The sequence below is a fragment of the Escherichia sp. E10V10 genome (assembly GCF_004211985.1).
Lineage (GTDB): Bacteria > Pseudomonadota > Gammaproteobacteria > Enterobacterales > Enterobacteriaceae > Escherichia.
Window position 1 is genome coordinate 1 of record NZ_RHJO01000014.1, and the last position, 55,881, is coordinate 55,881.

General features: G+C 50.3%; 50 protein-coding genes, 7 tRNA genes and 1 pseudogene. 20 read left to right on the plus strand and 38 right to left on the minus strand.

Annotation, left to right across the window (positions count from 1 at the left end; all coding sequences use genetic code 11):
- Window positions 1–87 precede the first annotated feature (87 nt).
- From D9736_RS15470 to D9736_RS15480, 3 genes are all read right to left on the minus strand, one after another.
- On the minus strand, window positions 88–2,349 hold the full coding sequence (locus tag D9736_RS15470) for a hydratase (RefSeq protein ID WP_130258660.1): 2,262 nt from the start codon (window positions 2,347–2,349) through the stop codon (window positions 88–90).
- 57 nt (window positions 2,350–2,406) lie between these two features.
- Window positions 2,407–3,840 carry an anion permease gene (locus D9736_RS15475; RefSeq protein WP_001036488.1) on the minus strand — a complete coding sequence of 478 codons (1,434 nt, stop codon included), beginning with the start codon at window positions 3,838–3,840 and terminating at the stop codon, window positions 2,407–2,409.
- Between the two features lie 75 nt (window positions 3,841–3,915).
- Entirely contained in the window at window positions 3,916–4,968 is a 1,053-nt protein-coding gene (locus D9736_RS15480; protein ID WP_130258661.1) for a 4-oxalomesaconate tautomerase, read from the minus strand.
- A 183-nt stretch (window positions 4,969–5,151) separates the two neighbouring features.
- Here D9736_RS15480 and D9736_RS15485 point away from each other — a divergent pair, with 183 nt between their 5' ends.
- Complete coding sequence (locus tag D9736_RS15485) at window positions 5,152–6,105, plus strand: LysR family transcriptional regulator (protein WP_130222218.1); 954 nt, start codon at window positions 5,152–5,154, stop codon at window positions 6,103–6,105.
- A 41-nt stretch (window positions 6,106–6,146) separates the two neighbouring features.
- Here D9736_RS15485 and pgl read toward each other — a convergent pair whose 3' ends face one another.
- Window positions 6,147–7,142 carry a 6-phosphogluconolactonase gene (gene pgl, locus D9736_RS15490; RefSeq protein ID WP_130209934.1) on the minus strand — a complete coding sequence of 332 codons (996 nt, stop codon included), beginning with the start codon at window positions 7,140–7,142 and terminating at the stop codon, window positions 6,147–6,149.
- Between the two features lie 154 nt (window positions 7,143–7,296).
- Between pgl and ybhA the strand changes: the two genes are divergently transcribed.
- Window positions 7,297–8,115 (plus strand): bifunctional pyridoxal phosphate/fructose-1,6-bisphosphate phosphatase, encoded by an 819-nt coding sequence (gene ybhA, locus D9736_RS15495; protein ID WP_000213425.1) that lies wholly within the window; start codon window positions 7,297–7,299, stop codon window positions 8,113–8,115.
- On the opposite strand, the gene modC is transcribed toward ybhA, so the two are convergent.
- The 4 genes from modC to acrZ all read right to left on the minus strand — a co-directional run bounded on the left by modC (window position 8,116) and on the right by acrZ (window position 10,954).
- The gene (gene modC / locus D9736_RS15500) at window positions 8,116–9,174 is read right to left on the minus strand and encodes a molybdenum ABC transporter ATP-binding protein ModC (protein WP_130258662.1); all 1,059 of its coding nucleotides are present in this window, start codon (window positions 9,172–9,174) and stop codon (window positions 8,116–8,118) included.
- A gap of 2 nt (window positions 9,175–9,176) precedes the next feature.
- The gene (modB, locus tag D9736_RS15505; protein ID WP_130258663.1) at window positions 9,177–9,866 is read right to left on the minus strand and encodes a molybdate ABC transporter permease subunit; all 690 of its coding nucleotides are present in this window, start codon (window positions 9,864–9,866) and stop codon (window positions 9,177–9,179) included.
- Entirely contained in the window at window positions 9,866–10,639 is a 774-nt protein-coding gene (gene modA, locus D9736_RS15510) for a molybdate ABC transporter substrate-binding protein (RefSeq protein ID WP_130258664.1), read from the minus strand. Before modA ends, modB begins: the two co-directional genes overlap by 1 nt.
- 165 nt (window positions 10,640–10,804) lie before the next feature.
- Complete coding sequence (acrZ, locus tag D9736_RS15515) at window positions 10,805–10,954, minus strand: multidrug efflux pump accessory protein AcrZ (protein ID WP_000891515.1); 150 nt, start codon at window positions 10,952–10,954, stop codon at window positions 10,805–10,807.
- A gap of 128 nt (window positions 10,955–11,082) precedes the next feature.
- Between acrZ and modE the strand changes: the two genes are divergently transcribed.
- The 7 genes from modE to gpmA all read left to right on the plus strand — a co-directional run bounded on the left by modE (window position 11,083) and on the right by gpmA (window position 18,887).
- Window positions 11,083–11,871 (plus strand): molybdenum-dependent transcriptional regulator, encoded by a 789-nt coding sequence (gene modE, locus D9736_RS15520; protein WP_130258665.1) that lies wholly within the window; start codon window positions 11,083–11,085, stop codon window positions 11,869–11,871.
- A 67-nt stretch (window positions 11,872–11,938) separates the two neighbouring features.
- A complete protein-coding gene (gene modF, locus D9736_RS15525; RefSeq protein ID WP_130258666.1) occupies window positions 11,939–13,411 on the plus strand; it encodes a molybdate ABC transporter ATP-binding protein ModF in 1,473 nt (490 codons plus the stop codon).
- Between the two features lie 262 nt (window positions 13,412–13,673).
- Window positions 13,674–14,690, plus strand: coding sequence for a UDP-glucose 4-epimerase GalE (gene galE, locus D9736_RS15530; RefSeq protein ID WP_001265443.1), 1,017 nt, complete (start codon window positions 13,674–13,676; stop codon window positions 14,688–14,690).
- A gap of 9 nt (window positions 14,691–14,699) precedes the next feature.
- Window positions 14,700–15,746: a galactose-1-phosphate uridylyltransferase gene (gene galT, locus D9736_RS15535; protein WP_130258667.1), complete on the plus strand. Its 1,047-nt coding sequence runs from the start codon at window positions 14,700–14,702 to the stop codon at window positions 15,744–15,746.
- Window positions 15,747–15,749: 3 nt separating this feature from the next.
- On the plus strand, window positions 15,750–16,898 hold the full coding sequence (galK, locus tag D9736_RS15540; protein ID WP_000053415.1) for a galactokinase: 1,149 nt from the start codon (window positions 15,750–15,752) through the stop codon (window positions 16,896–16,898).
- Window positions 16,892–17,932 carry a galactose-1-epimerase gene (galM, locus tag D9736_RS15545; protein WP_059321515.1) on the plus strand — a complete coding sequence of 347 codons (1,041 nt, stop codon included), beginning with the start codon at window positions 16,892–16,894 and terminating at the stop codon, window positions 17,930–17,932. Before galK ends, galM begins: the two co-directional genes overlap by 7 nt.
- Before the next feature lie 202 nt (window positions 17,933–18,134).
- A complete protein-coding gene (gene gpmA, locus D9736_RS15550; protein ID WP_001295305.1) occupies window positions 18,135–18,887 on the plus strand; it encodes a 2,3-diphosphoglycerate-dependent phosphoglycerate mutase in 753 nt (250 codons plus the stop codon).
- Between the two features lie 165 nt (window positions 18,888–19,052).
- Here the strand turns inward: gpmA and aroG are convergent, their stop codons facing one another.
- Window positions 19,053–20,105: a 3-deoxy-7-phosphoheptulonate synthase AroG gene (gene aroG, locus D9736_RS15555; protein WP_130258668.1), complete on the minus strand. Its 1,053-nt coding sequence runs from the start codon at window positions 20,103–20,105 to the stop codon at window positions 19,053–19,055.
- 315 nt (window positions 20,106–20,420) lie between these two features.
- Here aroG and D9736_RS15560 point away from each other — a divergent pair, with 315 nt between their 5' ends.
- Together D9736_RS15560 and zitB are read left to right on the plus strand one after the other, a co-directional pair.
- Window positions 20,421–20,801, plus strand: a complete 381-nt coding sequence (locus tag D9736_RS15560; protein WP_064530615.1) for a YbgS-like family protein — start codon at window positions 20,421–20,423, stop codon at window positions 20,799–20,801.
- Between the two features lie 114 nt (window positions 20,802–20,915).
- Window positions 20,916–21,857, plus strand: coding sequence for a CDF family zinc transporter ZitB (gene zitB / locus D9736_RS15565; protein WP_130258669.1), 942 nt, complete (start codon window positions 20,916–20,918; stop codon window positions 21,855–21,857).
- Here zitB and pnuC read toward each other — a convergent pair.
- From pnuC to cydA, 20 genes are all read right to left on the minus strand, one after another.
- Window positions 21,854–22,573 (minus strand): nicotinamide riboside transporter PnuC, encoded by a 720-nt coding sequence (pnuC, locus tag D9736_RS15570; RefSeq protein WP_130214942.1) that lies wholly within the window; start codon window positions 22,571–22,573, stop codon window positions 21,854–21,856. The genes zitB and pnuC overlap by 4 nt on opposite strands.
- A gap of 36 nt (window positions 22,574–22,609) precedes the next feature.
- On the minus strand, window positions 22,610–23,653 hold the full coding sequence (gene nadA / locus D9736_RS15575) for a quinolinate synthase NadA (RefSeq protein WP_130258670.1): 1,044 nt from the start codon (window positions 23,651–23,653) through the stop codon (window positions 22,610–22,612).
- A gap of 277 nt (window positions 23,654–23,930) precedes the next feature.
- Window positions 23,931–24,006, minus strand: a tRNA-Lys gene (locus tag D9736_RS15580).
- A gap of 33 nt (window positions 24,007–24,039) precedes the next feature.
- Window positions 24,040–24,115 (minus strand) — tRNA-Lys (locus D9736_RS15585).
- A 48-nt stretch (window positions 24,116–24,163) separates the two neighbouring features.
- Window positions 24,164–24,239: transfer RNA gene (locus D9736_RS15590), tRNA-Lys, on the minus strand.
- A gap of 3 nt (window positions 24,240–24,242) precedes the next feature.
- Window positions 24,243–24,318 (minus strand) — tRNA-Val (locus D9736_RS15595).
- A gap of 51 nt (window positions 24,319–24,369) precedes the next feature.
- Window positions 24,370–24,445 (minus strand) — tRNA-Lys (locus D9736_RS15600).
- Window positions 24,446–24,447: 2 nt separating this feature from the next.
- Window positions 24,448–24,523: transfer RNA gene (locus tag D9736_RS15605), tRNA-Val, on the minus strand.
- A 35-nt stretch (window positions 24,524–24,558) separates the two neighbouring features.
- A tRNA-Lys gene (locus D9736_RS15610) sits at window positions 24,559–24,634 on the minus strand.
- Window positions 24,635–24,798: 164 nt separating this feature from the next.
- Window positions 24,799–25,587 carry a cell division protein CpoB gene (cpoB, locus tag D9736_RS15615; RefSeq protein ID WP_130258671.1) on the minus strand — a complete coding sequence of 263 codons (789 nt, stop codon included), beginning with the start codon at window positions 25,585–25,587 and terminating at the stop codon, window positions 24,799–24,801.
- Between the two features lie 9 nt (window positions 25,588–25,596).
- A complete protein-coding gene (gene pal / locus D9736_RS15620) occupies window positions 25,597–26,118 on the minus strand; it encodes a peptidoglycan-associated lipoprotein Pal (protein ID WP_001295306.1) in 522 nt (173 codons plus the stop codon).
- Between the two features lie 34 nt (window positions 26,119–26,152).
- The gene (tolB, locus tag D9736_RS15625) at window positions 26,153–27,445 is read right to left on the minus strand and encodes a Tol-Pal system beta propeller repeat protein TolB (protein ID WP_010352214.1); all 1,293 of its coding nucleotides are present in this window, start codon (window positions 27,443–27,445) and stop codon (window positions 26,153–26,155) included.
- 132 nt (window positions 27,446–27,577) lie between these two features.
- Window positions 27,578–28,870: a cell envelope integrity protein TolA gene (gene tolA / locus D9736_RS15630; RefSeq protein ID WP_130214948.1), complete on the minus strand. Its 1,293-nt coding sequence runs from the start codon at window positions 28,868–28,870 to the stop codon at window positions 27,578–27,580.
- 63 nt (window positions 28,871–28,933) lie between these two features.
- A complete protein-coding gene (gene tolR / locus D9736_RS15635) occupies window positions 28,934–29,362 on the minus strand; it encodes a colicin uptake protein TolR (RefSeq protein ID WP_130214950.1) in 429 nt (142 codons plus the stop codon).
- A gap of 3 nt (window positions 29,363–29,365) precedes the next feature.
- Window positions 29,366–30,058 (minus strand): Tol-Pal system protein TolQ, encoded by a 693-nt coding sequence (tolQ, locus tag D9736_RS15640; RefSeq protein ID WP_000131310.1) that lies wholly within the window; start codon window positions 30,056–30,058, stop codon window positions 29,366–29,368.
- Window positions 30,055–30,459 (minus strand): tol-pal system-associated acyl-CoA thioesterase, encoded by a 405-nt coding sequence (ybgC, locus tag D9736_RS15645; RefSeq protein WP_001098372.1) that lies wholly within the window; start codon window positions 30,457–30,459, stop codon window positions 30,055–30,057. The genes tolQ and ybgC overlap by 4 nt, the downstream gene beginning before the upstream one ends.
- A 149-nt stretch (window positions 30,460–30,608) precedes the next feature.
- Window positions 30,609–30,902, minus strand: a complete 294-nt coding sequence (gene ybgE, locus D9736_RS15650) for a cyd operon protein YbgE (protein ID WP_063096546.1) — start codon at window positions 30,900–30,902, stop codon at window positions 30,609–30,611.
- Window positions 30,902–31,015 carry a cytochrome bd-I oxidase subunit CydX gene (cydX, locus tag D9736_RS15655; RefSeq protein ID WP_000270283.1) on the minus strand — a complete coding sequence of 38 codons (114 nt, stop codon included), beginning with the start codon at window positions 31,013–31,015 and terminating at the stop codon, window positions 30,902–30,904. Before cydX ends, ybgE begins: the two co-directional genes overlap by 1 nt.
- 14 nt (window positions 31,016–31,029) lie before the next feature.
- Window positions 31,030–32,169 carry a cytochrome d ubiquinol oxidase subunit II gene (cydB, locus tag D9736_RS15660; protein WP_130222229.1) on the minus strand — a complete coding sequence of 380 codons (1,140 nt, stop codon included), beginning with the start codon at window positions 32,167–32,169 and terminating at the stop codon, window positions 31,030–31,032.
- 15 nt (window positions 32,170–32,184) lie between these two features.
- Window positions 32,185–33,753: a cytochrome ubiquinol oxidase subunit I gene (gene cydA, locus D9736_RS15665; RefSeq protein WP_010331061.1), complete on the minus strand. Its 1,569-nt coding sequence runs from the start codon at window positions 33,751–33,753 to the stop codon at window positions 32,185–32,187.
- A gap of 1,380 nt (window positions 33,754–35,133) precedes the next feature.
- On the opposite strand from cydA, the gene glmS reads away from it, so the two are divergent.
- The 8 genes from glmS to cobO all read left to right on the plus strand — a co-directional run bounded on the left by glmS (window position 35,134) and on the right by cobO (window position 43,898).
- Window positions 35,134–35,583, plus strand: a complete 450-nt coding sequence (gene glmS / locus D9736_RS15670; RefSeq protein WP_130222230.1) for a methylaspartate mutase subunit S — start codon at window positions 35,134–35,136, stop codon at window positions 35,581–35,583.
- Window positions 35,583–36,971: a methylaspartate mutase accessory protein GlmL gene (gene glmL, locus D9736_RS15675; protein ID WP_130258672.1), complete on the plus strand. Its 1,389-nt coding sequence runs from the start codon at window positions 35,583–35,585 to the stop codon at window positions 36,969–36,971. The genes glmS and glmL overlap by 1 nt, the downstream gene beginning before the upstream one ends.
- A gap of 18 nt (window positions 36,972–36,989) precedes the next feature.
- On the plus strand, window positions 36,990–38,435 hold the full coding sequence (locus D9736_RS15680; protein ID WP_130209900.1) for a methylaspartate mutase subunit E: 1,446 nt from the start codon (window positions 36,990–36,992) through the stop codon (window positions 38,433–38,435).
- The gene (locus tag D9736_RS15685) at window positions 38,435–39,676 is read left to right on the plus strand and encodes a methylaspartate ammonia-lyase (protein WP_130258673.1); all 1,242 of its coding nucleotides are present in this window, start codon (window positions 38,435–38,437) and stop codon (window positions 39,674–39,676) included. The genes D9736_RS15680 and D9736_RS15685 overlap by 1 nt, the downstream gene beginning before the upstream one ends.
- A 3-nt stretch (window positions 39,677–39,679) precedes the next feature.
- Complete coding sequence (locus D9736_RS15690; protein ID WP_130222233.1) at window positions 39,680–41,050, plus strand: acyclic terpene utilization AtuA family protein; 1,371 nt, start codon at window positions 39,680–39,682, stop codon at window positions 41,048–41,050.
- A complete protein-coding gene (locus D9736_RS15695; protein ID WP_130214960.1) occupies window positions 41,047–41,364 on the plus strand; it encodes a DUF4387 domain-containing protein in 318 nt (105 codons plus the stop codon). Before D9736_RS15690 ends, D9736_RS15695 begins: the two co-directional genes overlap by 4 nt.
- 269 nt (window positions 41,365–41,633) lie before the next feature.
- The gene (locus D9736_RS15700; protein ID WP_130258674.1) at window positions 41,634–43,286 is read left to right on the plus strand and encodes a class I fumarate hydratase; all 1,653 of its coding nucleotides are present in this window, start codon (window positions 41,634–41,636) and stop codon (window positions 43,284–43,286) included.
- Between the two features lie 9 nt (window positions 43,287–43,295).
- On the plus strand, window positions 43,296–43,898 hold the full coding sequence (gene cobO, locus D9736_RS15705) for a cob(I)yrinic acid a,c-diamide adenosyltransferase (RefSeq protein ID WP_130222235.1): 603 nt from the start codon (window positions 43,296–43,298) through the stop codon (window positions 43,896–43,898).
- Between the two features lie 33 nt (window positions 43,899–43,931).
- Here the strand turns inward: cobO and D9736_RS15710 are convergent, their stop codons facing one another.
- The 7 genes from D9736_RS15710 to hutU all read right to left on the minus strand — a co-directional run bounded on the left by D9736_RS15710 (window position 43,932) and on the right by hutU (window position 52,849).
- Entirely contained in the window at window positions 43,932–44,837 is a 906-nt protein-coding gene (locus D9736_RS15710; RefSeq protein WP_130209888.1) for a LysR family transcriptional regulator, read from the minus strand.
- 270 nt (window positions 44,838–45,107) lie between these two features.
- Complete coding sequence (locus D9736_RS15715; RefSeq protein ID WP_130258675.1) at window positions 45,108–46,778, minus strand: aromatic amino acid ammonia-lyase; 1,671 nt, start codon at window positions 46,776–46,778, stop codon at window positions 45,108–45,110.
- Window positions 46,779–46,828: 50 nt separating this feature from the next.
- On the minus strand, window positions 46,829–47,779 hold the full coding sequence (hutG, locus tag D9736_RS15720; protein ID WP_130258676.1) for a formimidoylglutamase: 951 nt from the start codon (window positions 47,777–47,779) through the stop codon (window positions 46,829–46,831).
- Entirely contained in the window at window positions 47,779–48,990 is a 1,212-nt protein-coding gene (gene hutI / locus D9736_RS15725) for an imidazolonepropionase (RefSeq protein ID WP_130258677.1), read from the minus strand. The genes hutG and hutI overlap by 1 nt, the downstream gene beginning before the upstream one ends.
- A gap of 164 nt (window positions 48,991–49,154) precedes the next feature.
- Window positions 49,155–49,577, minus strand: coding sequence for a HutD family protein (locus tag D9736_RS15730; protein ID WP_240779347.1), 423 nt, complete (start codon window positions 49,575–49,577; stop codon window positions 49,155–49,157).
- Window position 49,578: 1 nt separating this feature from the next.
- The gene (locus D9736_RS15735; RefSeq protein ID WP_130209878.1) at window positions 49,579–50,988 is read right to left on the minus strand and encodes a cytosine permease; all 1,410 of its coding nucleotides are present in this window, start codon (window positions 50,986–50,988) and stop codon (window positions 49,579–49,581) included.
- A gap of 163 nt (window positions 50,989–51,151) precedes the next feature.
- Window positions 51,152–52,849 (minus strand): urocanate hydratase, encoded by a 1,698-nt coding sequence (gene hutU, locus D9736_RS15740; RefSeq protein WP_130214975.1) that lies wholly within the window; start codon window positions 52,847–52,849, stop codon window positions 51,152–51,154.
- Between the two features lie 594 nt (window positions 52,850–53,443).
- Here hutU and D9736_RS15745 point away from each other — a divergent pair.
- Window positions 53,444–53,557: pseudogene (locus D9736_RS15745) on the plus strand (RtcB family protein); the annotation flags it as partial.
- 97 nt (window positions 53,558–53,654) lie between these two features.
- On the opposite strand, the gene sucD reads toward D9736_RS15745, so the two are convergent.
- Window positions 53,655–54,524, minus strand: a complete 870-nt coding sequence (gene sucD / locus D9736_RS15750; RefSeq protein WP_130258678.1) for a succinate--CoA ligase subunit alpha — start codon at window positions 54,522–54,524, stop codon at window positions 53,655–53,657.
- Entirely contained in the window at window positions 54,524–55,690 is a 1,167-nt protein-coding gene (gene sucC / locus D9736_RS15755; protein WP_001048602.1) for an ADP-forming succinate--CoA ligase subunit beta, read from the minus strand. The genes sucD and sucC overlap by 1 nt, the downstream gene beginning before the upstream one ends.
- Window positions 55,691–55,881 lie beyond the last annotated feature (191 nt).

Genomic DNA, 55,881 nt, shown 5'->3' on the forward strand with positions numbered 1-55,881 from the left:
AGTTTTTGTTGACCACTACAGATAAGATGCGCAAGCATCGCATCCGACAATAAGTGCCGGATGCGACCTACATTCACATGGCGCTTTTTATATCTGACGGTTTTTATTGAAGTTAATCAAACTACCCGCTTTGATAATCTCGCGCTCTTCAGCAGTCAGACTTTCCATATAGAGCGTAATCTCCGTTACCGGCGCATCTTTATGGATCACATAACCTTTAAATGTCGTACCTGGATTATCCAGCGCCGCTTTAACGCCAGGGATGTAAATGTAATCACCTACGTCAAAGTTCGGTGCCTCCGCCATTTGCAGCGGTAACATCCCCCAGTTGATGACGTTAGAACGGTAGCGTTTAGTCGCGTACTCCTCGGCAATATTCGCCAGACCGCCAATCACACGCTGGCAGCTCGCCGCCTGCTCACGCGCAGAACCATCACCTAGTTTGACCGCATAGACCATGCTGCCAATTTCAGTTTGCAGCGGATCAATATTTTCCTGACCAGCAATCTGCTTAATGCGCGCAAACACCTCTGCCAGTTCGCTGACATTCCCCGCCAGACGCTGATTTTCCAGCTCGGCAGTGGCTTTACTTCTGCCAACATAACCCGGATCACGGCGTGACAGGGTAAACTCCGCCAGACCAATTGGATTTGAACGATACGAAGAGGTTTCACCGGAAGGAATCAATTCGTCAGTGGTGGTCACTTCGTCGAGGATCTTCGAGCACACTTTGAGGACGATATTGTCAGTCAGCGCGCCCAATTCCGGCCAGTCTTTGATGTTCGGTCCGTAGATCAGCGGTTGCTGAGTCGCCCCTTTCACAAAGCCCTGATAAACACGGTTTTTATACGGCGTTACATCGAAGGCGTACTCCGGCACGTTGTCCCAGCAATCGAGTTCGCTGGCAGAGGTTAAATAGCCACCGTTTGCCGCAGTCGCAGCGATAGAACGAGCGTCCATCAACGCCACCGCTGACATCTGCCCATTGGCTGGCTTAGAGCCTTCGCGGTTCGGGAAGTTACGTGTGGTGTGGCGAATACTCAAACCGTTGTTGATTGGCGTATCGCCCGCGCCAAAGCATGGGCCGCAGAACGCGGTTCTGATGATTGCGCCTGCACCAATCAAATCGGCTACCACACCTTTTTTGGCGAGATCCATAAACACCGGCTGTGATGACGGGTAAACCGCCAGCGAGAAGGTGTCATTACCACAGGATTGACCGCGCAGCGCATTTGCTGCGGCGATAACGTTTTCATAGTTACCGCCAGAACAGCCAGCGATAATCCCCTGCTGCACTTTCAGGCGACCATTTTCCACTTTATCCAGCAGCGAGAGTTTGGCTTTACCGTGCGCCACGCGTTCGGACTCAATTTCAATCTCACGCAGAATGTCAGTCAGATTCTGGTTCAGCGTGTCGATTTCATACACGTTGCTCGGGTGGAACGGCAGCGCAATCATCGGTTTGATGGCACTTAAATCAACGCTGATGCAGCCATCATAGTACGCCATCGGTTGAGGGTTAAGCTGGCAGTAATCCTGGCCGCGACCGTGCAGCGCCAGCCAGTTATGGACTTCTTCATCAGTTTGCCAGACAGAACTTAAACAGGTCGTTTCAGTGGTCATAACGTCAACGCTGTTACGGAAATCGGTAGAGAGCACAGCAACACCGGGACCTACGAATTCCATCACTTTGTTTTTGACGTAGCCGTTTTTAAACACGGCGCCGATAATCGCCAGCGCCACATCCTGCGGCCCCACATACGGCGCAGGTTTTCCGGTCAGATGCACCGCAACCACGCCCGGATAGTCGATATCCCAGGTGTCATTAAGCAGTTGTTTTACCAGCTCGCCGCCGCCCTCACCGACTGCCATTGTCCCTAATGCACCGTAACGGGTGTGGCTGTCTGACCCGAGGATCATTTTGCCGCCGCCTGCCATCATCTCACGCATATATTGATGGATGACCGCAATGTGCGGAGGCACAAAAATACCGCCATAACGCTGAGCCGCCGATAAACCAAAAATATGGTCATCACCGTTAATGGTGCCGCCCACAGCACAGAGTGAGTTATGGCAGTTGGTCAGCACATACGGCAGCGGGAAACGTTCCATACCGGACGCTTTAGCGGTCTGTACAATACCAACAAAGGTAATATCGTGAGAGGCTAATGAATCAAACTTAATTTTAAGTTTATCCATATTTCCGGACGTATTATGAGAAGAGAGAATAGACCAGGCAATAGTGCCTTTTTTTGCTTCTTCTTTTTTTATTTCGCCGGTGAAATGTTCTTCGGCAATTATTTCGTTATTACTGGCGAGAAACACGCCTTTTTCAGATAACTTGATCATCAAATGCTCCAGATATCTGCGCACTGGAAAGTGCGCAGAAAGATAATGAAGGGATATTTACAGCATGTTCCAGCCGATCAGCATATTCCACCACCACACGCCGAGGGTGATATGCACCAGGAAGGTTAATATCGTCAGTACCGCACCGACCAACCACCAGGATTTAATATCGTTGTAACCCACACCAAAGATGACCGGACCAGCCGCGCCACCATAGTGAGTAACCATGCCGCCGTAGGAGTTGGAGAACAACAGTGCCAGCGCGGTTAACATTAACGGTGCACCGGAGACGTTCGCCAGCATGGCAAATACCGGTAACATGGCAACGATATAGGCACTACCGGAAGCGAAGAAATAACGCACGATGATGCTAAGGAAAATAATAACGAAGAAAGCAACGTTACCGTGACCATCAAATGCCAGGTTATTTTTAAAGACTTCAGCTAACCATTCGAAGAATTTAACTTTCGATAATAAGGAGCTTAAGCCGATAATACCGCCGTACCAGATTAATGTATTCCAGCCGCCTTTATTTTTAACCACGTCTTCCCAGGTAACGATTCCTAGCAGCAGCATGGTCGCCATAACAACGATTGCCACAGTGGATTCATCAACCCCGAGCGTTTTACTGAAAATCCAGCCCAGCAGCGCCAGCACAAAGACACCGAGCAGCATTTTTTCACGGATTTTCATCGGTCCCAGTTCAGCAAGGCCCGCTTTGGCGATGGTTTTGTTATCCACCTTTTTAATTTCTGGCGGATACATGGTGTAAATCACCAGCGGAGTGACCAGCAGCATAATGATACCCGGCAAACCGGCGGCCAACGCCCATCCTCCCCAGCTAATTTGCAGGTGCAGAATGTCGTTGATCATTTTCAGCGCCAGAATGTTCCCCGCCATTGCGGTAAAGAACATATAGCTGGTGGTTTTGGTGACCATGTAAATGGACATCATCAAGTAATGTCCGACACGACGCGGGCTTTTCTCAGGTTCTGACCCCAAAGCCACCGCCACGCTGTTGATGATCGGTAATACAATGCCGCCCGCACGCGCGGTGTTAGACGGTGTTGCCGGAGCCAGTACCAGATCGAGGAATACCGTAACGTAACCCAGACCCAGGGTAGTGCTACCAATTTTACCAATCAGCAAATAGGCAATACGTTTACCTAAGCCGGTGGTCACAAATGCGGCGCTTAAGGTAAACGCCGAGAACACCAGCCAGGTGGTACCTGAAGAGTAACCGCTTAATACGGCGGTGGTTTTAAACGCACCGTCGGATAAGTTACCAACCACCACCATCGAGGCAGCAACGGCAATTAACAGTACGACAGGTTCCGGGAAAGGCTTGATAACCAGCCCCACAATCGCCGCCAGGTAAATACCAAAAAGTACCCATGCCAGTTCGCTTAATCCTGCCGGGGCTGGCATAAAGCCAATAATACATGGGATCGCTAATATCAGAATTAGCTTCCATAACGATTTCTTATTCATTTAAAATCCTGTTCTTTCTGTATGACTCATACAGAAGTCCTTTATTGATTGTCCTTATCACGACAACGAAATTTTTCAGGGAAGATAAACTTCACCGGAAAATATTTTTCTGGTCGTCCGAATAACAGATGCACGTAACGTTGTGGCATCCTGACCTTCATTACTTAAATGAACGTCAAGCGCACCACTGGGGTGTTCAATATTGATATTGCCGTACCCCACAGAAGGGACGATTTGTCGGGTGACGGTGCCTTCCAATGCACAGCTACTGGAAATGGCAATAGCGCCAGTTATCGCCAGCGCGCGATGGCAAGAATGCGGCATAAAATAACGCACATTAATTGCCCCGCCTTTCTGCGCTGGAGAAATAAGCACAGGTTTAGGGATAACCATATTACTGACATCGCCTAAGCCCATTGCTTGACCCGCTTGCAGACGGATAGATTCAATGCGGGCTAATAATGCTTTGTCGGCATCCAGTTCCGCCGGTAATTCATAGCCTGTTTTGCCAAGATATTCAGCCGGAATAATGACGACTGGCATCGCCATATCAATACAGGTCACTGGAACATCGTCAAAATAATCAATCTGATTATCAGTCGGGAAGACTTTTCCGGTTTTTGTTCCTGCGGCATTCAGGAAAGTGAGAGCGACCGGTGCGGCTGTCCCTGGCACACCATCAATTCTGGCGCTACCCTCGTACTCGACAACACCATTTGGCGTTTGCACATCAGCTTCGATGAACGTACCAGTATTGACGTTGCGGATACGCACACGGGTGATAGGTGATGTCGCTGCAATCAAACCATTTTCAATAGCGAATGCCCCAACCCCAGACAGCATATTGCCGCAGTTTGGTGTCGTATCAACACGCTGCTCATGGACGATAACCTGAGCAAACAGATAATCGACATCAGCACGCAGATCGTCGGAACGGCTAATAATGGCGACTTTACTGGTCAGCGGATTACCGCCGCCGATACCATCTATTTCCAGATCGTTACCGGAACCCATAATTGCCATCAATATTTTATCGCGCTGCGTTTGATCTTCGGGTAAATGTTCCGCTAACAGGAACGCGCCCCTCGAGGTTCCACCTCGCATCATCACGCAGGGTATTTTTTTCATAATAATGCCCTCAATTTAAAAACATAACTTATTGCGATATGGTTACATTAAGGGCAAAGCATCTCTAATGACTTTAGCTCCACGATTAATAACATTTTTTCATTAATTTAAGTGATTAAATTGCAGTTAAACTGTTTAACTGTAAATCACTAAAACGCACCGCTTCCATTTTTCGGAGTAATAATGAAGCATGAATTATCAAGTATGAAGGCATTTGTTACGCTGGCAGAGTCCAGTTCATTTAACAATGCTGCTAAATTACTTAATATTACGCAACCTGCATTAACGCGCAGAATAAAAAAGATGGAAGAAGATTTACACATTCAACTTTTTGAGCGTACAACTCGCAAGGTTACGTTAACAAAAGCAGGAAAAAGGTTGCTCCCGGAAGCTCGGGAATTAATAAAGAAATTCGATGAAACGCTTTTTAGTATTCGTGATATGAATGCTTATCATCGTGGTATGGTGACGTTAGCGTGTATTCCGACCGCGGTATTTTATTTTTTACCACTGGCAATCGGTAAATTTAATGAGCTGTATCCCAATATTAAAGTGCGGATTCTGGAACAAGGCACGAATAATTGCATGGAATCGGTGCTGTGCAATGAATCTGACTTTGGCATAAACATGAACAATGTCACAAATTCATCCATTGACTTTACCCCACTGGTCAATGAGCCGTTCGTGCTGGCCTGTCGGCGTGACCATCCATTGGCCAAAAAGCAGCTGGTGGAGTGGCAGGAGTTAGTAGGTTACAAAATGATTGGCGTGCGTTCCTCCAGCGGCAACCGACTGCTGATTGAGCAAAAATTGTCCGATAAGCCCTGGAAACTGGACTGGTTTTATGAAGTGCGTCATCTTTCGACGTCATTAGGATTGGTGGAAGCGGGACTGGGGATTTCGGCGCTTCCAGGCCTGGCAATGCCTCATGCGCCCTATTCTTCGATTATTGGTATCCCATTGGTGGAACCCGTTATACGTCGGACATTGGGAATAATTCGCCGTAAAGATGCCGTACTTTCTCCAGCAGCAGAACGCTTTTTTGCCTTGCTGATTAATTTATGGACTGACGATAAAGACAATTTGTGGACCAATATCGTCGAACGCCAGAGACACGCGTTACAGGAGATAGGTTAATACTCCCGGCGCAGGAGATTCAGCGCCGGGTAAATCAGCGGTTAGTGTGCGTTCACCACAACCCACATTGGCCCCTGCCCTACCGCATAGCGGCCTTTTTCATGCAGCAGCCCCTGCTCGCCGACAATTTCGTATACCGAGATATGGTGCGATTTTTGCCCGGCGGCAATCAGATATTTGCCACTGTGATCAACATTAAAGCCGCGCGGCTGAGTTTCCGTTGGCTGGAAGCCTTCTTTACTCAACACGCTGCCATCTTCCGAAACGCTGAAAACGGTAATCAGACTGGCGGTACGGTCGCAGGCGTATAAATGACGACCATCCGGGGTGATATGAATATCTGCCGCCCAACGGGTGTCGGAGAAGTTTTCCGGCATCATATCCAGCGTCTGGACACATTCGATATTGCCGTGCGGATCTTTCAGTTCCCAGACATCCACTGAGCTGTTTAACTCATTGACGCAATATGCATATTGTTCGTTTGGATGGAACACCATATGACGCGGACCGGCCCCTTCAACGGTAGTCACTTCTGCCGGGTCCTGCGCCACCAGATGACCGTCATCGCTGACGGTAAACAGGCAAATACGATCCTGCTTTAATGCCGGAACCCACAGCGTACGGTTGTCCGGTGAGATATTGGCGGAATGGCAACCGTCCAGCCCCTCGACCACATCGACGACGCCCACTGGCAGGCCATCTTCCAGTCGCGTTACGCTCACGTTACCCGCATTATAAGAGCCGACAAAGACAAACTGCCCATGGTGGTCGGTGGAAATATGCGTCGGGCTACCCGGCAGCGCAGACTCTGCGGCAAATGTCAGTGCGCCATCATCTGGTGCAATGCGATACGCCAGAACGCGAAATTCGGGACGAACGCCAACGTAGAGGTAACGTTTATCCGGGCTGACCACCATCGGCTGCACCTGCCCCGGCACATCGACAACCTGTGTCAGCGTCAGCACGCCTTCATGATTCAGGTTCCAGACGTGAATTTGCTGGCTCTCAGGGCTGGCGATATAAACTGTTTGCTTCATGAATGCTCCTTTGCATTTAGCAACTGACTTTAACAGCTAAAATTAGTCGCTTTTGGCGGTGAATGCTGAATTAAAACGCAGAATTTTGTCCGATAGTGGTATCGGTGTACCATTCGCGCAGACGAAAATTCTTAACCTTAATCTGGAATACGCCATGACCACACGCGTGATTGCTCTCGACTTAGACGGCACCTTATTGACCCCGAAAAAGACTCTGCTTCCCTCATCGATTGAAGCGCTTGCCCGCGCTCGCGAAGCAGGTTACCAATTGATTATCGTCACGGGTCGCCATCACGTCGCTATTCATCCTTTTTATCAGGCGCTGGCGCTGGATACACCTGCTATTTGCTGTAATGGCACCTATTTGTATGATTATCATGCAAAAACTGTGCTTGAAGCCGATCCAATGCCCGTTAACAAAGCCCTGCAACTCATTGAGATGCTGAATGAACACCACATTCACGGTCTGATGTATGTGGATGACGCAATGGTCTATGAGCATCCGACCGGACATGTCATTCGCACGTCTAACTGGGCGCAGACTTTGCCGCCGGAACAGCGCCCGACTTTCACACAAGTCGCTTCTCTGGCTGAAACGGCGCAACAAGTTAACGCCGTGTGGAAGTTCGCTCTGACGCACGATGACCTGCCGCAGTTACAGCATTTTGGTAAGCATGTTGAACATGAGTTGGGTCTGGAGTGTGAATGGTCCTGGCACGATCAGGTTGATATTGCGCGCGGCGGCAACAGTAAAGGCAAACGCCTGACGAAATGGGTTGAGGCGCAAGGCTGGTCGATGGAAAACGTAGTCGCATTCGGCGATAACTTCAATGATATCAGTATGCTCGAGGCTGCCGGAACGGGTGTAGCGATGGGCAATGCCGATGACGCGGTAAAAGCACGCGCCAATATCGTGATTGGTGACAATACCACCGACAGCATCGCCCAGTTTATTTATAGCCACCTGATTTAATCAGGCGGTTATCGACACACTTTTAATTTGCGCGTATAGCCACAGGCCAGGTTTGATCGCCAGTTCATCCCTGGCCCACGGGCTTATTCGCGCCCACAGCGTTTTACCGCCGACTTCCAGTTCCACTTCCACCTGGCCGTTATCATCATAGCTATTGACGACTTTTGCGCGCAGCACATTGCGGATGCTGGTTTGTTGCGGCGGTTGTAAAACCAGAGAAACATCGGAAGCCTGGATGCGGATGCGTAGCGCGGCTTGCAGCGGTTCATCCAGCTTATTAACCCATAAATGCTGATCGCCCAGCGCCAGCGCGGTCATTGCGTAACGCGGATGATGTTCCAGTACCGTTACTTTCAGAATGCTGCTTTGTTGCTCTTTCGGCAGCCACGGATTCATCACGCTACTGCCCCACACTTCTTCCAGCGCCCCGAAAGCTTTCACCTGGCCGTTTTCCAGTACCATCACTTTGTCCGCCAGATGGAGGATTTCATCCAGCGAATGACTGACATACAGCATCGGAATGTTGATTTCCCGCGTCAGCCGTTGCAGATAAGGCAATAGCTCGCGTTTGCGCGGAAGATCCAGCGACGCCAGTGGTTCATCCAGCAATAATAATTCCGGAGCCGTCAGCAATGCCCGACCAATTGCCACACGCTGTTTTTCGCCTCCGGACAGGCTGCCCGGTAAACGGTCAAGCAACGGTTCAATGCCTAAAAGCGCCACCAGCTTATCGAACTGATCGACCATACTTTTCGCCATACCGTAGCGCAGATTGCCACGCACTTTGTAATGCGGGAACAGCCGTGCATCCTGAAACACATAGCCAACGCGACGCTTTTCCGGCGTCAGGCAGATACCTTTTTCGGCATCATTTAGTACCCGACCATTGAGGACAATCCGCCCTTTTTGCGGGCGCGTCAGTCCACTAATGGCGTTAATCAGCGAAGTTTTTCCGGCACCGGAGACGCCAAAGATAGCAGTGATGCCATTGGCGGGCAGCGTTTCATTAATGGTCAGGCAATGGTTGCCCAAGGTCTGGGAAAAATTCAGTTCCAGCATGATTAGCGCCCCGCCCGTTCACGGCTGATTCTGGCCAGCCATTCTGAAATCAACAGGGAGATCATCGCCAGCGCAATAGAAATAATGCAGAGTCTCGCCGCGCCGCTTTCACCGCCTGGGGTCTGGATCAGGGTATACATGGCAGAAGGAATGGTTCGCGTTTCACCTGGAATGTTAGAAACAAAGGTGATGGTTGCGCCAAATTCACCGAGCGAACGGGCGAAAGCCAGTACTGTACCGACGATAATTCCCGGCAACGTCAGCGGTAACGTGATAGTAAAGAAAACGCGCCAGCGCCCGGCCCCCAGCGTTCTTGCGGCCTGTTCCAGTTTGACATCAACCCCTTCCAGCGCCAGACGAATCGCCCGCACCATCAACGGAAAAGACATGACGGCGGCAGCGAGAACCGCGCCGCGCCAGCTAAACGCGAAGGTAATGCCAAACCAGTCATACAGGCGTTCGCCGATAAATCCGCACCGTCCCATAGAAACTAACAGCAAGTAACCGACAACCACGGGCGGTAACACCAGCGGTAGATGCAGTACGCTGTCGAGCAGAGCTTTGCCCGGAAACGTGCAACGCACCAGTAACCAGGCAAAAAAGATCCCAAACGGCAAGCTAAACAGCACAGCCAGGGAAGAAACTTTCAGGCTTAATAAAACCGCCTGCCATTCTGGATCGGTCAGTATCATTACTTAGTTGTAAATCCGTAACGTTTAAAGATTTCCGCAGCCTGCGGTCCCTTCAGATAATCGTAAAATGCTTTCACTGTCGCGTTGTTATGCCCTTCCACGACGGCAACTGGATATTCCACTTTTTTATGCGAATCTTCCGGGAAGGTGGCGACCACTTTTACCCCTTTGCTGGCAACTGCGTCAGAACCGTAGACAATACCCAGCGGCGCTTCATTACGTTCGACCAGCGCCAGCGCCCCACGAACATCTTCTGCCGGAGCCAGTTTCGGGGAGAGCGTATCCCATGCGCCCAGTTTTTGCAGAGCTTCTTTCGCATAAATGCCAGCCGGAACATGTTCCGGATCGCCAACCGCCAGGCGGCCGCCATTCAGCAGAGAGGTCCAGTTAGTTTTGCTGTCGATGGTGAAATCTTTCTGCTCGCTGGCTTTCGGTGCTACAACGACCAGGCTATTGCCGAGCAATGTTTGACGCGTGGCGGTATCAATTCCTTTTTTATCAATTGCATAATCCATCCATTTCTGATCGGCAGAAATAAACAGATCCGCTGGCGCACCTGCTTCAATCTGACGAGCCAGAGTAGAAGAGGAAGCGAAAGAAGAAACGACGTCTACGCCTTTCTCTTTTTTATACTGCGTAGCGATATCCTGCATCGCGTTGGTCAGTGATGCTGCGGCAAAAACCGTGATTTTCCCTTCATCCGCCAACGCATTGCCAGCAACAGTGAAAGAGAGCGCCGCCCCGGCAAACAGGTTTAACCATTTACGAGCCATTTGTAACCCCTTTATTTAACGTTATGTAGGCGTCAATATAGCGACAAGTTCGGAATTTTCCCAGCAGTTATTGTTAACCTTTGAGAGGTAGATAGAAAAAATATCGGCAGGAAAAGCAGGAAGTTGAGAAAAAGAAAATGCCCGACTCAGCGGGCATTCATGGAATCAATGATTTTGTCCAGGCTGGTCTTTTTTACCAACACCAGAAAAGATGTTGAATACTTCACCAAGACCGTAAATCAGACCCAGAATGATGGCCATCACGACAGGTACCATGATTACGGCGAATACCAGACTTTTTAATAACTCTAACATGGTCAACTCCAGATGTAGTCCTGTGACTATTCTAACCGTTAAGCACAGAAAAGCACTCCCCTTTTGTGCGGTCAGCTTTGCGTGGCGCTCATTTTCCGTCACAATAAGATTTTTGCCAGGACATTGTTATGCAGGCCGAAATCCTTCTCACCCTTAAGCTGCAACAAAAGCTCTTTGCCGACCCACGCCGCATTTCGCTACTAAAACACATCGCGCTTTCCGGTTCCATTAGCCAGGGAGCGAAAGATGCTGGTATCAGCTATAAAAGCGCCTGGGATGCCATTAACGAAATGAATCAGTTAAGCGAACATACGTTGGTTGAGCGCGCAACAGGCGGGAAAGGCGGCGGCGGCGCGATGCTGACCCGCTATGGTCAACGACTGATTCAGCTTTACGATCTTCTCGCCCAGATCCAGCAAAAAGCCTTTGATGTGTTAAGTGACGATGACGCCCTGCCGCTGAACAGCCTGCTGGCCGCGATCTCACGTTTTTCACTGCAAACCAGCGCCCGTAACCAATGGTTCGGCACCATCACCGCCCGCGATCATGATGACGTTCAACAGCATGTTGATGTCTTACTGGCCGATGGTAAAACACGGCTGAAAGTCGCGATTACCGCGCAAAGTGGCGCGCGTCTGGGGCTGGATGAAGGCAAAGAAGTGTTGATTCTGCTGAAAGCGCCGTGGGTGAACATTACCCAGGATGACACCGTAGCCCAGAGCGCCGACAACCAATTGCCGGGCATTATTCGCCATATAGAGCGCGGCGCAGAACAGTGCGAAGTATTAATGGCGCTACCCGACGGGCAAACCCTGTGCGCCACGGTGCCGGTAAATGAAGCGGCTTCTCTTGAGCAAGGACAGAATGTCACGGCCTACTTTAATGCCGACAGCGTGATTATCGCCACACTGTGCTAAGCGTGTTGACAATTTGTTATGAAACACGTATCCCTGTCAGTAATCGCTGCAAAAAATGGGATATAAAATGTCATCGTTGCAAATTTTGCAAGGCACGTTTCGTCTTAGCGACACAAAAACGCTGCAATTGCCTCAGCTAACGTTAAACGCGGGCGATAGTTGGGCGTTTGTCGGTTCGAATGGAAGCGGGAAGTCAGCGCTGGCCCGCGCGCTGGCCGGTGAACTTCCGCTTTTGAAAGGTGAACGGCACAGCCAGTTTTCCCACATCACTCGTCTCTCCTTCGAGCAATTGCAAAAGCTCGTCAGCGACGAATGGCAGCGGAATAACACCGATATGCTCGGCCCTGGCGAAGATGACACCGGGCGCACCACGGCTGAGATCATTCAGGATGAAGTTAAGGATGCACCGCGTTGCGCGCAACTGGCGCAGCAGTTCGGCATTACCGCCCTGCTCGACCGACGTTTTAAATATCTTTCCACTGGCGAGACGCGAAAAACCCTGCTGTGTCAGGCGCTGATGTCGAAGCCTGACTTATTGATTCTTGATGAACCGTTCGATGGTCTTGACGTTGCCTCACGTCAGCAGCTGGCAGAATTACTCGCCTCGTTACATCAGTCCGGTATTACTCTGGTACTGGTGCTCAATCGCTTCGATGAGATCCCGGAATTTGTCCAGTTTGCTGGCGTGCTGGCGGATTGCACGTTAGCGGAAACTGGCGCTAAAGAGGAACTGCTCCAGCAAGCACTCGTCGCGCAACTGGCGCATAGCGAACAGCTTGAAGGTGTGCAACTGCCGGAGCCGGATGAACCTTCAGCACGTCACGCCTTACCCGCCAACGAACCGCGCATTGTGCTGAACAACGGCGTGGTTTCTTATAACGATCGCCCCATTCTTAATAACCTTAGCTGGCAGGTGAATCTTGGCGAACACTGGCAAATTATCGGGCCAAATGGCGCGGGAAAATCGACATTATTAAGCCTGATTACTGGCGATCATCCGCAAGGTTACAGCAACGATTTGACGCTTTTCGGCCGACGTCGCGGCAGCGGCGAAACCATCTGGGATATTAAAAAGCATATCGGTTACGTCAGCAGTAGTTTGCATCTGGATTACCGGGTCAGCACTACCGTGCGTAATGTGATCCTTTCTGGCTATTTTGATTCGATTGGCATTTATCAGGCCGTTTCGGATCGCCAGCAAAAGCTGGTGCAGCAGTGGCTGGATATTCTCGGCATTGATAAACGCACGGCTGACGCCCCTTTCCATAGTCTTTCCTGGGGACAGCAGCGTCTGGCGCTGATCGTCCGCGCGCTGGTGAAACATCCAACGTTGCTTATTCTCGATGAACCATTGCAGGGGCTTGATCCGCTCAATCGCCAGCTTATCCGCCGTTTTGTTGATGTGCTGATTAGCGAAGGTGAAACGCAATTGTTGTTTGTTTCGCACCACGCTGAAGATGCGCCTGCCTGTATTACCCATCGTCTGGAGTTCGTGCCGGACGGTGACCTTTATCGTTATACACTCACCAAAATTAACTAAGTCTGTAATGCTGGCTGTGCCGGATGCGGCGTAAACGCGTTATCCGGCCCACGGTTCGACGCATCCAGGCATGAAACCGCATCTTTTTTTTCAGATAAAAAGCGCAATCATTCATAAACCCTCTGTTTTATAATCACTTAATCGCGCATAAAAAACGGCTAAATTCTTGTGTAAACGATTCCACTAATTTATTCCATGTCACACTTTTCGCATCTTTGTTATGCTATGGTTATTTCATACCATAAGCCTAATGGAGCGAATTATGAGAGTTCTGGTTACCGGTGGTAGCGGTTACATTGGAAGTCATACCTGTGTGCAATTACTGCAAAACGGTCATGATGTCATCATTCTTGATAACCTCTGTAACAGTAAGCGCAGCGTACTGCCTGTTATCGAGCGTTTAGGCGGCAAACATCCAACGTTTGTTGAAGGCGATATCCGTAACGAAGCGTTGATGACCGAGATCCTGCACGATCACGCTATCGACACCGTGATCCACTTCGCCGGGTTAAAAGCCGTTGGCGAATCGGTACAAAAACCGCTGGAATATTACGACAACAACGTCAACGGTACTCTGCGTCTGATTAGCGCCATGCGCGCCGCTAACGTCAAAAACTTTATCTTCAGCTCCTCCGCCACCGTCTATGGCGATCAGCCCAAAATTCCTTACGTTGAAAGCTTCCCGACCGGCACGCCGCAAAGCCCTTACGGCAAAAGCAAACTGATGGTGGAACAGATCCTCACCGACCTGCAAAAAGCCCAGCCGGACTGGAGCATTGCCCTGCTGCGCTACTTCAACCCGGTTGGCGCGCATCCGTCGGGCGATATGGGCGAAGATCCGCAAGGCATTCCGAATAACCTGATGCCGTACATTGCCCAGGTTGCTGTAGGCCGTCGCGACTCGCTGGCAATTTTTGGTAACGATTATCCGACCGAAGATGGTACTGGCGTACGCGATTACATCCACGTAATGGATCTGGCGGACGGTCACGTCGTGGCGATGGAAAAACTGGCGAACAAGCCAGGCGTACACATCTACAACCTCGGCGCAGGCGTAGGCAGCAGCGTGCTGGACGTGGTTAATGCCTTCAGCAAAGCCTGCGGCAAACCGGTTAACTATCATTTTGCACCGCGTCGCGAGGGCGACCTTCCGGCCTACTGGGCGGACGCCAGTAAAGCCGATCGCGAACTGAACTGGCGCGTAACGCGCACACTCGATGAAATGGCGCAGGACACCTGGCACTGGCAGTCACGCCATCCACAGGGATATCCCGATTAAGGAACGACCATGACGCAATTTAATCCTGTTGATCATCCACATCGCCGCTACAACCCGCTCACCGGGCAATGGATTCTGGTTTCACCGCACCGCGCTAAGCGCCCCTGGCAGGGGGCGCAGGAAACGCCAGCCAAACAGGTGTTACCTGCGCACGATCCAGATTGCTTCCTCTGCGCAGGTAATGTGCGGGTGACTGGCGATAAAAACCCCGATTACACCGGGACTTACGTTTTTACCAATGACTTTGCGGCCCTGATGTCTGACACGCCAGATGCGCCAGAAAGCAACGATCCTTTGATGCGTTGCCAGAGCGCGCGCGGTACCAGCCGGGTGATCTGCTTTTCACCGGATCACAGTAAAACGTTGCCAGAACTGAGCGTTGCGGCATTGACGGAAATCGTCAAAACCTGGCAGGAGCAAACCGCAGAACTGGGGGAAACGTACCCATGGGTGCAGGTCTTTGAAAACAAAGGCGCGGCGATGGGCTGCTCTAACCCGCATCCGCACGGACAGATTTGGGCAAATAGCTTCCTGCCTAACGAAGCTGAGCGCGAAGACCGCCTGCAAAAAAAATATTTTGCCGAGCAGAAATCGCCAATGCTGGTGGATTATGTTCAGCGCGAGCTGGCAGACGGTAGCCGTACCGTTGTCGAAACCGAACACTGGTTAGCCGTCGTGCCTTACTGGGCTGCCTGGCCGTTCGAAACGCTACTGCTGCCCAAAGCCCACGTTTTACGGATCACCGATTTGACCGACGCCCAGCGCAGCGATTTGGCGCTGGCGTTGAAAAAGCTGACCAGTCGTTATGACAACCTCTTCCAGTGCTCCTTCCCCTACTCTATGGGCTGGCACGGTGCGCCATTTAATGGCGAAGAGAATCAACACTGGCAGCTGCACGCGCACTTTTATCCGCCTCTGCTGCGCTCCGCCACCGTACGTAAATTTATGGTTGGTTATGAAATGCTGGCAGAGACCCAGCGAGACCTGACCGCAGAACAGGCAGCAGAGCGTTTGCGCGCAGTCAGCGATATCCATTTTCGCGAATCCGGAGTGTAAGAAATGAGTCTGAAAGAAAAAACACAATCTCTGTTTGCCAACGCATTTGGCTACCCTGCCACTCACACCATTCAGGCGCCTGGCCGCGTGAATTTGATTGGTGAACACACCGACTACAACGACGGTTTCGTTCTACCCTGCGCGATTGATTATCAAACCGTCATTAGCTGCGCGCCACGCGATGACCGTAAAGTTCGCGTAATGGCAGCCGATTATGAAAATCAGCTCGACGAGTTTTCCCTCGATGCGCCCATTGTCGCGCATGAAAACTATCAATGGGCGAACTACGTTCGTGGCGTGGTGAAACATCTGCAACTGCGTAACAACAGCTTCGGCGGCGTGGACATGGTGATCAGCGGCAATGTGCCGCAGGGTGCCGGGTTAAGTTCTTCCGCCTCACTGGAAGTGGCGGTCGGAACCGTATTGCAGCAGCTTTATCATCTGCCGCTGGACGGCGCACAAATCGCGCTTAATGGTCAGGAAGCAGAAAACCAGTTTGTTGGCTGTAACTGCGGGATCATGGATCAGCTAATTTCCGCACTCGGCAAGAAAGATCATGCCTTGCTGATTGACTGCCGCTCACTGGGGACCAAAGCAGTTTCCATGCCGAAAGGCGTAGCTGTGGTCATCATCAACAGTAACTTCAAACGTACCCTGGTTGGCAGTGAGTACAATACTCGCCGTGAGCAGTGTGAAACCGGTGCGCGTTTCTTCCAGCAGCCAGCTCTGCGCGATGTCACCATTGAAGAGTTCAACGCTGTTGCACATGAACTGGACCCGATCGTCGCGAAACGCGTGCGTCATATCCTGACCGAAAACGCGCGTACCGTTGAAGCTGCCAGCGCGCTGGAGCAAGGCGACCTGAAACGTATGGGCGAGTTGATGGCAGAGTCTCATGCCTCTATGCGCGATGATTTCGAAATCACCGTGCCGCAAATTGACACTCTGGTCGAAATCGTAAAAGCTGTGATTGGCGACAAAGGTGGCGTACGCATGACCGGCGGCGGATTTGGCGGCTGTATCGTCGCGCTTATTCCGGAAGAGCTGGTGCCTGCCGTACAGCAAGCTGTCGCTGAACAATATGAAGCAAAAACAGGTATTAAAGAGACTTTTTACGTGTGTAAACCATCACAAGGAGCAGGACAGTGCTGAACGAAACTCCCGCACTGGCACCCGATGGTCAGCCGTACCGACTGTTAACTTTGCGTAACAACGCAGGGATGGTAGTCACGCTGATGGACTGGGGTGCGACTTTACTTTCCGCCCGTATTCCGCTTTCCGATGGCAGCGTCCGCGAGGCTCTGCTTGGCTGCGCCAGCCCGGAATGCTACCAGGATCAGGCCGCATTTCTTGGGGCCTCTATTGGTCGTTATGCCAACCGTATCGCCAATAGTCGTTATACCTTTGACGGTGAAACCGTGACGCTGTTACCAAGTCAGGGCGTCAACCAACTGCACGGCGGCCCGGAAGGGTTCGACAAACGCCGCTGGCAGATTGTGAACCAGAATGATCGTCAGGTGCTGTTTGCCCTGAGTTCAGATGATGGCGATCAGGGCTTCCCGGGTAATCTCGGCGCGACGGTGCAATATCGTCTGACCGACGATAACCGTATCTCTATTACTTATCGCGCCACAGTTGATAAACCTTGCCCGGTGAATATGACTAATCACGTCTATTTCAACCTCGACGGCGAGCAGTCTGACGTGCGCAATCACAAGTTGCAGATTCTGGCGGACGAATATCTGCCGGTTGATGAAGGCGGCATTCCCCACGACGGCCTGAAATCTGTCGCCGGAACGTCTTTTGATTTCCGCAGCGCCAAAATCATCGCCAGTGAGTTTCTTGCCGACGACGATCAGCGCAAAGTGAAAGGTTACGATCACGCGTTCTTGTTACAGGCCAAAGGCGATGGCAAGAAAGTGGCGGCGCATGTCTGGTCAGCAGATGAAAAATTGCAGCTGAAGGTCTACACCACCGCTCCGGCTCTGCAATTCTACTCCGGCAACTTCCTCGGCGGCACACCGTCGCGGGGAACCGAACCTTACGCCGACTGGCAAGGGCTGGCTCTGGAAAGCGAGTTTCTGCCGGACAGCCCGAACCACCCTGAATGGCCACAACCGGACTGCTTCCTGCGTCCTGGCGAAGAGTATTCCAGCCTGACGGAATATCAGTTTATTGCTGAGTAATGTTAAGCCCTCGTCATGAGGGCTTTCTCCTCATATTGTTCAAATCACCAGCAAATACCGACATATTTGCAACTCAATATTCACAACAACCTTACACTGCGACACTATTTTCGCTATGGTTATGCGTAAGCATTGCTGTTGCTTCGTCACGGCAATATAATGAGAATTATTATCATTAAAAAATGATTTGAGGAGTAAGTATATGGCTGTAACTAAGCTGGTTCTGGTTCGTCATGGCGAAAGTCAGTGGAACAAAGAAAACCGTTTCACCGGTTGGTACGACGTGGATCTGTCTGAGAAAGGCGTAAGCGAAGCAAAAGCAGCAGGTAAGCTGCTGAAAGAGGAAGGTTACAGCTTTGACTTTGCTTACACCTCTGTGCTGAAACGCGCTATCCATACCCTGTGGAATGTGCTGGACGAACTGGATCAGGCATGGCTGCCCGTTGAGAAATCCTGGAAACTGAACGAACGTCACTACGGTGCGTTGCAGGGTCTGAACAAAGCAGAAACCGCTGAAAAGTATGGCGACGAGCAGGTGAAACAATGGCGTCGTGGTTTTGCGGTGACTCCGCCGGAACTGACTAAAGATGATGAGCGTTATCCGGGTCACGATCCGCGTTACGCGAAACTGAGCGAGAAAGAGCTGCCGCTGACTGAAAGCCTGGCGCTGACCATTGACCGCGTGATCCCTTACTGGAATGAAACCATTCTGCCGCGTATGAAGAGCGGTGAGCGCGTAATCATCGCCGCACACGGTAACTCCCTGCGTGCACTGGTGAAATATCTCGATAACATGAGCGAAGAAGAGATTCTTGAGCTGAATATCCCGACTGGCGTGCCGCTGGTTTATGAGTTCGACGAGAACTTCAAACCGCTGAAACGTTATTATCTGGGTAATGCTGACGAGATCGCGGCGAAAGCAGCGGCCGTTGCTAACCAGGGTAAAGCGAAGTAAACGTCATTCGTTTAATAATGAGAAAGCCGACTGCAAGTGAGTCGGCTTTTTTGTTTGTCGTTGCTAACAATGGAGCACATTGCCTGATGCGACGCTGCGCGTCTTATCAGGCCTACGGTGACTCATCGGATACGCCACTCTGGCGGCGTATCCGATAATTAAACCTTACCCGCGACGCGCTTTTACTGCGTTCGCCAGTTGGCGTAACAGAGCATCGGTATCATCCCAGCCAATACAGGCATCGGTGATGCTCTTGCCATAAGCCAGCGGCTCGCCGCTCTCCAGACTCTGATTGCCTTCAACCAAATGACTTTCCACCATCACACCAATAATGGCTTTTTCGCCACCAGCAATCTGCTGGCAAACGTCAGCACAAACATCCATCTGCTTTTGGAATTGTTTGGACGAGTTGGCATGGCTGAAATCAATCATCACTTGTGCTGGCAGGCCTGCTTTGTTCAGCCCTTCTTTCACTTCAGCAACGTGCTTCGCGCTGTAGTTAGGCTCTTTACCGCCGCGCAGAATGATATGGCAATCGCCGTTACCGCTGGTATTCACAATCGCCGAATGCCCCCATTTCGTTACGGACAGGAAGCAGTGCGGCGCACCGGCAGCATTAATGGCATCGATAGCCACTTTAATCGTACCGTCGGTGCCATTTTTGAAACCTACCGGACAAGAAAGCCCTGATGCCAGTTCGCGGTGCACCTGCGATTCGGTGGTACGTGCGCCAATTGCGCCCCAGCTCATCAGGTCAGCGAGATATTGTGGGGTGATCATGTCGAGAAACTCACCCGCCGCTGGCAGACCGCTGTCGTTAATATCAAGCAGCAATTTACGGGCAATACGCAGACCGTCGTTGATCTGGAAGCTGTTATCCATATGCGGATCGTTAATCAGCCCTTTCCAGCCCACCGTTGTACGCGGCTTTTCAAAATAGACGCGCATTACGATTTCCAGCTCATCTTTCAGCTCTTCACGCAGCGCCAGCAAGCGAGTGGCATACTCTTTTGCCGCGACAGGATCATGAATTGAGCATGGGCCAATCACAACCAACAGGCGATCATCATTACCTTTCAGGATCTTATGGATCGCTTTTCGGGCATGGGCAACCGTATTCGCGGCATTTTCAGTAGCGGGGAATTTTTCCAGCAATGCGACAGGAGGAAGTAACTCTTTGATTTCTTTGATGCGTAAATCGTCGTTCTGATAATTCATGTCTGTTCCAGTGTTGCCATACTTATCTTAGTGAATGCAATACTTCCAATCTATATCTTCCGTCAGAATGTGTAAACGGGGTTTTACACTATGAACGGATTAATCCTGGAATTAGCAAGAAAAACGCCAGATTGTCGCGAAAAACGAGATCTCTCCTACAATTTCTAACTGTAACTCCTTTGTTTGTTAATTATTTCAAGATTCTCTGCTGGATTTCTTTGCCTGGCTGAAATCTTAAACCATTGCCTGATATTCACCTGCAAATGCACTGTTGGAAGAGGTTATCCGACATAACGACCATAACAGGAGCATCCTATGAAAATGACAAAACTGGCCACACTATTTCTGACTGCCACTCTAAGCCTTGCCAGCGGTGCCGCACTGGCTGCCGATAGTGGAGCGCAAACCAATAACGGCCAGGCAAACGCCGCAGCTGATGCGGGCCAGGTTGCCCCGGACGCCCGTGAAAATGTCGCGCCAAATAACGTCGACAATAACGGGGTAAATACCAACTCGGGCGGGACTATGCTGCACCCGAATGGTTCATCCATGAACAATGACGGCATGACCAAAGACGAAGAGCACAAAAATACCATGTGCAAAGACGGTCGCTGCCCGGACATCAATAAAAAGGTACAAACCGGTGATGGCATCAATAATGATGTCGATACCAAAACCGACGGTACTACGCAGTAAGCCAGGATATATGGCTGATAATGGGAGAGCGGAGGCTCTCCTTTTTAATTTTTCCCTTCTAAAAGAAGTATGATGTCATAAAGTTAAGTGAGATAAATTAAGGGATGACTCGTCATGGCGCACTCACACTCACACACTTCCTCACACCTGCCAGAAGATAATAATGCTCGTCGCTTGTTGTATGCTTTCGGCGTAACTGCCGGGTTTATGCTGGTAGAAGTCATTGGCGGTTTTCTTTCCGGTTCTCTGGCATTGCTGGCTGATGCCGGACATATGTTGACCGATACTGCCGCCCTGCTTTTCGCCCTACTCGCCGTGCAATTTTCACGTCGTCCTCCCACCATTCGCCACACTTTCGGTTGGCTAAGATTGACCACGCTCGCGGCGTTTGTGAATGCCATCGCCCTGGTGGTGATTACGATTTTGATTGTCTGGGAGGCGATAGAACGTTTCCGCACGCCGCGTCCGGTTGAAGGCGGTATGATGATGGCGATTGCCGTGGCGGGATTGCTGGCAAATATACTTTCTTTCTGGCTACTTCATCACGGTAGTGAAGAGAAAAACCTCAACGTGCGAGCAGCGGCACTGCATGTGCTTGGGGACCTGCTGGGTTCCGTTGGCGCTATCGTCGCCGCGTTGATAATTATCTGGACCGGCTGGACACCTGCGGACCCCATTCTCTCGATACTCGTGTCGCTTCTGGTTCTACGCAGCGCGTGGCGATTATTGAAAGACAGCGTGAATGAATTACTTGAAGGTGCGCCCGTTTCGCTGGATATTGCTGAAATGAAACGCCGCATGTGCCGGGAAATCCCGGAAGTCCGCAATGTGCACCATGTACATGTGTGGATGGTGGGCGAAAAGCCAGTGATGACGCTGCATGTGCAGGTGATCCCGCCACACGATCACGATGCCTTGTTAGATCAGATCCAACACTATCTGATGGATCACTATCAGATTGAGCACGCCACCATCCAGATGGAATATCAACCTTGTCATGGGCCAGACTGCCACCTGAATGAAGGGGTGTCTGGCCATTCACATCATCACCATTAATGGGACAGCGCGCGTGAACCTCTTTCGCGTGCGCTGTTGATCCACATCCGGCTGCCGTTGAGGGCAATAAAGGTCAGGATCAGATACTCCAGCGACATGGCATAGACGCCCTGCAAGGCGAAAATCACCACGCTAATCACGTTAATGATGACCCACAATAACCAGTTTTCGACGTATTTACGCGTCATCAGGATCATTGCCACGATGGAGAGTACCATCATGCAGGAGTCCCAGAATGGGAAGGCGTCCGGTTGCAATTCTGGCATCACTACCTGCAAACCCAATGCTTGCATAATCGTGACTGCCACGCGGGTCAAAAATGCAAACACCGGATTGATAAATACCGTCATCAGACCAATCGAAACAACGCAAACCGCCAACCAGCTTAGCGCCTTCGGCAATGGCAACCAGCGAATTTTCAACTCAGTTTCATGTTGACTGGTTTGTCGCGACCAGGCATACCAGCCATAAATGTTAGCGGCAAAGAAAAACACCTGTAACAGCAGGCTGGCATACAGCTGAATCTGAAAGAAAATAATGCCAAACAGGGTAACGTTGATCAGGCCAAAAAAGTAGTTACTGATCTTCTCCAGACTGGCAAGGCCAATACACAGTAACCCGGCGATCGTCCCCACCGCTTCGATCCATGAGAGATCGTAACCGCCAGCACCGATCGGTATATGAACCAGAATGTTCTGTGTGCTAAAAAAATCCATCTTTCCCCCATGTGTAGCGTGACGCCTTATTGTCAGTTATCCACGTAGTGTAGCCGCAAAATCCAGCATGCGGTTGAGCGGCACCAGCGCCCTCTCTCGCAGATTTTCGTCAACATGAACCTCGTGATTGCTTCCTCCCTGTTCCAGCGCCTCTGCGATGGCCTGAAGGCCATTCATTGCCATCCACGGACAATGAGCGCAACTTCGACAGGTAGCGCCCTCGCCTGCGGTTGGCGCTTCCAGCAATTTTTTATCTGGCACTGCCTGCTGCATTTTGTAGAAAATGCCCCGGTCAGTCGCCACAATCAGTTGCTGATGCGGCAATGTTTTTGCAGCGTTAATCAACTGACTTGTGGAACCGACCGCATCGGCCATATCGACAATAGCTTGTGGTGACTCCGGATGAACCAGTATGGCAGCATCAGGGTGCTGTTTTTGTAAGCGGGTTAACGCCTGAGTCTTAAACTCGTCATGAACTATACAGGCACCTTGCCAGCATAAGATGTCTGCACCTGTCTGTTTTTGCACGTAACACCCCAGATGTTTGTCTGGTGCCCAGATAATTTTTTCACCCAAGCTATCCAGATGATCAATGAGTTCGACGGCAATGCTTGAAGTTACCACCCAATCTGCACGCGCTTTTACCGCAGCCGAAGTGTTGGCGTAGACAACGACAGTACGATCGGGATGGGCATCGCAAAATGCGTTGAATTCTTCAATCGGACATCCGAGATCCAGTGAACATTCAGCCTGAAGTGTTGGCATCAGAATTGTTTTTTCCGGGCTGAGAATTTTGGCAGTTTCCCCCATAAATCTCACCCCAGCAACTAACAGCGTAGAAGCGGGATGCTTAGCACCGAAGCGGGCCATTTCCAGAGAATCAGAGATACAGCCGCCGGTTTCTTCAGCCAACTGTTGAATTTCGGGATCGGTATAGTAGTGGGCGACCATCACCGCATTACGTTCTTTCAGCAGACGTTTTATTTTCTCGCGATAATACGCTTTTTCATCAATGCTTAACGGCGTTGGCTTCGGGGGGAAAGGATATATCGCCGTTTCAGGATCAAACATCACGCTCATTTGGCCATCTCGTTTTACAGGCTTAACGTTAAAACCGACATAAGCGTGATATTCGCTATTATCGGCGTAATTTGTTTTATATGCTAAACAAGATAGTCGAGTGGTGGGGAAAAGTCACTCGAATTACGTATGAGATGCCGAATGCCATACTTTGCGTCTTATTCCTCCGACGTAGAGTTGTTTACGCAGCAAGCGCGGAGTATGTCATCAGGGTCAAGAATTGAAATTGAGGGATGCCTGAATAGCAAAAAAGCGCCTTTAGGGCGCTTTTTTACATTGGTGGGTCGTGCAGGATTCGAACCTGCGACCAATTGATTAAAAGTCAACTGCTCTACCAACTGAGCTAACGACCCCTTGCGGGATTATGCTGCTTTAATCATTCAGGATGGTGGGTCGTGCAGGATTCGAACCTGCGACCAATTGATTAAAAGTCAACTGCTCTACCAACTGAGCTAACGACCCATATGGGTGTTACCTGAATGATTTTTACTCGAATCCAATCTTTAAGATTGGTGGGTCGTGCAGGATTCGAACCTGCGACCAATTGATTAAAAGTCAACTGCTCTACCAACTGAGCTAACGACCCGAGTGGTGGGTGATGACGGGATCGAACCGCCGACCCCCTCCTTGTAAGGGAGGTGCTCTCCCAGCTGAGCTAATCACCCGATACTGCGCTGGATACTACAAACTGCTTCCACCAAACACACCGCAATTAGTGGTGGGTCGTGCAGGATTCGAACCTGCGACCAATTGATTAAAAGTCAACTGCTCTACCAACTGAGCTAACGACCCGGTGGTGGGTGATGACGGGATCGAACCGCCGACCCCCTCCTTGTAAGGGAGGTGCTCTCCCAGCTGAGCTAATCACCCGATACTACGCTGGATACTACAACTAACTATGTTAGTGGTGGGTCGTGCAGGATTCGAACCTGCGACCAATTGATTAAAAGTCAACTGCTCTACCAACTGAGCTAACGACCCACTTTTTCGTTGCTTTCGGTTTGTTTGATATCCCGTGGCAACGGCGGCATATATTACTGATTTCAGACTTGAGCGCAACAAAAATTTCGATGTAGATCACTCAACTGCTTATGAATCGCACGACACGACCAGAAATAATGCGACTTCTGGTCGCGTGTTATGCATTACATGGCGTTCAGACGTTTTTGCGCCTGTTTAGCACCATCAGTACCAGGGTATTTACTGATAACCTGCTGGTACACGGCTTTTGCTTTCGCGGTGTCACCTTTGTCCTGCATGATGACGCCAACTTTAAACATCGCATCTGCAGCCTTCGGCGACTTCGGATAGTTTTTCACTACCGAAGCAAAATAGTACGCCGCATCATCTTTCTTACCCTTGTTGTAGTTTAACTGACCCAGCCAATAATTGGCGTTGGGCAGATAAGTTGAATCAGGATAATTTTTGATGAAATTCTGAAATGCCACCATCGCGTCATCCTGGCGGGATTTATCCTGTACCAGCGCAATAGCTGCATTGTAATCAGTGTTTGCATCGCCGCTTTTCACCGGCGCACCAGCATTCGCAGTACCTGCATCAGCTGTTGGCGTCGTTGCCGCCGCCCCGCTTTGATCGCCGCTGGCTGATTGTGCCGCTGCACCACCGCTGCTAAGGCTATCGATCTGCAACAAGATCTGCTTCTGCCGCTCCACGACCTGATTCAGTTGATACTGATTTTCCTGAATTTGACCACGCAGGGAATCAATATCGGACTGATTATCAGAGAGTTGTTGCTGGAGTTGGGTTAAAAGCTGGCTGTGAGCATTAGAAATACGCTCAAGTTGAGTGACGCGGTCTTCGACCGAGCCTGAGCCGACACTACTGATTGGTGCCTGAGCAAAAGCGGCCCAGGGGGCCGCTATACCAACCAGTAACGACAGACTCAATAGTTGATGTCTGAAGTTACTGCTCATGCAATTCTCTTAGTAAACCAGTACCGCACGACGGTTTTTGGAGTATGCCGCTTCGTCATGACCCAGTACTGCAGGTTTTTCTTTACCGTAAGAAACGATGGAGATCTGGTCTGCAGAAACGCCTTTACCCTGCAGGTACATCTTAACGGCGTTCGCACGACGTTCACCCAGGGAGATGTTGTATTCCGGAGTACCACGTTCGTCCGCGTGACCTTCTACGGTGACTTTGTAAGACGGGTTGCTACGCAGGAAGTTTGCGTGTGCATCCAGCATTTGAGCGAAGTCAGAACGGATATCGTATTTGTCCAGATCGAAGTAAACGATGTTGTTCTGCTGCAGCTGTTGCATTTGCAGACGAGCCTGCTCTTCGGAAGACATGTTGCCATTTCCGCCGTTCGCATCCATGCCAGTGCCGGCACCCAGCATGCCTTCGCTGCCGTCATTGCTGGCGTTCTTGTTGGAAGAACATGCCGCAATTGCCATAACAGGCAGAGCAATCATCAGCCCTTTCAGCACTTTGTTCAGTTGCATTTCAATGATTCCTTTACTATTCAATTAATTATTATCACAGATACGGCGACCAGGCAGGGAATTTGACCTGTCCATCAGTTGCCGGAAGACGCGCTTTGAAACGCCCATCTGTAGAAACCAAATTCAGCACGGATCCCATCCCCTGAGAAGAGCTGTAGATTACCATAGTGCCGTTAGGTGCCAGACTTGGCGTTTCATCCAGGAACGTTGAGGACAGAACTTGTACGCCTCCCGTTACCAGATCTTGTTTGGCAATGTGCTGCTGCCCACCATTGGAGCTAACCATTACCATAAATTTACCGTCGCTGCTGACATCCGCATCCTGGTTCTGCGAACCTTCCCAGGTAATACGTTGCGGCGCACCGCCATTGATATTCACTTTATAAACCTGCGGACGACCGGCCTGGTCAGAGGTGAAGGCCAGGTTTTGACTGTCCGGGAACCAGGTCGGTTCAGTGTTGTTGCTGCGACCATCTGTCACCTGACGGATTTGACCAGAGGCTAAATCCATTACGTACAGATTCAGGCTACCAGTTTTCGACAGCGCAAAAGCCAGTTTGCTGCCGTCTGGCGAGAAGGCAGGCGCACCGTTGTGACGCGGGAAGGAAGCAACCTGACGCACTGCACCGTTAGCCAGCGTCTGGATTACCAGCGCGGAACGACCGCTTTCGAAGGTAACATATGCCAGTTTAGAACCGTCCGGTGACCACGCCGGAGACATCAGCGGCTGCGGAGAACGGTGAACCACAAACTGGTTGTAGCCATCATAGTCAGACACGCGCAACTCATACGGGAACTGGCCACCATTGGTCTGAACAACATAGGCAATACGGGTACGGAACGCACCTTTAATGCCGGTCAGTTTTTCAAACACTTCATCACTGGCGGTATGGCCAGCGTAACGCAGCCATTGTTTGTTTACTTTGTATGAGTTCTGAGCAAGCACAGTACCCGGTGCACCGCCGGTATCAACCAGCTGATAAGCAACATTGTAAGAACCGTCCGGATTCGGAGTGACCTGACCTACAACGACAGCGTCAATGCCCAGCGCAGACCATGCAGCAGGTTGAACTTCCTGCGCGCTACCTGGCTGTTGAGGCAGACGAGCGCGATCTAACGGATTAAATTTACCGCTGTTACGCAAGTCAGCAGCAACGATGCCGCCAATATCTTCAGGTGCCGCACCTGGACCCGCCCACTGGAATGGAACGACACCAATAGGACGACCGGAATCTACACCACTGTCGATCACAATGCGGACTTCAGCATGCAGAACTGACGCCCACAGTATGAGAAAACCAAATGCTACTCGTAATGCCTGCTTCATCATATCTCCCTTATCTGGACAGATAGCCCACGATAATTTAGCAGAATGTTAACAAACTCAAATACACAAAACTACCAGAACCCTACGACAACCGATGTCTGATGTTGACCGCCGTGACGACCAACATCGCGATTACGGTTTGAAGTCCAATGGTGCGTTCTTGAACACTTCATATACTGCCTGGCTTGGTGGTTTCGGGATCTTCGCAAGTTTAGCTGCTGCCAACGCAGCCTGACAAAGAGCGGGATCGCCACCTTCAGGTTTGATATCCAGTAACATGCCATCTGGTGCCAGTTTTATGCGCAGCGTACAGGTTTTACCTGCATAGGACGATGCATCATAGAACTTACTTTCGATAGCAGATTTAATCTGCCCGGCATAGTTATTGATATCTGCGCCTGATGCGCCATTGTTTTTAGTATTACCACTCCCGGCAGGCGAAGCATTGTTCCCTTTCGCCCCTCCCCCCGTTTTCGGTGCATTCTTACCAGAGCTTAGCTCACCGAAAATATCATCTGCCTCCGCGGCAGCTTTTGCTGCAGCCGCTTTTTCAGCTGCTGCTTTTTCTGCTGCTGCTTTTGCCGCTGCGGCTTTTTTGTCTGCGGCGGCTTTTTCTGCAGCTGCTTTCTTATCAGCTGCTGCCTTTTCAGCAGCCGCTTTTTCTGCTGCTTTTTTGTCGGCTGCGGCTTTTTCAGCGGCGGCTTTCTTATCTGCAGCCGCCTTTTCAGCAGCCGCTTTCTGCTCAGCGTCTGCCTTCGCTTTTTCAGCAGCTTCAGTTGCCGCTTTCTTTCTTGCTTCAGCTGCAGCAGCTTCTGCCGCTTCCGCTTTCTTCTTCAGCGCCGCTGCAGCTTTGGCGGCTTCGGCCTCGGCTTTTTTCTGCGCTTCGGCTGCGGCTTTGGCGGCTTCTGCTTCTGCTTTTTTCTTCGCGTCCGCAGCCGCTTTCTTCGCTGCTTCTTCGGCAGCTTTGGCTTCCGCTTCAGCCTTCGCTTTAGCATCTGCCGCCGCTTTCGCTGCTGCCTCTTCCGCTTGCTTCTGCTTTAACTCGGCCTGTTTAGCGGCTTCTTCAGCCTGTTTCTTCTGTTCCTGAGCAGCTAACCGTTCTTTCTCAAGCTGCTTCAGGCGTTCCTGTTCAGCCGCTTGTTTCTCACGCAGTTCTTCAGCAGCCTGCTGTTCCTTCATCTTGCGCTGCTCTTCAGAACGCTTCGCGCTTGATTCCTGGCTTTGCATGCGTTTGTACTGCTCAACTACCGCACCTGAATCAACCATTACAGCGTCGATGGACGAACCACCGCCGCCTCCGGCTGAAGCTTCTATATTCTCATCGAACGAACTCCAGATCAGCACTGCAAATAAGATGACATGCAGCACTGCTGAAATAATTATCGCCCGTTTGAGCTTGTCGTTTTGTTCGGTTGCCTTTGACACTCTCGGTTCCCAAAAACTGTTCGCCTGTTACCCGCTCTCTTAAAGCAAGGGAAACGCAGATGCTTAAATAGGCTGCGTCATTAAACCAACCGATTTCACACCCGCACTGTGTAACAAGTTCAGCGCTTTAATTATTTCATCGTAAGGCACATCTTTTGCGCCACCGATCAGAAAGACCGTTTTCGGGTTGGCATTGAAACGGCTGGATACTTCCGCCACCACCTGCTCTGGTGGTAAACGCTCCAGACGCTCTTTCTCAACCACCACGGTGTACTGACCAATACCAGACACTTCAACAATCACAGGCGGATTATCGTTACTGCTCACCGCCTGTGATTCAGTAGCGTCTGGCAGATCGACCTCCACGCTCTGGGTGATGATGGGCGCTGTCGCCATAAAGATCAGCAACAGCACCAGCAGTACGTCCAGCAACGGTACAATGTTGATTTCGGACTTGAGATCGCGACGACCTCGTCCACGCGCTCTGGCCATGGCTTACCCCTTGTTGCTCTCGCTAACGGTAAACGCCTGGCGGTGCAGAATCGCGGTAAACTCTTCCATAAAGTTGTCGTAATTCAGTTCCAGTTTGTTTACGCGCTGGTTGAGGCGGTTGTAGGCCATAACCGCCGGAATAGCGGCGAACAGACCGATTGCTGTAGCAATCAACGCTTCTGCGATACCGGGCGCAACCATTTGCAATGTTGCCTGCTTCACCGCGCCGAGAGCGATAAAGGCATGCATGATCCCCCAGACTGTACCGAACAGACCGATATACGGGCTGATGGAACCCACAGTGCCGAGAAACGGAATGTGCGTTTCCAGATTTTCCAGCTCACGGTTCATGGAAATACGCATCGCGCGCGACGCGCCTTCCACTACGGCTTCCGGTGCATGGCTGTTAGCACGATGCAGGCGCACAAATTCTTTGAACCCACTGTAAAAGATTTGTTCCGACCCCGAGAGATTATCTCGTTTTCCCTGGCTCTCCTGATAGAGGCGAGAAAGTTCGATTCCAGACCAGAATTTATCCTCAAACGCTTCGGCTTCGCGAGCCGCGGCGTTAAGAATACGGGTCCGCTGGATAATAATGGCCCAGGATGCGATTGAAAAACCAATCAAAATCAACATGATAAGTTTAACCAGAAGGCTCGCCTTCAGGAACAAATCAAGGATATTCATGTCAGTCACTGCTTAAACTCCGCGACAATAGACTTGGGAAGCGCACGAGGCTTCATTTTGAGTGGGTCAACGCAAACAATCAGAACCTCGGCTTCATTCAGCAGAGTATTCTCAGCGTTGACAATACGTTGCGTGAAAACCAAAGAGGTGCCACGCATTGATGTTATTTCAGTCTGTATTTCGAGCATATCGTCGAGCCGCGCAGGTGCGTAATATTCCACCGTCATCTTACGCACCACGAAGGCAACGCGTTCAGCCATCAGCGCCTGTTGACTGAAGTGATGATGACGCAGCATCTCTGTGCGTGCTCTTTCATAAAAAGCGATGTAACTGGCGTGGTACACCACACCACCGGCATCGGTATCTTCATAGTAGACGCGAACCGGCCATCGAAACAGCGTTGTATTCACTTTACATCCCGGTAATGCAACAAAAATTAGAACTTTTAAACGCTGCTACTATACGCGCGCGATTGAGGTTTGGGAATGAGGGCAAGTTAAGGGAGCGTAAAAATTTATAGACTGTTGAAGGTCCATAAATTTTTAAAGAGAATTCTGATTTAAAAGAAGAAGAAAATCAGCCCGACAATGAGAACGATATCGGCAAGCAGTGGGCAAAAAATCCCTTGCCAAAGAACCTTCTGCGGACGAAAACCCACGCCGTGAATTACGCCAGCACAGACGGCCCACATCAGCAATAAACCATGCCAGATTTCCAGTTCACTGGTCTTCGCGGCAAAACGTGATGGGTCCCAAAACATACATCCTGCTAACAGAAGCGCCATCACGAAGGAAAGCGCCCGCAGGGGGCGCTTGTCCATTACCGCATACAAAGTTGCGATAACCTTACTCATCAGCTGTCTTCTTGACCGGCTTTACCTGATTCGACGTGCTCAAGCGCCAGCGCGGTGATTACCCCAAACGAACAGGCAAGAAGCGTTCCCAAAATCCATGCGAAATACCACATTTTTAGCTCCTTACTTAGTACAGAGAGTGGGTGTTACGTTCAATATCTTCTTTGGTGATACGTCCGAACATTTTCCAGTAACACCAGGTGGTGTAGAGCAGAATGATCGGAACCAGAACCACCGCAACCCAGGTCATGACGTTAAGCGTCAGCTGGCTGGAAGTTGCATCCCACATTGTCAGACTTGCGTTCATCATGGTGCTGGACGGCATCACAAACGGGAACATTGCAATACCGGCAGTCAGGATGATGCAGGCCAGCGTCAGGGAGGAGAACACAAACGCCCACGCGGCTTTATCCATACGTGCAGTCAGGATGGTCAGCAGTGGCAGAACCACACCCAGCGCCGGAATAGCCCACAGAATCGGCGTGTTGTTGAAGTTCACCAACCATGCGCCAGCTTCACGAACCACTTCTTTATTCAGCGGGTTAGAGGCCGCGTAATGGTCCATTGTCGATTTCACGACATAACCATCGATACCATACATCACCCATACACCCGCCAGTGCGAAGCAGACCAGTGTCACCAGTGCCGCCACCTGAGCCGTTGCACGGGTACGCAGGTGCAGCTCGCCCACGGTACGCATTTGCAGGTAGGTCGCGCCCTGAGTAATGATCATCCCTACGCTCACCACACCTGCCAGCAGGCCGAACGGGTTAAGCAGCTGGAAGAAGTTACCGGTGTAGTACAGACGCAGATATTCATCAACGTTGAACGGTACGCCCTGCAACAGGTTACCGAACGCTACACCAATCACCAGCGGCGGAACGAAGCTACCAATGAAGATGCCCCAGTCCCACATGTTACGCCAGCGGGTTTCTTCAATCTTGGAGCGGTAATCAAAACCGACCGGACGGAAGAACAAAGACGCCAGCACGAGGATCATCGCCACATAGAAGCCAGAAAACGCAGCGGCATAGACCATCGGCCAGGCAGCAAACAGTGCGCCGCCTGCGGTGATCAGCCATACCTGGTTACCGTCCCAGTGTGGTGCGATGGAGTTAATCATAATTCGACGCTCGGTGTCGTTACGACCGAGGAAACGGGTGAGCATGCCCACCCCCATGTCGAAACCGTCAGTGACTGCAAAACCAATCAGCAGAATGCCAACCAGCAGCCACCAGATAAAACGCAATACTTCATAATCGATCATTTGACGACTCCTGTCTTAGCGTGCCGGCTGAGTAGTCGTGGAGGACTGCTCAAAGTGATAGCGACCGGTTTTCAGGCTGCTTGGGCCGAGGCGTGCAAACTTGAACATTAAGAACAATTCTGCCACCAGGAACAGGGTATACAGGCCGCAAATCAGCACCATCGAGAAGATGAGATCGCCTGCGGTCAGTGACGAGTTCGCCACAGCTGTCGGCAGCACTTCACCGATAGCCCACGGTTGGCGGCCATATTCAGCCACGAACCAGCCCGCTTCTACAGCAATCCACGGCAGCGGAATACCGTACAGCGCGGCGCGCAGCAGCCATTTTTTCTCGCCAATGCGGTTGCGGATGACACTCCAGAAGGAGAGCGCGATGATTGCCAGCAGCAGGAAGCCACACGCCACCATGATACGGAACGCGAAGTACAGCGGCGCTACACGCGGAATGGAGTCTTTGGTTGCCTGTTGAATCTGAGCTTCAGTCGCATCAGCCACGTTCGGCGTATAGCGTTTCAGCAGCAGACCGTAACCGAGGTCTTTCTTCATGCTATTGAACTGGTCACGAACCGCCTGGTCGGTAGAACCAGAACGCAGTTGTTCGAGCAGAGAGTACGCTTTCATCCCGTTACGGATGCGTTCTTCATGCTGAACCATCAGCTCTTTCAGGCCGATCACTGGCGTATCCACGGAACGCGTTGCAATGATGCCCAGCGCGTAAGGGATCTGGATCGCAAATTTGTTCGTCTGCTCATCCTGATCAGGAATACCGAACAGAGTAAAGGCAGCAGGCGCAGGTTGCGTTTCCCACTCGGCTTCAATTGCAGCCAGTTTGGTTTTCTGCACGTCGCCCATTTCGTAACCGGATTCATCACCCAGAACAATAACAGACAGAACGGCAGCCATACCGAAGCTTGCAGCGATAGCAAAGGAGCGTTTAGCGAAGGCGAAGTCACGGCCTTTCAGCATATACCATGCGCTGATACCGAGGATGAACATCGCGCCAGTCACATAACCAGAGGCTACAGTGTGAACGAATTTCACCTGAGCAACCGGGTTAAGCACCAGTTCGGAGAAGCTCACCATCTCCATACGCATGGTTTCGAAATTGAAATCGGACGCGATTGGGTTTTGCATCCAGCCGTTCGCAACCAGAATCCACAGTGCGGACAGGTTTGAACCGAGCGCCACCAGCCAGGTGACACACATATGCTGAACTTTACCCAGACGATCCCAACCGAAGAAGAACAGACCTACAAAGGTGGATTCGAGGAAGAAGGCCATCAGACCTTCGATTGCCAGCGGAGCACCGAAGATATCCCCTACATAGTGGGAATAGTAAGACCAGTTAGTCCCGAACTGGAACTCCATGGTCAGACCGGTTGCCACACCCAGAGCAAAGTTGATACCAAACAACTTGCCCCAGAACTTGGTCATATCTTTATAAATCTGTTTGCCGGAAAGGACGTAGACCGTTTCCATAATGGCCAGCAGGAACGCCATACCGAGCGTCAGCGGCACAAAAAGGAAGTGGTACATCGCGGTCAAGGCAAACTGTAAGCGCGACAGTTCGACTATATCTAACATCATGACTCCTTGCTCATCGCATGAAGACTCCGAGAGTGAACCCCGTTAGAAAGGGTCACACGCATGCCCCAATACAAAATTATTTGCTCGCCCCTATCGTTGCCATTTCATCAAAAGAGGAAAGACAATGATAAAAAAGTTACAAATATGTTAATGAATAAACCAAATTGATCCCGTAATTATATTACGCCGCAAAATCCTTACAATAAACAGGTTTTTATTGAGCAAATTTGCATTTTTCGACAGTGATCAATTTATAGCGAAATTGTCACCATCCCACCAATTTGATCTACGACAATTTATCGCGTTTTGCAGATTTTTTTCAAGAATTAAAAATTGATTTATATCAAAATCAATCAGATATGTTAACCATGTATAATATATAGATCATTAGTAATTTTATTGTTAATTTATTGTAACCAAGTAGCACAGTAAAATTACCACTATGGAAATGCATAGATAAAAAACCAGTATTTTATTTAACAGAACCGCCTTACCCACTTTTTATAAGACTAATTGAGTAGATTAGCCAATTTGTTGTCATTTTACATAACATATTTTTATCAAAGTTAATTGATTGTTGTCTTTATGAGCACCCATCTTTACCCCGGAATGTTATTGTTGCTTTGCTAATAATCACGTTGAAGGATGGATTTGTAGAATGCAGGAGGAGGGGAAAGAGAGCTTTTAAGCTAAATTGCATCTGATATAAGTATTTTTCCCCTTTTTATATTCAATGAACGGCTCAGTGAGCCAACATCAAACAACATGAGATTCAATAACTAAGTTTATCCTGCGTTGGTATATGTAAATTATCTTTATTACCCCAGCAGCAAGACGAGACAATGAAGCGGTATTATATCTGGACGTTATTGAACACCCGCCCACTCTAAGTAATACGTTCCACTGCTCAAGAATAATCATTTGAGTAGAAGTGATTAATTAGGTCCAATGAATAGTACAACCCCAAATGAGTTATTAACCATTTGTTACTTTAAACATTACCGTTACAATTTCATGTTAAGACGGCAGTAAATTGCATTAATAATGCGCACAAAACTTTATGAACTACTTTTATAACCAGCCCCTCTTAAAAAAAATGCAAATCAGATGTTGATCACAAATATATCAATACATTAAATCAATATAATTTGAAAAATTAAAATCAATAACAACCATATACGTAACCTATTGAAATAAACGTCATATTTAAACTAACCACATAAACAAGCATTTTTCGAAAGATATTTTGAAAATAGATCAATTGCAACCTGACGACAGGACACAGACACTCCAGTGTTATTAATCATGTGCCACAGAAACGGCCATAAATACGACGTGTGTAACTTATTTTACTCTCTGTCTTACAAAGGATTACCCATGAAGAAAGCAACACTAGTGCTTGGCGTTATTGGTGCCGACTGCCATGCAGTTGGCAATAAAGTTCTGGATCGCGTTTTTACTTCTCATGACTTCAGAGTCATAAACCTGGGCGTAATGGTCAGCCAGGATGAATATATTGATGCTGCCATTGAAACTGGCGCTGACGCGATAGTGGTTTCCTCTATCTATGGGCATGGGGATATCGACTGTCTGGGTATGCGTGAACGCTGCATCGAACGTGGGCTGGGCGACATTCTGCTCTATGTAGGCGGTAACCTGGTGGTGGGTAAACATGACTTCGCTGACGTGCAAATCAAATTCAAAGAGATGGGTTTTGACCGCGTCTTCGCCCCCAGCCATGACTTAGAAGATGTCTGCCAGCTGATGTCCAACGATATCAACCAGCGTCATGGTGTTGAAACACGTATTTTCGAAGAGGCCATCTGATGCAAATCGTCTCTGTCGATATTGGATCGACGTGGACCAAAGCTGCCCTCTTTACCCGGGAGGGGGACGCGTTAACGCTGGTTAACCACGTTCTGACCCCAACCACCACGCATCATCTGGCCGATGGTTTTTTCTCAAGCCTGAATCAGGTGTTAAACATCGATAACGCCCTCCCCCTGTTAAAAAACGGCGAAGTCGCATTGAAGTACTCCTCTTCAGCCAAAGGTGGACTGGCGGTTGCCGCAATGGGATTAGTGCCTTCTATTACCCTGGAATCCGCAAAAGTAACCGCTCACTCTGCTGGCGCTAAAATAGCGCAGCATTACTCCTACAAGTTGAACCGCCGTGATATTCAGGCGCTGGAAGAGTCACCACCCGATATCCTCTTGTTCACGGGCGGCACCGACGGCGGAGAAGAGAGTTACGGGCTAAATAACGCCCGTGTGCTGGCGGAATCAAAACTCGAGTGCGCCATTATTTATGCCGGAAACAGGGACATTCAGGACAATATACAAGACATCCTCGGGCATAAAGATCTGACTATCGTCGATAACGTCCTGCCTGACCTTGAAAATCCCTCCCCTTTCGCCGCGCGACAGGCCATCTGCGACATTTTCCTCAAACGCATTGTTAAAGGAAAAGGGCTGGATGTCATTGTTGATGAAACGGGCGAAGAGCCGATGCCAACGCCGTGGACGGTTTTTGAACTGGTTAAGGCAATCAGTAATGTCGATAGCAGTTGGAAAGAGTTCATGCTGATCGACATGGGCGGCGCAACCACCGATATGTATTCTACCTGTGCCAATAATCTCTCACCCGACACAGTTTTACACGGCGTACCGGAACCCTTCGTAAAACGGACCGTTGAAGGCGATCTGGGAATGCGCGTCTCAGCAATGGTGGTTGGTGAAAGTGCAAAAGACTTAGTTAATGTGATCTTTTCTCAGCACCCCACGCAGCAGGACGCTTTTTATCATTATCTCCGTCATTTGGTTGCACATCCCGACCATTTACCCACTAACGCAGAAGAAAAATATTTCGATACTGTGCTGGCCGGGCTGTGTGTAGGTTACGCCACTGAACGTCATGCCGGCACCAAAAAAGAGGTCTGCACCTGCGTCGGCAATGTCGATTTACAGATGGGACGCGACCTGACCACCGTGCGCAAAGTCGTTGGTTCCGGTGGATGGCTGTCGCGCGCGAGCCAGTTTGATATTCATCGTTGGTTGAAATACCGCGAGTTAAACGACGACGGCAAACGCATTCTCTTACCGACCGAATTTGAATATTACCGCGATTCACGGGGGCTATTTCCACTGCTGGCAAACGTCGCCAGAGTCGATCCGCAGGCCGCCGCGCGTACCAGTATTCAATGCTTAACCCTATAACAATTAAGGTAGCAATCAATGGAACTTCGAAATAAGAAATTAACCCATGACGAATTCATGACCGAGCGGCAACAGGTACTGAAAACCTGGGAAACTGGCAAGGATGTTGAAAACTTCGAAGATGGCGTTAAATATCAACAAACTATTCCTGATCACAAACGCTTCTCCCTTGCCCTACTGAAAGCAGACCTGGAAGGTAAAACGCTTAGCCAACCGCGCGCAGGCGTGGCGTTGATGGACGAGCACATCGAACTACTGAAAACACTGCAAGATGAGTGCGATTTGCTGCCGAGCACCATCGATGCCTATACCCGTCTGAATCGTTACGAAGAAGCCGCGGTAGGGATTAAAAAATCCATCGAAGCCGGAACCTCTAAACTGAACGGTTTACCGGTGGTTAACCACGGCGTCGCCGCATGCCGTCGTCTGACCGAAACCTTGCAAAAACCGCTACAGATCCGCCATGGCACACCAGATGCGCGGCTGCTGGCTGAAATCTCAATGGCCAGCGGCTTCACCAGCTATGAAGGCGGCGGCATTTCCTACAATATTCCGTACGCCAAACGCGTAACGCTGGAAAAATCGATCCGCGACTGGCAGTACTGCGACCGTTTAATGGGGCTGTATGAAGAGCACGGAATTCGCATCAACCGCGAACCGTTTGGCCCGCTTACAGGTACCTTGATTCCACCGTTTATCTCGCACTCTATTGCGATAATCGAAGGCTTGCTGGCACTGGAACAGGGCGTGAAATCTATCACCGTCGGTTATGGTCAGGTCGGAAGCCTGACGCAAGATATTGCGGCGATCCAGTCTCTGCGGGAACTCGCTCACGAATACTTCCAGAATCATGGCTATGCAGAGTACGAATTAAGTACGGTGTTCCACCAGTGGATGGGCGGTTTTCCGGAAGACGAGTCAAAAGCGTTCGCGATTATCTCCTGGGGCGCGGCGGTTGCTGGAATGTCGGGCGCGACCAAAGTAATCACCAAGAGTCCGCATGAAGCCTGGGGCATCCCTACCGCTGCCGCCAACGTGCAGGGACTGAAAGCCTCCCGCCAAATGCTCAATATGGTTAGCGATCAGAAATTCCCACCGTGTCCTGCGGTGGAACTGGAAGTTGAGCTGATTAAGAGTGAAGTTCGCGCCGTGCTGAATAAAGTGTTCGAACTGGGGAATGGGGATATCGCGCGCGGTACGGTGCTGGCATTTGAAGCGGGTGTACTGGATGTGCCGTTTGCGCCAGCCGCCTGCAACGCGGGCAAAATTCTTCCGGTTCGCGACAACACCGGCGCGATACGCGTGCTGGAAGCCGGCGCCGTTCCGTTGCCAAAAGACATTCTCGACCTTCACCACGATTACGTTGCCGAACGCGCACGCTTTGAAGGACGCCAACCGACATTCCAGATGGTTGTTGATGACATCAATGCTGTATCCCACAGTAAATTAATAGGAAGACCATAATGAAAATAAAACAGGCCCTGTTCACCGCTGGCTACTCCTCATTCTATTTCGATGACCAGCAGGCGATAAAAAACGGAGCGGGCCACGACGGATTTTTTTATACCGGGGAGCCGGTTACGTCTGGTTTTAGCGCAGTACGTCAGGCTGGGGAGTGCGTTTCAGTTCAGTTGATTCTGGAAAATGGCGCGGTCGCGGTTGGTGACTGTGCTGCGGTACAGTACTCCGGGGCAGGCGGTCGCGATCCGCTGTTCCTCGCCGAGCATTTTATTCCGTTCCTTAATGACCATATCAAACCGTTACTGGAAGGCCGCGATGTGGATGCGTTTGTGCCGAATGCCCGTTTTTTCGACAAGCTGCGTATTGACGGCAACTTGCTGCATACCGCCGTGCGCTATGGATTATCGCAGGCGTTGCTTGACGCTACCGCGCTGGCAACGGGCCGTCTGAAAACTGAAGTAGTTTGCGATGAATGGCAGTTACCGCGCGTGGCAAAATCCATTCCTTTATTTGGCCAGAGCGGCGACGATCGGTATATCGCCGTCGATAAGATGATCCTTAAAGGGATCGACGTACTGCCCCATGCGCTGATTAATAACGTCGAAGAGAAGCTGGGCTTTAAGGGCGAAAAACTGCGCGAATATATCCGCTGGCTGTCAGATCGCATTCTGAGCAAACGTACCAGCGCTCGCTACCACCCTACCCTACACATCGATGTATACGGCACCATCGGTCTGATCTTCGGCATGGATCCCGTTCGCTGCGCGCAATACATCGCCAGCCTGGAAGAAGAAACACAAGGTCTGCCGCTGTACATTGAAGGCCCGGTCGATGCCGGTAACAAACCTGACCAAATTCGCCTGTTGACTGCCATCACCAAAGAGCTGACGCGCCTCGGTTCCGGCGTGAAAATTGTCGCCGACGAATGGTGTAACACCTACCAGGATATCGTTGATTTCACTGATGCAGCCAGTTGCCACATGGTGCAAATCAAAACGCCTGATCTGGGCAGTATTCACAACATCGTCGATGCTGTTCTGTACTGCAACAGCCACGGAATGGAAGCTTATCAGGGTGGCACCTGTAACGAAACCGATGTCAGCGCCCGAACTTGTGTCCACGTAGCTCTTGCCGCGCGTCCCATGCGGATGCTGGTAAAACCGGGGATGGGGTTTGACGAAGGCCTCGACATCGTGTTCAACGAAATGAATCGTACTATCGCGCTGATGCTGGCTAAGGATTAACAGATGGCTCGTTCTTTTAAAGTCTTATCACCTACTGCGATCCTCGGTTACGGCTTCCCTGAAGAGAGCTTCCGCAAAGCGATGGCGGAATCTCCCGATCTGATCGCCGTTGATGCCGGATCTTCCGATCCTGGCCCGCACTATCTGGGGGCGGGTAAGCCCTTTACCGACCGCGCGGGAGTTAAACGCGACCTGCGCTATATGATCACCGCTGGCGTGCAAAATAATATTCCAGTGGTGATCGGGACGGCCGGTGGTTCTGGCGCAGCCCCGCATTTGGAGTGGTGTCGTCAAATTATTCACGAGATTGCGCAAGAGGAAAAACTTTCGTTTTCGATGGCGCTGATCCCGGCGGACGTTGACAAAGCCATCGTCCACCAGGCACTGGATAACGGCAAAATAACGGCGCTGGATTTTGTCCCGCCGTTAACGCACGACGCGATTGACGAAAGTACCTACATCGTCGCGCAAATGGGCATCGAGCCCTTCCAGCGGGCGCTGAAAGAAGGCGCACAGGTGGTGCTGGGCGGCCGGGCTTATGATCCGGCCTGCTTTGCCGCGCTCCCCATCATGCAAGGCTTTGACGAAGGGCTGGCGCTGCACTGTGGGAAAATTCTCGAATGTGCAGCAATTGCCGCGACGCCAGGCTCCGGCTCTGACTGTGCGATGGGCATCATCGACGATAATGGCTTCACGCTGAAGACGTTCAATCCGCAGCGTAAATTCACCGAAACATCCGCAGCCGCGCATACGCTGTATGAGAAATCAGACCCGTACTTCCTGCCGGGACCAGGTGGTGTTCTGAATCTGAAAGGCTGCACCTTCAAAGCCGTGAACGACGGTGAAGTTTATGTCAGCGGTTCTAAGCATGAAGAAACGCCATATGCCCTGAAACTGGAAGGTGCGCGGCAGGTGGGCTTCCGCTGCCTGACCATCGCAGGCACTCGCGACCCAATTATGATCGCCGGGATCGACAAAATCATTGAAGATGTCAAAGCCAGCGTAACGCGCAACCTGTCGCTGACCGATGACAGCATTCGAATGACATTCCACCTGTACGGTAAAAATGGTGTCATGGGCGACCACGAGCCCATGGAAACTGCCGGACATGAACTGGGGATCGTCCTGGATGTGGTCGCGCCGACGCAAGAAATCGCCAACAGTGTTTGTTCACTGGTGCGCTCCACTATGCTGCACTACGGTTATGAAAATCGCATCGCTACTGCGGGCAACCTGGCGTTCCCGTTCTCCCCTTCTGATATCCAGAGCGGACCCGTATACGAGTTTTCTATCTATCACCTGATTGAAGCCAACGACGCACTGCGCTTTGATTTCCATATTGAACAGGTGACGCCAGAAGGAGTTCAGGCATGAAACAGTCAATTGTCTCACTGGCGCAAGTCATTCGTTCGAAAAATGCCGGACCCTACGAACTGGTTTTAGATATTTTATTTAAAACGAAAGAAAACTATGAGCGAGTTAAATCATCAGGGCAATTAACTCCAGAGCTGATTGCGCGCTTATATCATGTTGAACCTGACTTTATTCATCGTATTGTCTGGTTTGATCCTTCTAATGCAGTAAAAATCGTCATGCCACGAGATATTATCTCCGGGAATGTGGGCGATAATGATGTTTATGGTGCGCAGCAGCACGCACCTTTATTAAGCATTCATTTTGACATTTAATAATTAATACTGTTTAGATTATCAATCCCATAAATGTACCTGCACAGATTTCTTTATGTCAGGTACATTTATCTAAACATATCAATAAAATTGATTACGAAGCTGCCAGCATTATCACAACAGAAATAACTGGTGGCCTACGTTCTCCTAAAAACCATACAACAATCACACGTAATTAAACAAAAAACACTTAAGTCAATACCGAATCTCTGCTGGAAAAAAGACTGCCTTATCATTCGGTAAAAATAACCACAATGTGAGAACACATCATGTCCAAACCATTTATCTGGCAAGAACCGTTTTTACAATATAAAGACGCAACGGAATATAAATTAATCAGCGATAAATATATTACAGTAACGAAAATAGACGGCGAAGAAGTGATAAAAGTCGCTCCGGAAGCATTAACGTTGCTTGCCCGGGAGGCATTTTATGAAGCCTCTTTTTTCTTACGTCCCGTTCACCTGCAACAAGTCGCCAGCATTCTGAACGATCCGCAGGCCAGCAGTAATGACAGATATGTGGCCTTGCAGCTACTGCGCAATGCCGAAGTCTCGGCAAAAGGGATATTACCCAACTGCCAGGACACCGGCACCGCCACCATTGTCGCCAGTAAAGGGCAACACATCTGGACCGGGGGCAATGACGCCGAAGCCTTAAGCAAAGGTATTTACACCACTTTCCAGGAAAATAATCTGCGCTTTTCACAAAATGCGCCACTGGATATGTATACCGAAGTCAATACACAAACCAATCTTCCGGCTCAGATTGATATCAGCGCCGTCCCCGGCGACGAGTACCATTTTCTGTGTGTTAATAAAGGGGGTGGCTCTGCCAATAAAGCTGCGCTTTACCAGGAAACTAAATCTCTCCTGCAACCAGAAAAACTGACTGCGTTTTTAATCGAAAAAATGAAATCGCTGGGAACTGCCGCCTGTCCGCCCTACCACATCGCCTTTGTCGTCGGGGGACTTTCTGCCGATCAGGCGCTAAAAGTTGCCAAACTAGCGTCGACAAAATACTACGATAATCTGCCCACCAGCGGAAACGAGCAGGGACAAGCCTTCCGCGATGTTGAGCTGGAAAAAACCTTGCTCGACGCCAGCCAACAATTTGGTATTGGTGCTCAGTTTGGTGGCAAATATTTCGCCCATGATATTCGTGTTATTCGTCTACCGCGCCACGGCGGCTCCTGCCCAATCGCTATGGCGCTCTCCTGTTCCGCCGATCGTAATATTAAAGCCAAAATTAACAAGCACGGCATCTGGCTGGAAAAACTCGAACATAATCCGGGGCAATATATTCCAGCATCAATGCGGGAAGACAATCACACGCATAACGTACAGATTGATCTAAATCGTCCATTGCGTGAGGTAATGCAGGATCTCGCCACATTACCGATCGGCACCCGTGTGTCGTTAAGCGGCCCCATCGTAGTGGCGCGTGATATCGCCCACGCCAAAATAAAAGAACGACTGGATAACGGCGAACCGATGCCGGATTACCTGAAAAATCATATCGTCTATTACGCTGGCCCCGCGAAAACACCGGAAAATATGGCTTGTGGTTCTCTTGGACCTACCACGGGCGGTCGAATGGACGGTTATGTCGACGCCTTCCAGGCGGCTGGCGGCAGTCTGGTAATGTTATCGAAAGGCAACCGCAGCCAGCAGGTTACCGATGCCTGTCACAAACATGGCGGCTTTAATCTGGGAAGTATCGGCGGCGCGGCGGCGTTACTGGCGCAAGAATATGTCAAAAGCCTGCATTGCCTGGAATATCCGGAGTTGGGCATGGAAGCAGTGTGGATGATGGAAGTTGAAAACTTGCCCGCGTTCATTCTGGTGGATGATAAAGGCAATAATTTCTTTAGTCAGTTTGAGCAGCAACACCGTTGTGCCAGTTGCCCCGCCGGGCATTAAGGAAAGTGAATGGAAGCGCGGATTTCAACTGAACGGCATATTCAGCGCCAGCAGAAACTGAAAGAACAGGTCGACACACGCATCGCGGCGGCGACGGAGAAAAAAGGAATATTGATTGTTTTCACTGGTAACGGAAAAGGAAAATCCACCGCTGCTTTTGGTACCGTGACGCGCGCCGTAGGTCATGGCAAAACGGTTGGCGTTGCACAGTTCATCAAGGGACAGTGGGACAACGGCGAATATAACCTTCTCCATCCACTGGGCGTTGAATTTCATATTATGGGAACAGGTTTTACCTGGGAGACACAGAATCGGCAAGCGGATATCGACGCGGCGAAAGAGGTCTGGTCTGAATGCAAGCGGATGCTGGCTGATGAGCGTTACGATTTAGTGGTGCTCGATGAGCTGACCTACATGCTGGCTTACCATTATCTGGATACCGAAGAAGTGATCGCTTCGCTACAAAATCGCCCGACGCAGCAAAACGTCATTGTCACCGGGCGCGGCTGCCATAGTGAGATAGTAAAAATGGCGGATACGGTAAGCGAAATCCGCCCCGTCAAGCATGCTTTTGATAACGGTATTCAGGCACAGCCTGGTATCGACTGGTAATGACTGCGCCTGGCATCTCGCCAGGCGCAGGTTTTACATCTCCTCCGGTACGACCGATTTTGCCAGCAACCACTCACGAAAGAGTTGCAAGTGCGGATAATCAGCCTTCTCTTCCCGCCACGTCATAATAAAGCGATTGCCGGTACGAATAGGCACATCACACGGAATCACCATGTCACCGCTATCTAAATCGTGTTGAATTGCAAACCGAGGCAGGAGCGCCACGCCGAGATTAGATCGCACGGCGGCAATCAGCATTGAAAGTAAATCAAAACGTGGCCCGTTATTCACCAACGGACTACTAACGCCAGACAATGCAAACCACTCTTCCCAGCCAGTAATACGGGTGCTTTGATGCAGCAGTGGTAGCTCACTTAATAGCTCTGCAACAGACAGTTTTTGGTCAGGAAGTGAAAGTAAACTGCCGCTGCATACCGGCAGGATCTCTTCCTCAAAGAGATATTCTACCTCCGACCAGGGCGCACAAAAATTTTCGCGCATAATGACGGCATCGTATTCCCGATTAAGAAAATCCCCGTTATTAGCTAATGAGTGAATATTGACAATAATATCGGGATACAATTTATTGAACTCACGTAAATTGGGGATCAACCAGTGCGTACTGAAAGTAGGATTGACAGCAAGCTCAATAACCTGAACCGTAGGCTGCCAGGTCATGATAGTATTCGTGTCACGTTCAAGCTTATTCAATGTTTCTTTAACAATTCCCAGATAATGCTTTCCGGCATCATTAAGAAATATTCTTTTTTTAGAATGCGCAAATAATGATATATGTAAAAAATCTTCCAGTGCGCTAACTTGCCTGAATACTGCGCTTTGGGTTAATGCTAACTCCTCTGCCGCTCTGGTATAACTTTCATGGCGTGCGACTACCTCAAAAGTTACCAACAGTTCCGTTTTGGGTATTTTTCCTCTCATAATGCCGTCCCTTAAAAATAGTTTAAACTATCAAAAAACCATTACTTATTGCTAAGTAATGGCAACCAAAGCAGCAATAGATATTTTATAAAAATCATGATCGATATTTATAACCCAGCAAGCCCGGCGTGACAATTGTCTCAATCAGATAATAATAATCCGAAAAGCAAAGCGCCCTTCGGATTATTATGATTCAGGTTAAGTGAAGATTATTAAATTGATAGCAATTATCATATCTATGGATATTATGATAAACAATCAACAAAAATTTTATTTTTGATTTATAGCATATCCTTCTAAGAATTTTTGCGAAGCTGCAATATCTGGGGTAAAGACCCGATCCTGGTCGACAAAAGGCACGACTTTTCTGTATTCGGTAAACATTGCTTTGGTGGATTTTCCTAATGCCAGTTGCGGATCGGCCTGCAACCGTAAATCGAGAGCCTGTGCGGAATGCATCAGTTCAATGCCATAAATCACGTTCAGATTATCGACAACCTGTTTCAATCTTCTGGCCGCGTGGTCATTATTGGCGCCGGTATCTTCTATACCTCCGGCAACCGGTTGAATATCGAAAGAAACAGGATTGGCGAGATCGACGTTTTCCGCATGCAGCGCGACAAACGGAATATGCAGCGAACCGAAGCCGTGACCTTTATTACCGGGTGCCGACAGGAAGCGCGTTAAACCGGTAAAGTGCTCATCTTCCAGGTGCAGCGAGCGACGCATACTGTTATGCGAAACATGTACCAACGCCACGGTCAGACGCTGAGTGGCAAGCGCAACAGGTAACGATTCGAAATTCGCCGTCGGGAAGATCCCGCCGCTGACTGCGCCATCTTTAACAAAATATTGCGCGACCTGACTGGAGTCCTGATACGCCTTGTCAGCATTCAGCACCGTTGCTGGGTTGTCATCGGAACTGTTGATTTGTACGGTTATGACCTCTTCAGCATCATGCAAAGCGCGTACTGATTCAGCAATGGTATATACCGTAGTTCTGAACGATAACGGATCTTGCAATGCACGTTTGTCATCTTTATGCCATAAATATGAACCGGTTAACGCATCGCGAATCTCTTTTGCAGAGTCAGCCAACTGCGGGAAAGGACGCACGGCAATTGACTGCGGCAGTACCGGTGCGACGTTACCATTCAACGCTTCCAGACTCATAGCGAAAACCACCGGGCTGACATTCAGCAACTGACGTGCCGAACGAACTGCTTCGATAGCGTAGGCTGTCCCGACGCTGTTGTTCGACAAAATCGCCAGCATATCTTTACCCTGCGGCACCAGTGGCTTAAGTCCCACTTTCGCCAGCGCGTCACCACCGCTCATTTGCACGCCATTTACTCGGGCTTTCCATTCCCCCATCATCACCAGACCAACGTGCGAAGCGAGCATAATATCCGCTGCGCCGATGCTTCCCCGCGCCGGAATTAACGGTGTAACGCCGCGATTAATAAATTCGGCATACAACTCGGCAATATAAGGCTGCGCGCCGGTTTGCCCATGCAGCATGGTATTTAAACGTAATACCATTGAAAGGCGTGCCAGATAATCCGGTAACATCGGACCAACGCCCGCAGAATGGGCGCGCAGCGCGGCAGCATTAAATTTTTTCGACGCGTCAATCACCTCAGGCGTTAAATTTCCTTTGGCATCAAATATCGGCTGGTCTTTATTTAGCCCCACACCTACGGTTAAACCATAAACGGGTGTTCCAGAATGTGCGGCGGTCATCACCAGATCATAACTTTTTTCCATTCTGTCCAGAGCTTTCGGCGCGATTTTGACGTCGTTATCACCTAACGCAATTGACCAGGCCTGGTCAATGGAAAGATGTTCGCCATCCAGAGTAATGGTTGATTTCGCCATCGCGATGGAGCAAACGCTCCAGAGCACAACGGTGACAGTGACTCTTCGTATCAATCCTTTCATTGTGTTTCCTTATCATGATGAGTTTAACAACGGGTTACTGCGACAACGTTTTAATTTGTTCTATCTGTTTTCCCCCGCCGGACAATACTGGTCACCAGGCGAGCGGCAACTTTCGCGGTTAAATTATCGCGGTCCAGGTCCGGGTTAAGTTCGGCAATATCCGCAGCAATCAACTTCTCGCTACCGGCGATTAAATTCACAATGGCTTCAGTAATATTTAACGGCACGCCTAACGGTGATGGCGCAGAAACACCGGGCGCCTGATAACCAGGTAAAACATCGAGACAAATCGTTAAATAAATGGCGTCACATGCCTGAATATCTGCCGAGAGCGCATTAGCGACCTCATGCAAACCACGTTCAAATTGCAGAGATTCGTCCAGCCAATAACGCACACCGAGACAATCAGCGCGATCAAATAACGCCTGAGTATTGGCAAAACGACTTATTCCCAGCACGCGATAATTAAACGGTTTGCCATGCTGCGCGTTCCACTCTTGCATCTGACGAAACGGCGTACCTGAATTGGCTTTTTCCGCCATCCGTAAATCAAAATGCGCATCAAGGTTCACAATCAGTAACCGCTGAATATCAGGACGCGACTGCATAATCCCCTGAAATGTTCCCCACGCCACTTCATGACCGCCACCCAGAACCACCGGTAAACTGCCGCGCGTAATGGCTGTAGATACGTTGGCCGCCAGACGATTTTGTGCGGACTCCAGCGCGTGGTCCTCGCTTTGTACATCGCCCATATCGAAAATAGCGCCTTCACAGTGCACTGGCATATTGCCCAACATGCTGCGCAACGCGCCCGGTCCGCCTGCTGCACCCGCTCGCCCACCATTACGTTGCACCCCGTCATCAACGGCAAAACCAATCAGCGTACAACCGCCGTGGCTTTGTTCACTAAACGGTTGCACATGCTGATGCCAGCGAGTGCTGATGCCGATTTCCTGCGAGTCAACACGCCCACTCCACGGCAATAATGTTTGCTTCATTACCAACTCCTTTTTCCGCCGACAATAAGCCCCTGGCAAGGCTGATGCCCAAACCAGTAAGCCAGTTCACGTGGATGGTTAAGATCCCAGACCGCCATATCCGCCCGTAATCCCGGTGCAAGTTCACCCCGATCAACAAGCCCAAGTGCCTTTGCCGCATGACGCGTAACGCCCTGAACGGCTTCCAGCGGCGTCATGCGAAACAGCGTACAGGCCATATTGATCATCAATGGCAATGACATATTGGGAGACGTTCCGGGGTTATGGTCCGTGGAGATAGCAATCGGCACGCCCGCTGCCCGCAAAGCGGCAATCGGCGGCAGATGGGTTTCGCGCAGGAAGTAATAAGCACCGGGGAGCAGTACCGCCACCGTTCCAGCCATTTTCATGGCGGCGATCCCCGACTCGCTAAGGTATTCCAGATGATCGCAGGAGAGTGCAGAAAACGCCGCCGCCAGCGCAGCGCCTTGCTGGTCAGAAAGCTGTTCGGCATGCAGTTTTACAGGCAATCCATAGTGTTGCGCTTTACTGAAAACGCGCCGTACCTGGTCTGGGCTAAAGGCAATGTTTTCACAAAAAGCGTCAACCGCATCAATCAGCCCCTGTTCATGTAAGACGCCCATCCAGTCGCAAAGCGCCGTAATGTAATCGTCACTGCGCCCGGCAAACTCTGGCGGCAAGCTGTGTGCCCCAAGAAACGTAGACTGAATACGTAATCTTGTAGATTCCTGCAAGCGGCGGATAACGCGCAAACAGCGCGCTTCATCTTCCAGCGTCAAGCCATAACCGGATTTTATTTCCAGTGTACTGACGCCTTCACGCAACCAGTTTTGTAGTCGCTGCGCCGCCAGTTCAAACAGTTGTGTTTCGCTGGCCGCCCGCGTGGCATTGACGGTAGATAAGATCCCGCCGCCCGCTCTGGCGATATCTTCATAAGCCACGCCTTGCAGCCGCATCTCAAACTCATTCGCCCGCTGGCCGCCATACACCAGATGCGTATGGCAATCCACCATACCGGGGGTCAGCAACTTACCCTGCAGGTCGTGTTCCTCTGTAATGTCAGCCGTCAGTTCGCGAGGGATCTGCGTGGCCTTGCCAAGCCAGACAATAGTGTCGCCACGGCTGATTACTGCACCATTTTCAATCACTCCCCAATCGTTAGCGGAAAGCGTCGCCAGCGTGGTATTTCGCCAGAGCGTTAATGCATTCATAAGGATTTTTCCCTTCGTAGATAATAAAGCCACCAGCCCGCCAGCTCACCGACGGAGACTTTTTTCCGTGGTACGAAACGCCAGGGCTTGCCATCAGGCGCAACCAGCCATAACAACATATTTGCCGCGACAAACACCCTTTTCTCGCCGCTTATCCACTCCCCTTAACACAGCGTGAACAGGCCCGCTTGCGCAAGTGACGGAGGAAGCCAGTCAACGGCACTTTGCACCCGCAACATCCCCGTATCGCCTTCCCGCGCCATGACATTGAGATCGCGAACTGCACCGCCCAGCAGCTGGCAATCTGGCATGGCTTCTCCGGGAAAAATTAAGGCGGGATCGTGACGTTGCAGGTTGATTATCGAATCGGCAAACGTCAGCCTCACCCCTTCCCCATCGAGAATGGCGAGGCCACGTACCACGCCAGGCCACGCCGAAAAAGGGCCGTCCTGGCTGACATTGGCCATACTGATGCGTAACAGCCAGTTTTCATCATCAGGCCAGGCATGCAGTTGTCGCGTAAAACCCCCGCCGTTGCGCCACGGTTGCAAGGGCTTATCCATTGCAGATATCAGCATTGGTTCCATTTTACGACTCGGGATAAATAGTCTGGGCAGGAACGCTGGTAGTACGTTTTGCCCACGGGTAATAAATAACGGCAGTAATTAACAAGCCGATAATCCAGGAAATATCCGCCCCGCCCATCAGTACAGAAATGGGTCCCTGATACAGTTTTTGATTCAGGAAGGGGATCTGCACCAGCACACCAATTCCGTAGCAAACCAACGCGGTTTTGTTATACGCGCCATAGCGTCCCTCCGGGGTATAAAGTGCCGGAATATCGGTTTTACCTTGTGAGATGAAGTAGTAGTCGATGAGATTGATAGCGCTCCATGGCACAAATACCGTCAACAGCAGCAGAACGAAGTTTTTGAAATTATTCAAAAAGTCTGCGCTTGCCGCCAGCGCGACGACCATCGACAACAGCACGAAACCTACAACGTAGGCAGCACGAACACGCTGTGAAACCTGGCTGCGATTGTTAAAGGCGCTGACGGTCGCCAGAATCGACATAAAGCCGCCGTAGGCATTCAAACAGTTAACCGTCAGTTTGCCGCAAACAATCACCGTATAAATCAGAATGGCAAACGTTGGTCCGGCTAAATCGCCCATAAAACCAACCTGATCTTTCAGGAAGTTAGCACCGCAAGCAGCAACAAGAACGCCAAAAGTCATGGCACATTGCGCGCCAAGCGTAGTTCCCAGAAAGGTGGCAAAGAAGATTGATTTTGCTGGTGTATCAGAGGGTAAATAGCGGGAATAATCAGAGGCGTATGGTGCAAACGTTAATTGCCATCCGGCTGAGAGTGCAATCGTTAATAAGAACACCGATAAGCTAAATGGCTTTTGACCAAATGCCGCAGCCACATCGTAGTGACCACTAAGTTGAGTGGCCAGGTAAATAAACCCCAGAATACTTAATATCCCTGCAACACGGCCAACGACGTGAATAAGTTTATAACCGACCAATGCGATCATCGCGGTAAGCATGCCGAAAATAATAATTCCGGTCGATGCTGACTCAAAACCAAATATCCGGTTAATCGCCTGACCGGATAATACCGTACCCGTCGCGGCAAATCCGAGATACATAATAATCACCATCAGTAACGGTAGCGCCGCTCCTTTGACGCCAAAGCGGATACGACTGGAGATCATCTGTGGTAATCCCAGCTTTGCCCCCTGTGACGAGTGCAATGCCATAACCGCGCCGCCGATAATATTACCGATTAATAAACCAATAATTGCTGACATGGCTTCAGAGCCAAAAATAATCGCTAACGCGCCGTCCACCACGGCGGTAATTTGTAAGTTAGCACTTAGCCATAAAGTAAACTGGCTGGAGGGCGCGCCGTGGCGAGCGGACTCAGGAACGGCGTTAATCGTATTTGATTCTAATACTGGTTTTTTACTGCGGATAGGGCTGCTTGATTCCATGAAAAAGTCTCCTGCAAAATGAGAGGTCATTTTTTGAAACAGCAATAGAGGGTCGAGAGATATTTCTCTCGACGATGTAATGAATATTTTTGATAATTATTGTTATACAGGCGGATAACTTCCCGCCTGTATTAGCGCAAATATTAAATAACAGCGTTAATATTTAGCGAATCATCGGCAATTTCAGACCATAATTTTTGGCACATTCAATTGCCGCTTCATAACCCGCATCCGCATGACGCATAACCCCGGAAGCACAGTCATTCACCAGCACGCGCGCCAGACGTTTTTCGGCTTCTTCGCTACCATCGGCAACAATAACCATCCCGGCGTGTTGTGAATACCCCATCCCGACACCGCCGCCATGATGCAGAGACACCCACGTTGCGCCACCTGCGGTATTGAGCAGACCATTGAGCAACGGCCAGTCAGAAACCGCGTCACTGCCATCGAGCATGCTTTCAGTTTCGCGGTTCGGGCTGGCGACAGAACCGGTATCAAGATGATCGCGCCCAATCACAATCGGTGCTTTTAGTTCACCGTTGCGCACCATTTCGTTGAATGCCAGCCCCGCCAGGTGACGCTCACCAAGCCCCAGCCAGCAAATACGTGAAGGAAGCCCCTGGAAGGCGATACGTTCACGCGCCATATCCAGCCAGCGATGGGTCAGTACGTTATTGGGGAATAGTTCTTTAATTTTGGCATCGGTTTTATAGATATCTTCCGGGTCGCCAGACAACGCTACCCAACGGAACGGGCCTTTGCCTTCACAAAACATGGGACGAATGTAAGCAGGAACGAAGCCCGGGAAATCGAAGGCATTTTGCAGACCTTCGTTGAAAGCCACCTGGCGGATGTTGTTACCATAATCGACAACCGGGATCCCCATCGCCTGGAAGTCCAGCATCCCCTGAACATGCGCCACGCAACTCTGTGCCGCTTCTTTTTGCAGTCTGGCGTGCTGTTGTGGATCCTGCTGTGCAGCACGCCATTGTTCTACGCTCCAGCCCATTGGCAGGTAACCATAGACCAGATCGTGAGCGGAGGTCTGGTCGGTCACCAGATCCGGTTTGATCGCTCCCTGATGCGCACGTTTCACCAGCTCAGGAACAATTTCCGCCGCATTGCCCAGCAGCGCGATAGAAACGGCTTCTTTGCGTTCGGTGTGGTATTTAATCAGCGCCAGTGCATCATCAAGATCTTTCGCTTGTTTATCGACATAACGGGTACGCAGACGGAAGTCGATGCTACTTTGCTGGCACTCGATATTTAATGAACAAGCTCCCGCCAGAGTCGCCGCCAGCGGTTGTGCACCGCCCATACCACCGAGCCCCGCGGTCAGGATCCATTTTCCACTTAGCGAATTGTTGTAGTGCTGGCGACCTGCTTCGACAAAAGTTTCGAACGTTCCCTGCACAATGCCCTGACTACCGATGTAGATCCACGAGCCAGCGGTCATCTGGCCGTACATGAACAGACCTTTGCGATCCAGTTCATTGAAGTGATCCCAGTTGGCCCATTGCGGCACCAGGTTAGAGTTGGCAATCAGCACGCGGGGCGCGTCAGTATGAGTTTTAAACACGCCCACGGGTTTACCGGACTGTACCAACAGCGACTCATCAGGCTCGAGATTTTTGAGCGATTCGAGGATCTGGTCGAAACATTCCCAGTTACGCGCCGCGCGGCCAATGCCACCGTATACCACCAGATGCTGTGGATTTTCGGCTACGTCGGGATCAAGGTTGTTCTGCAACATCCGATAGGCAGCTTCGATCTGCCAGTTTTTGCAATGCAGTTGAGTTCCTTGTGGCGCATGGATGACGCGACTGGTATCAATACGAGGGTCTGAAGGCTTACTCATGAATCTTCTCCTGTTACTGGATAAAATTAAATGCTGTCATCGCCCAGAAAAAATGAGCGAAGGAATACAGAAACGGTTTATATAATCTCTGTTTATAATTTCGCATTATCAATTCACTTGGTGAATTTCATTTGTTATGGGATATTCACCCTGAATGTAAATTCAAAAAAACTGCCAACGCTTTGTATGCGATTTCAATATGCTTAATTTAACTTTTGGAAAAAGTGATATTGTTGGCAAAATATTTTCTCATTTGAACATATGAATATGATGAGATTGCAAGATGTCTGTAATTTAATTATCCGCAGGAACGTATTCACGATAGCTAATCATTAGCGTAATAGCCGATAAGGCTGCCGCAAACCGAGAGCATGATACATTGATAGATAATGACATTGAAAAAACGGTTCTTAATAAGACAGCATAAGGATATGTCTTATTATCATAAATATACCTTCAGTTTCTATTATCCTTAAAATAATAAAAACAGAGCGTGGCAGATAATTCAAAGCAGAAAAAACAGGCATGCATATAAAATTTTAAAATATGGAATCTGGAGAATATTAATTTTCATTTTCCGCAAAATGGCTCCGTGAGGAAGCGCCTGCTGCTTATAAAAATATTGGTCCAGTTATCGAAGCCCAACAAGCAGCCGGATTAATTCAACATGCGGTCAGATTTCGACCGTGGTTAACGTTTAAGGCATAAAAAAGGCCATCATAAGATGGCCAACCATGTCGAAACCGACAGCCCTTCGCCATTCCTGTAGAGGGAAGCGGCGAGGGCTATTTCTTATTACAGATATTTATTTCAGAACAGTTTTCAGTGCTTCACCGATATCCGCCAGACTGCGAACGGTTTTCACGCCTGCGGCTTCCAGAGCAGCGAATTTCTCATCCGCAGTCCCTTTCCCACCGGCAATGATGGCACCCGCGTGGCCCATACGTTTGCCTTTCGGCGCAGTCACACCAGCGATGTAACCCACAACTGGCTTGGTAACGTGCTCTTTGATGTACGCAGCCGCTTCTTCTTCAGCGCTACCGCCGATCTCACCGATCATCACGATCGCTTCGGTCTGCGGATCTTTTTCGAACATTTCGAGGATGTCGATAAAGTTAGAACCAGGGATCGGGTCGCCGCCGATACCGACACAGGTCGACTGGCCGAAACCGTAATCCGTGGTCTGTTTAACCGCTTCATAGGTCAATGTACCGGAACGGGAAACGATACCCACTTTACCCGGTTTGTGAATGTGACCCGGCTGGATACCGATTTTGCATTCACCCGGAGTGATTACGCCCGGACAGTTCGGGCCGATCATACGAACGCCTGCTTCGTCCAGTTTCACTTTCACAGTCAGCATATCCAGCGTCGGGATGCCTTCAGTGATGGTGATAATCAGTTTGATGCCTGCATCGATAGCTTCCAGAATGGAGTCTTTGCAGAACGGTGCTGGTACGTAGATAACAGAAGCGGTAGCGCCAGTAGCAGCAACAGCTTCACGCACAGTGTTGAACACCGGCAGGCCGATATGGGTAGTACCGCCTTTACCTGGAGTTACGCCGCCAACCATTTTAGTGCCATATGCAATGGCCTGTTCAGAGTGGAAAGTCCCCTGGCTACCGGTAAAGCCCTGGCAGATAACCTTGGTGTTTTTATCAATTAAAATGGACATTATTTCCCCTCCACTGCGGCAACAACCTGCTGAGCTGCATCCGTCAGACCTTTTGCTGCAATAATATTCAGGCCGCTGTCAGCCAGTTTCTTCGCGCCGAGTTCGGCGTTGTTACCTTCCAGACGTACCACGACCGGTACGTTAACACCCACTTCCGCTACCGCGCCGATGATACCGTCAGCGATCAGGTCGCAACGAACGATACCGCCGAAGATGTTAACCAGAACGGCTTTCACTTTGTCGTCAGAGAGGATGATTTTGAACGCTTCGGTTACACGTTCTTTGGTTGCGCCGCCGCCCACGTCCAGGAAGTTAGCCGGTTCGCCGCCGTGCAGTTTAACGATGTCCATCGTACCCATCGCCAGACCTGCGCCGTTAACCATACAACCGATGTTACCGTCCAGCGCAACGTAGTTCAGTTCCCACTGTGCAGCCTGTGCTTCACGCGGATCTTCCTGCGACTGGTCACGCATTTCGCGCAGATCAGGCTGGCGGAACAGGGCGTTGCCATCAGCGCCCAGTTTGCCGTCGAGGCAAATCAGATCGCCCTGTTTGGTAATAACCAGCGGGTTGATTTCGATCAGCGCCAGGTCGCGCTCCAGGAAAATGGTCGCCAGGCCCATGAAGATTTTGGTGAACTGCTGAACCAGTTTACCTTCCAGACCCAGTTTGAACGCCAGCTCGCGTCCCTGATACGGCATCGGGCCAGTCAGCGGATCAAGCGCAACTTTGTGGATCAGGTGCGGAGTTTCTTCCGCCACTTTTTCGATTTCCACGCCGCCTTCGGTGGAGGCCATAAAGACCACGCGACGTGAACTACGGTCTACAACGGCACCGAGATACAGCTCTTTAGCGATATCGGTCGCCGCTTCAACCAGAATCTGGTTAACCGGTTGGCCATTAGCATCTGTTTGATACGTTACCAGACGCTTGCCCAGCCAGTTTTCTGCAAAAGCACGGATGTCTTCTTTGCTGTTTACAACTTTCACACCGCCCGCTTTACCGCGGCCACCAGCGTGAACCTGACATTTCACTACCCACGGACCGGCACCGATTTTTGAAGCGGCTTCTTCTGCTTCGCGCGGAGTAGTACAGGCATAACCCACCGGTGCTGGTAAGCCATAGCGGGCAAACAGTTGTTTTGCCTGATATTCATGTAAGTTCATGTGTTCTGTCCATCCTTCAGTAATCGTTATCTTTTAAACCGTAGACCGAATATTTCGTATCGCTTCCGGGTATTGTCGGTCACCCGTAGGCCTGATAAGACGCGTAAGCGTCGCATCAGGCATCGCTTGTCGGATGCGGCGCGAGCGCCTTATCCGACCTACATCGGTGATCCCCGTAGGCCTGATAAGAC

Bases quoted from the DNA above. Each gene is read 5' to 3' on its own strand.
- D9736_RS15470 (WP_130258660.1), bottom strand. From the start codon at position 2,349: ATGATCAAGTTATCTGAAAAAGGCGTGTTTCTCGCCAGTAATAACGAA.
- D9736_RS15475 (WP_001036488.1), bottom strand. From the start codon at position 3,840: ATGAATAAGAAATCGTTATGGAAGCTAATTCTGATATTAGCGATCCCA.
- D9736_RS15480 (WP_130258661.1), bottom strand. From the start codon at position 4,968: ATGAAAAAAATACCCTGCGTGATGATGCGAGGTGGAACCTCGAGGGGC.
- D9736_RS15485 (WP_130222218.1), top strand. From the start codon at position 5,152: ATGAAGCATGAATTATCAAGTATGAAGGCATTTGTTACGCTGGCAGAG.
- pgl (WP_130209934.1), bottom strand. From the start codon at position 7,142: ATGAAGCAAACAGTTTATATCGCCAGCCCTGAGAGCCAGCAAATTCAC.
- ybhA (WP_000213425.1), top strand. From the start codon at position 7,297: ATGACCACACGCGTGATTGCTCTCGACTTAGACGGCACCTTATTGACC.
- modC (WP_130258662.1), bottom strand. From the start codon at position 9,174: ATGCTGGAACTGAATTTTTCCCAGACCTTGGGCAACCATTGCCTGACC.
- modB (WP_130258663.1), bottom strand. From the start codon at position 9,866: ATGATACTGACCGATCCAGAATGGCAGGCGGTTTTATTAAGCCTGAAA.
- modA (WP_130258664.1), bottom strand. From the start codon at position 10,639: ATGGCTCGTAAATGGTTAAACCTGTTTGCCGGGGCGGCGCTCTCTTTC.
- acrZ (WP_000891515.1), bottom strand. From the start codon at position 10,954: ATGTTAGAGTTATTAAAAAGTCTGGTATTCGCCGTAATCATGGTACCT.
- modE (WP_130258665.1), top strand. From the start codon at position 11,083: ATGCAGGCCGAAATCCTTCTCACCCTTAAGCTGCAACAAAAGCTCTTT.
- modF (WP_130258666.1), top strand. From the start codon at position 11,939: ATGTCATCGTTGCAAATTTTGCAAGGCACGTTTCGTCTTAGCGACACA.
- galE (WP_001265443.1), top strand. From the start codon at position 13,674: ATGAGAGTTCTGGTTACCGGTGGTAGCGGTTACATTGGAAGTCATACC.
- galT (WP_130258667.1), top strand. From the start codon at position 14,700: ATGACGCAATTTAATCCTGTTGATCATCCACATCGCCGCTACAACCCG.
- galK (WP_000053415.1), top strand. From the start codon at position 15,750: ATGAGTCTGAAAGAAAAAACACAATCTCTGTTTGCCAACGCATTTGGC.
- gpmA (WP_001295305.1), top strand. From the start codon at position 18,135: ATGGCTGTAACTAAGCTGGTTCTGGTTCGTCATGGCGAAAGTCAGTGG.
- aroG (WP_130258668.1), bottom strand. From the start codon at position 20,105: ATGAATTATCAGAACGACGATTTACGCATCAAAGAAATCAAAGAGTTA.
- D9736_RS15560 (WP_064530615.1), top strand. From the start codon at position 20,421: ATGAAAATGACAAAACTGGCCACACTATTTCTGACTGCCACTCTAAGC.
- zitB (WP_130258669.1), top strand. From the start codon at position 20,916: ATGGCGCACTCACACTCACACACTTCCTCACACCTGCCAGAAGATAAT.
- pnuC (WP_130214942.1), bottom strand. From the start codon at position 22,573: ATGGATTTTTTTAGCACACAGAACATTCTGGTTCATATACCGATCGGT.
- nadA (WP_130258670.1), bottom strand. From the start codon at position 23,653: ATGAGCGTGATGTTTGATCCTGAAACGGCGATATATCCTTTCCCCCCG.
- cpoB (WP_130258671.1), bottom strand. From the start codon at position 25,587: ATGAGCAGTAACTTCAGACATCAACTATTGAGTCTGTCGTTACTGGTT.
- pal (WP_001295306.1), bottom strand. From the start codon at position 26,118: ATGCAACTGAACAAAGTGCTGAAAGGGCTGATGATTGCTCTGCCTGTT.
- tolB (WP_010352214.1), bottom strand. From the start codon at position 27,445: ATGAAGCAGGCATTACGAGTAGCATTTGGTTTTCTCATACTGTGGGCG.
- tolR (WP_130214950.1), bottom strand. From the start codon at position 29,362: ATGGCCAGAGCGCGTGGACGAGGTCGTCGCGATCTCAAGTCCGAAATC.
- ybgE (WP_063096546.1), bottom strand. From the start codon at position 30,902: ATGAGTAAGGTTATCGCAACTTTGTATGCGGTAATGGACAAGCGCCCC.
- cydX (WP_000270283.1), bottom strand. From the start codon at position 31,015: ATGTGGTATTTCGCATGGATTTTGGGAACGCTTCTTGCCTGTTCGTTT.
- cydB (WP_130222229.1), bottom strand. From the start codon at position 32,169: ATGATCGATTATGAAGTATTGCGTTTTATCTGGTGGCTGCTGGTTGGC.
- cydA (WP_010331061.1), bottom strand. From the start codon at position 33,753: ATGTTAGATATAGTCGAACTGTCGCGCTTACAGTTTGCCTTGACCGCG.
- glmS (WP_130222230.1), top strand. From the start codon at position 35,134: ATGAAGAAAGCAACACTAGTGCTTGGCGTTATTGGTGCCGACTGCCAT.
- glmL (WP_130258672.1), top strand. From the start codon at position 35,583: ATGCAAATCGTCTCTGTCGATATTGGATCGACGTGGACCAAAGCTGCC.
- D9736_RS15680 (WP_130209900.1), top strand. From the start codon at position 36,990: ATGGAACTTCGAAATAAGAAATTAACCCATGACGAATTCATGACCGAG.
- D9736_RS15685 (WP_130258673.1), top strand. From the start codon at position 38,435: ATGAAAATAAAACAGGCCCTGTTCACCGCTGGCTACTCCTCATTCTAT.
- D9736_RS15690 (WP_130222233.1), top strand. From the start codon at position 39,680: ATGGCTCGTTCTTTTAAAGTCTTATCACCTACTGCGATCCTCGGTTAC.
- D9736_RS15695 (WP_130214960.1), top strand. From the start codon at position 41,047: ATGAAACAGTCAATTGTCTCACTGGCGCAAGTCATTCGTTCGAAAAAT.
- D9736_RS15700 (WP_130258674.1), top strand. From the start codon at position 41,634: ATGTCCAAACCATTTATCTGGCAAGAACCGTTTTTACAATATAAAGAC.
- cobO (WP_130222235.1), top strand. From the start codon at position 43,296: ATGGAAGCGCGGATTTCAACTGAACGGCATATTCAGCGCCAGCAGAAA.
- D9736_RS15710 (WP_130209888.1), bottom strand. From the start codon at position 44,837: ATGAGAGGAAAAATACCCAAAACGGAACTGTTGGTAACTTTTGAGGTA.
- D9736_RS15715 (WP_130258675.1), bottom strand. From the start codon at position 46,778: ATGAAAGGATTGATACGAAGAGTCACTGTCACCGTTGTGCTCTGGAGC.
- hutG (WP_130258676.1), bottom strand. From the start codon at position 47,779: ATGAAGCAAACATTATTGCCGTGGAGTGGGCGTGTTGACTCGCAGGAA.
- hutI (WP_130258677.1), bottom strand. From the start codon at position 48,990: ATGAATGCATTAACGCTCTGGCGAAATACCACGCTGGCGACGCTTTCC.
- D9736_RS15730 (WP_240779347.1), bottom strand. From the start codon at position 49,577: ATGGAACCAATGCTGATATCTGCAATGGATAAGCCCTTGCAACCGTGG.
- D9736_RS15735 (WP_130209878.1), bottom strand. From the start codon at position 50,988: ATGGAATCAAGCAGCCCTATCCGCAGTAAAAAACCAGTATTAGAATCA.
- hutU (WP_130214975.1), bottom strand. From the start codon at position 52,849: ATGAGTAAGCCTTCAGACCCTCGTATTGATACCAGTCGCGTCATCCAT.
- sucD (WP_130258678.1), bottom strand. From the start codon at position 54,524: ATGTCCATTTTAATTGATAAAAACACCAAGGTTATCTGCCAGGGCTTT.
- sucC (WP_001048602.1), bottom strand. From the start codon at position 55,690: ATGAACTTACATGAATATCAGGCAAAACAACTGTTTGCCCGCTATGGC.